General features: G+C 58.2%; 54 protein-coding genes, 3 tRNA genes and 2 rRNA genes (1 of these 59 cut by a window edge). 16 read left to right on the top strand and 43 right to left on the bottom strand.

Annotated features, from left to right (window positions below; translation table 11 throughout):
- The 3 genes from GT753_RS24220 to GT753_RS24210 all read right to left on the bottom strand — a co-directional run.
- Window positions 1-1096, bottom strand: partial view of a glucose/sorbosone family PQQ-dependent dehydrogenase gene (locus GT753_RS24220; RefSeq protein ID WP_004930281.1) — the 5' portion only. 329 nt of this gene lie to the left of the window's left edge; only the first 1096 of its 1425 coding nucleotides appear in the window; its start codon is at window positions 1094-1096; its stop codon lies off the left edge, out of view.
- A 165-nt stretch (window positions 1097-1261) separates the two neighbouring features.
- On the bottom strand, window positions 1262-1885 hold the full coding sequence (ycaC, locus tag GT753_RS24215) for an isochorismate family cysteine hydrolase YcaC (protein ID WP_015376766.1): 624 nt from the start codon (window positions 1883-1885) through the stop codon (window positions 1262-1264).
- Window positions 1886-2359: 474 nt separating this feature from the next.
- A complete protein-coding gene (locus GT753_RS24210; RefSeq protein ID WP_160126043.1) occupies window positions 2360-2818 on the bottom strand; it encodes a helix-turn-helix domain-containing protein in 459 nt (152 codons plus the stop codon).
- Between the two features lie 445 nt (window positions 2819-3263).
- Here GT753_RS24210 and GT753_RS24205 point away from each other — a divergent pair, with 445 nt between their 5' ends.
- On the top strand, window positions 3264-4232 hold the full coding sequence (locus GT753_RS24205; RefSeq protein ID WP_160126042.1) for an AraC family transcriptional regulator: 969 nt from the start codon (window positions 3264-3266) through the stop codon (window positions 4230-4232).
- Window positions 4233-4292: 60 nt separating this feature from the next.
- Here the strand turns inward: GT753_RS24205 and GT753_RS24200 are convergent, their stop codons facing one another.
- Window positions 4293-5390: a hypothetical protein gene (locus GT753_RS24200; RefSeq protein WP_160126041.1), complete on the bottom strand. Its 1098-nt coding sequence runs from the start codon at window positions 5388-5390 to the stop codon at window positions 4293-4295.
- Window positions 5391-5477: 87 nt separating this feature from the next.
- Entirely contained in the window at window positions 5478-6200 is a 723-nt protein-coding gene (locus GT753_RS24195; RefSeq protein ID WP_021505281.1) for an isochorismatase family protein, read from the bottom strand.
- Between the two features lie 115 nt (window positions 6201-6315).
- Between GT753_RS24195 and GT753_RS24190 the strand changes: the two genes are divergently transcribed.
- Window positions 6316-7236 (top strand): LysR substrate-binding domain-containing protein, encoded by a 921-nt coding sequence (locus tag GT753_RS24190; protein ID WP_021505280.1) that lies wholly within the window; start codon window positions 6316-6318, stop codon window positions 7234-7236.
- A 439-nt stretch (window positions 7237-7675) separates the two neighbouring features.
- Window positions 7676-8209 carry a hypothetical protein gene (locus GT753_RS24185; protein WP_015376762.1) on the top strand — a complete coding sequence of 178 codons (534 nt, stop codon included), beginning with the start codon at window positions 7676-7678 and terminating at the stop codon, window positions 8207-8209.
- Between the two features lie 50 nt (window positions 8210-8259).
- Here the strand turns inward: GT753_RS24185 and GT753_RS24180 are convergent, their stop codons facing one another.
- From GT753_RS24180 to gpt, 8 genes are all read right to left on the bottom strand, one after another.
- Window positions 8260-8478: a TM2 domain-containing protein gene (locus GT753_RS24180; RefSeq protein ID WP_015376761.1), complete on the bottom strand. Its 219-nt coding sequence runs from the start codon at window positions 8476-8478 to the stop codon at window positions 8260-8262.
- 428 nt (window positions 8479-8906) lie between these two features.
- Window positions 8907-9686, bottom strand: coding sequence for an alpha/beta hydrolase (locus tag GT753_RS24175; RefSeq protein WP_015376760.1), 780 nt, complete (start codon window positions 9684-9686; stop codon window positions 8907-8909).
- Window positions 9687-9949: 263 nt separating this feature from the next.
- A tRNA-Thr gene (locus GT753_RS24170) sits at window positions 9950-10025 on the bottom strand.
- Between the two features lie 188 nt (window positions 10026-10213).
- A complete protein-coding gene (proA, locus tag GT753_RS24165) occupies window positions 10214-11467 on the bottom strand; it encodes a glutamate-5-semialdehyde dehydrogenase (protein ID WP_075686147.1) in 1254 nt (417 codons plus the stop codon).
- 9 nt (window positions 11468-11476) lie between these two features.
- A complete protein-coding gene (gene proB / locus GT753_RS24160; RefSeq protein WP_015376738.1) occupies window positions 11477-12580 on the bottom strand; it encodes a glutamate 5-kinase in 1104 nt (367 codons plus the stop codon).
- 116 nt (window positions 12581-12696) lie between these two features.
- Complete coding sequence (gene crl / locus GT753_RS24155; RefSeq protein WP_004930258.1) at window positions 12697-13098, bottom strand: sigma factor-binding protein Crl; 402 nt, start codon at window positions 13096-13098, stop codon at window positions 12697-12699.
- A 60-nt stretch (window positions 13099-13158) separates the two neighbouring features.
- Window positions 13159-14406, bottom strand: coding sequence for an esterase FrsA (frsA, locus tag GT753_RS24150; RefSeq protein ID WP_021504999.1), 1248 nt, complete (start codon window positions 14404-14406; stop codon window positions 13159-13161).
- A gap of 303 nt (window positions 14407-14709) precedes the next feature.
- On the bottom strand, window positions 14710-15168 hold the full coding sequence (gpt, locus tag GT753_RS24145; protein WP_004930253.1) for a xanthine phosphoribosyltransferase: 459 nt from the start codon (window positions 15166-15168) through the stop codon (window positions 14710-14712).
- Between the two features lie 339 nt (window positions 15169-15507).
- Between gpt and pepD the strand changes: the two genes are divergently transcribed.
- The gene (gene pepD, locus GT753_RS24140; RefSeq protein WP_021505000.1) at window positions 15508-16968 is read left to right on the top strand and encodes a beta-Ala-His dipeptidase; all 1461 of its coding nucleotides are present in this window, start codon (window positions 15508-15510) and stop codon (window positions 16966-16968) included.
- A gap of 42 nt (window positions 16969-17010) precedes the next feature.
- Here pepD and dinB read toward each other — a convergent pair whose 3' ends face one another.
- The gene (gene dinB, locus GT753_RS24135; RefSeq protein ID WP_021505001.1) at window positions 17011-18072 is read right to left on the bottom strand and encodes a DNA polymerase IV; all 1062 of its coding nucleotides are present in this window, start codon (window positions 18070-18072) and stop codon (window positions 17011-17013) included.
- Between the two features lie 183 nt (window positions 18073-18255).
- Between dinB and GT753_RS24130 the strand changes: the two genes are divergently transcribed.
- The gene (locus GT753_RS24130) at window positions 18256-19152 is read left to right on the top strand and encodes a glycerophosphodiester phosphodiesterase family protein (protein ID WP_075686143.1); all 897 of its coding nucleotides are present in this window, start codon (window positions 18256-18258) and stop codon (window positions 19150-19152) included.
- Between the two features lie 65 nt (window positions 19153-19217).
- Here the strand turns inward: GT753_RS24130 and GT753_RS24125 are convergent, their stop codons facing one another.
- From GT753_RS24125 to GT753_RS24080, 10 genes are all read right to left on the bottom strand, one after another.
- Window positions 19218-19637, bottom strand: a complete 420-nt coding sequence (locus GT753_RS24125; RefSeq protein ID WP_075686141.1) for a putative T6SS immunity periplasmic lipoprotein — start codon at window positions 19635-19637, stop codon at window positions 19218-19220.
- Between the two features lie 4 nt (window positions 19638-19641).
- Window positions 19642-20175 carry a type IV secretion protein Rhs gene (locus GT753_RS24120; protein ID WP_075686139.1) on the bottom strand — a complete coding sequence of 178 codons (534 nt, stop codon included), beginning with the start codon at window positions 20173-20175 and terminating at the stop codon, window positions 19642-19644.
- 216 nt (window positions 20176-20391) lie between these two features.
- Window positions 20392-20619: a (Na+)-NQR maturation NqrM gene (gene nqrM, locus GT753_RS24115; protein ID WP_075686137.1), complete on the bottom strand. Its 228-nt coding sequence runs from the start codon at window positions 20617-20619 to the stop codon at window positions 20392-20394.
- Between the two features lie 7 nt (window positions 20620-20626).
- Window positions 20627-21676 carry an FAD:protein FMN transferase gene (locus tag GT753_RS24110; RefSeq protein ID WP_174242178.1) on the bottom strand — a complete coding sequence of 350 codons (1050 nt, stop codon included), beginning with the start codon at window positions 21674-21676 and terminating at the stop codon, window positions 20627-20629.
- Window positions 21660-22883: an NADH:ubiquinone reductase (Na(+)-transporting) subunit F gene (gene nqrF / locus GT753_RS24105; RefSeq protein WP_033634097.1), complete on the bottom strand. Its 1224-nt coding sequence runs from the start codon at window positions 22881-22883 to the stop codon at window positions 21660-21662. The genes GT753_RS24110 and nqrF overlap by 17 nt, the downstream gene beginning before the upstream one ends.
- A gap of 15 nt (window positions 22884-22898) precedes the next feature.
- Entirely contained in the window at window positions 22899-23495 is a 597-nt protein-coding gene (gene nqrE / locus GT753_RS24100) for an NADH:ubiquinone reductase (Na(+)-transporting) subunit E (protein ID WP_015376732.1), read from the bottom strand.
- Between the two features lie 6 nt (window positions 23496-23501).
- On the bottom strand, window positions 23502-24131 hold the full coding sequence (locus GT753_RS24095) for an NADH:ubiquinone reductase (Na(+)-transporting) subunit D (protein WP_004930232.1): 630 nt from the start codon (window positions 24129-24131) through the stop codon (window positions 23502-23504).
- A complete protein-coding gene (locus GT753_RS24090) occupies window positions 24124-24918 on the bottom strand; it encodes a Na(+)-translocating NADH-quinone reductase subunit C (protein ID WP_015376731.1) in 795 nt (264 codons plus the stop codon). Before GT753_RS24090 ends, GT753_RS24095 begins: the two co-directional genes overlap by 8 nt.
- Window positions 24908-26149 (bottom strand): NADH:ubiquinone reductase (Na(+)-transporting) subunit B, encoded by a 1242-nt coding sequence (locus GT753_RS24085; RefSeq protein ID WP_160126040.1) that lies wholly within the window; start codon window positions 26147-26149, stop codon window positions 24908-24910. Before GT753_RS24085 ends, GT753_RS24090 begins: the two co-directional genes overlap by 11 nt.
- A gap of 3 nt (window positions 26150-26152) precedes the next feature.
- Window positions 26153-27502 (bottom strand): Na(+)-translocating NADH-quinone reductase subunit A, encoded by a 1350-nt coding sequence (locus GT753_RS24080; protein ID WP_160126039.1) that lies wholly within the window; start codon window positions 27500-27502, stop codon window positions 26153-26155.
- Between the two features lie 554 nt (window positions 27503-28056).
- Between GT753_RS24080 and dpaA the strand changes: the two genes are divergently transcribed.
- The gene (dpaA, locus tag GT753_RS24075; protein WP_004930225.1) at window positions 28057-28827 is read left to right on the top strand and encodes a peptidoglycan meso-diaminopimelic acid protein amidase; all 771 of its coding nucleotides are present in this window, start codon (window positions 28057-28059) and stop codon (window positions 28825-28827) included.
- On the opposite strand, the gene GT753_RS24070 is transcribed toward dpaA, so the two are convergent.
- Together GT753_RS24070 and lpcA are read right to left on the bottom strand one after the other, a co-directional pair.
- On the bottom strand, window positions 28762-29565 hold the full coding sequence (locus GT753_RS24070) for a class II glutamine amidotransferase (protein ID WP_004930222.1): 804 nt from the start codon (window positions 29563-29565) through the stop codon (window positions 28762-28764). The genes dpaA and GT753_RS24070 overlap by 66 nt on opposite strands.
- Before the next feature lie 101 nt (window positions 29566-29666).
- On the bottom strand, window positions 29667-30248 hold the full coding sequence (gene lpcA / locus GT753_RS24065) for a D-sedoheptulose 7-phosphate isomerase (RefSeq protein WP_004930220.1): 582 nt from the start codon (window positions 30246-30248) through the stop codon (window positions 29667-29669).
- A gap of 246 nt (window positions 30249-30494) precedes the next feature.
- On the opposite strand from lpcA, the gene fadE reads away from it, so the two are divergent.
- Window positions 30495-32951: an acyl-CoA dehydrogenase FadE gene (gene fadE, locus GT753_RS24060; RefSeq protein ID WP_004930218.1), complete on the top strand. Its 2457-nt coding sequence runs from the start codon at window positions 30495-30497 to the stop codon at window positions 32949-32951.
- A gap of 284 nt (window positions 32952-33235) precedes the next feature.
- On the top strand, window positions 33236-33388 hold the full coding sequence (locus GT753_RS24055; RefSeq protein WP_004930217.1) for a Hok/Gef family protein: 153 nt from the start codon (window positions 33236-33238) through the stop codon (window positions 33386-33388).
- Between the two features lie 73 nt (window positions 33389-33461).
- Here the strand turns inward: GT753_RS24055 and mtnK are convergent, their stop codons facing one another.
- Window positions 33462-34661, bottom strand: a complete 1200-nt coding sequence (gene mtnK / locus GT753_RS24050) for an S-methyl-5-thioribose kinase (protein WP_160126038.1) — start codon at window positions 34659-34661, stop codon at window positions 33462-33464.
- A gap of 146 nt (window positions 34662-34807) precedes the next feature.
- Here mtnK and mtnA point away from each other — a divergent pair, with 146 nt between their 5' ends.
- Window positions 34808-35836, top strand: a complete 1029-nt coding sequence (mtnA, locus tag GT753_RS24045; RefSeq protein WP_160126037.1) for an S-methyl-5-thioribose-1-phosphate isomerase — start codon at window positions 34808-34810, stop codon at window positions 35834-35836.
- A 17-nt stretch (window positions 35837-35853) separates the two neighbouring features.
- On the opposite strand, the gene GT753_RS24040 is transcribed toward mtnA, so the two are convergent.
- Genes GT753_RS24040 through GT753_RS24030 form a run of 3 tightly spaced genes read right to left on the bottom strand, consistent with a single transcriptional unit; the run spans window position 35854 to window position 37693 of the window.
- Window positions 35854-36396 (bottom strand): acireductone dioxygenase, encoded by a 543-nt coding sequence (locus GT753_RS24040; protein WP_049241352.1) that lies wholly within the window; start codon window positions 36394-36396, stop codon window positions 35854-35856.
- Window positions 36393-37082 carry an acireductone synthase gene (gene mtnC / locus GT753_RS24035; RefSeq protein WP_160126036.1) on the bottom strand — a complete coding sequence of 230 codons (690 nt, stop codon included), beginning with the start codon at window positions 37080-37082 and terminating at the stop codon, window positions 36393-36395. The genes GT753_RS24040 and mtnC overlap by 4 nt, the downstream gene beginning before the upstream one ends.
- Window positions 37079-37693, bottom strand: coding sequence for a methylthioribulose 1-phosphate dehydratase (locus GT753_RS24030; RefSeq protein ID WP_075685772.1), 615 nt, complete (start codon window positions 37691-37693; stop codon window positions 37079-37081). Before GT753_RS24030 ends, mtnC begins: the two co-directional genes overlap by 4 nt.
- Window positions 37694-37835: 142 nt before the next feature.
- On the opposite strand from GT753_RS24030, the gene GT753_RS24025 reads away from it, so the two are divergent.
- Window positions 37836-38996 carry a pyridoxal phosphate-dependent aminotransferase gene (locus tag GT753_RS24025; protein ID WP_049241350.1) on the top strand — a complete coding sequence of 387 codons (1161 nt, stop codon included), beginning with the start codon at window positions 37836-37838 and terminating at the stop codon, window positions 38994-38996.
- Complete coding sequence (locus GT753_RS24020) at window positions 38984-39757, top strand: amidohydrolase (protein WP_118892426.1); 774 nt, start codon at window positions 38984-38986, stop codon at window positions 39755-39757. Before GT753_RS24025 ends, GT753_RS24020 begins: the two co-directional genes overlap by 13 nt.
- On the opposite strand, the gene hpxK is transcribed toward GT753_RS24020, so the two are convergent.
- From hpxK to GT753_RS24000, 4 genes are all read right to left on the bottom strand, one after another.
- Window positions 39758-41002 (bottom strand): allantoate amidohydrolase, encoded by a 1245-nt coding sequence (gene hpxK / locus GT753_RS24015; protein ID WP_160126035.1) that lies wholly within the window; start codon window positions 41000-41002, stop codon window positions 39758-39760.
- Window positions 40999-42243: an alanine--glyoxylate aminotransferase family protein gene (locus tag GT753_RS24010; protein ID WP_075685781.1), complete on the bottom strand. Its 1245-nt coding sequence runs from the start codon at window positions 42241-42243 to the stop codon at window positions 40999-41001. Before GT753_RS24010 ends, hpxK begins: the two co-directional genes overlap by 4 nt.
- A gap of 208 nt (window positions 42244-42451) precedes the next feature.
- Entirely contained in the window at window positions 42452-43291 is an 840-nt protein-coding gene (locus GT753_RS24005) for a MurR/RpiR family transcriptional regulator (RefSeq protein ID WP_088381257.1), read from the bottom strand.
- A gap of 136 nt (window positions 43292-43427) precedes the next feature.
- Window positions 43428-44306 (bottom strand): siderophore-interacting protein, encoded by an 879-nt coding sequence (locus GT753_RS24000; RefSeq protein ID WP_160126034.1) that lies wholly within the window; start codon window positions 44304-44306, stop codon window positions 43428-43430.
- 234 nt (window positions 44307-44540) lie between these two features.
- Between GT753_RS24000 and GT753_RS23995 the strand changes: the two genes are divergently transcribed.
- A complete protein-coding gene (locus tag GT753_RS23995; RefSeq protein WP_160126033.1) occupies window positions 44541-46781 on the top strand; it encodes a TonB-dependent siderophore receptor in 2241 nt (746 codons plus the stop codon).
- Between the two features lie 105 nt (window positions 46782-46886).
- On the opposite strand, the gene GT753_RS23990 is transcribed toward GT753_RS23995, so the two are convergent.
- Both GT753_RS23990 and dnaQ read right to left on the bottom strand, forming a co-directional pair.
- A tRNA-Asp gene (locus GT753_RS23990) sits at window positions 46887-46963 on the bottom strand.
- A gap of 144 nt (window positions 46964-47107) precedes the next feature.
- Window positions 47108-47851, bottom strand: a complete 744-nt coding sequence (gene dnaQ, locus GT753_RS23985; RefSeq protein ID WP_004930195.1) for a DNA polymerase III subunit epsilon — start codon at window positions 47849-47851, stop codon at window positions 47108-47110.
- A 72-nt stretch (window positions 47852-47923) separates the two neighbouring features.
- Between dnaQ and rnhA the strand changes: the two genes are divergently transcribed.
- Entirely contained in the window at window positions 47924-48391 is a 468-nt protein-coding gene (gene rnhA / locus GT753_RS23980) for a ribonuclease HI (protein WP_004930193.1), read from the top strand.
- Here the strand turns inward: rnhA and GT753_RS23975 are convergent.
- On the bottom strand, window positions 48388-49107 hold the full coding sequence (locus GT753_RS23975) for a class I SAM-dependent methyltransferase (protein WP_004930191.1): 720 nt from the start codon (window positions 49105-49107) through the stop codon (window positions 48388-48390). The genes rnhA and GT753_RS23975 overlap by 4 nt on opposite strands.
- Window positions 49108-49151: 44 nt before the next feature.
- Between GT753_RS23975 and gloB the strand changes: the two genes are divergently transcribed.
- A complete protein-coding gene (gloB, locus tag GT753_RS23970; RefSeq protein WP_015376716.1) occupies window positions 49152-49907 on the top strand; it encodes a hydroxyacylglutathione hydrolase in 756 nt (251 codons plus the stop codon).
- Window positions 49908-49978: 71 nt separating this feature from the next.
- Window positions 49979-51361 (top strand): murein transglycosylase D, encoded by a 1383-nt coding sequence (gene mltD, locus GT753_RS23965; protein WP_004930188.1) that lies wholly within the window; start codon window positions 49979-49981, stop codon window positions 51359-51361.
- Between the two features lie 52 nt (window positions 51362-51413).
- Here mltD and GT753_RS23960 read toward each other — a convergent pair whose 3' ends face one another.
- Together GT753_RS23960 and GT753_RS23955 are read right to left on the bottom strand one after the other, a co-directional pair.
- The gene (locus GT753_RS23960) at window positions 51414-52208 is read right to left on the bottom strand and encodes an endonuclease/exonuclease/phosphatase family protein (RefSeq protein WP_025160092.1); all 795 of its coding nucleotides are present in this window, start codon (window positions 52206-52208) and stop codon (window positions 51414-51416) included.
- A 241-nt stretch (window positions 52209-52449) separates the two neighbouring features.
- A complete protein-coding gene (locus GT753_RS23955; RefSeq protein WP_049241338.1) occupies window positions 52450-53625 on the bottom strand; it encodes an MFS transporter in 1176 nt (391 codons plus the stop codon).
- Window positions 53626-53730: 105 nt separating this feature from the next.
- Between GT753_RS23955 and yafC the strand changes: the two genes are divergently transcribed.
- Window positions 53731-54618 carry a DNA-binding transcriptional regulator YafC gene (gene yafC / locus GT753_RS23950; protein ID WP_004930183.1) on the top strand — a complete coding sequence of 296 codons (888 nt, stop codon included), beginning with the start codon at window positions 53731-53733 and terminating at the stop codon, window positions 54616-54618.
- Between the two features lie 46 nt (window positions 54619-54664).
- Here the strand turns inward: yafC and dkgB are convergent, their stop codons facing one another.
- From dkgB to GT753_RS23930, 4 genes are all read right to left on the bottom strand, one after another.
- The gene (gene dkgB, locus GT753_RS23945; protein WP_015376713.1) at window positions 54665-55468 is read right to left on the bottom strand and encodes a 2,5-didehydrogluconate reductase DkgB; all 804 of its coding nucleotides are present in this window, start codon (window positions 55466-55468) and stop codon (window positions 54665-54667) included.
- Window positions 55469-55682: 214 nt separating this feature from the next.
- Window positions 55683-55759, bottom strand: a tRNA-Asp gene (locus GT753_RS23940).
- Between the two features lie 94 nt (window positions 55760-55853).
- Window positions 55854-55969 (bottom strand): 5S ribosomal RNA (rrf, locus tag GT753_RS23935).
- Window positions 55970-56071: 102 nt separating this feature from the next.
- Window positions 56072-56179, bottom strand: a 23S ribosomal RNA gene (locus GT753_RS23930); the annotation flags it as partial.

The raw sequence follows: 56179 nt of genomic DNA, 5'->3' as shown, positions 1-56179 counted from the left end.
ACATATAGGATGAATCGCCCTGACAACTGGCGTTGTTATAAGTAAACCCTTCTCTTACGGTAAAGAAGGTTTTCAACGGCGCTTTGAAATCAGGTGCGCTCCATTCGGTCTCTTTCTGGATCGGTACGCCCGCCGGGATATGGTTCGGATCCCATTGCAGAGACGGGCAATTTTTAGCCTCGGAGTAGTTCGCGTAAACATATGCTTGATCGTCGCGATAGCCTGCGACATGAGGCCAGCCATAGTTGCCGCCGGCTTCGAGGATATTCAACTCATCGTCGGATGAAGGCCCTTGTTCTGTGGCGTACAGCGTATTGCCGACGAAAACGAGACCTTGCGGATTACGGTGACCGTAGGTGAAAAGATGGCTTTTTATCCCGTGAATCACCGGATTATCACTTGGAACAGTGCCGTCGACATTTAAGCGAATGACTTTACCGGCGTAAGAGGAATAATCTTTTTTAGCCAGCTCGGCTTCGGTCGGGATTCGCTGAGCGTCAATTTTCTTGCAGAAATTGGCACCCTGGTTGTGGCCCTGCTCGCCGATCGTGTAATACAACTTGCCATCAGGCCCAAAACGCAGGCGCCCGCCGTTATGATCGTTGCCTGCCGGGAAACCCGCCAGAATTTCTTTCTCATTCCCCAGTTTTTTGGTTTTCTCGTCGTACTCGAAACGGACGATTTTTGCGTGCTCGTCATTGCCATTCATATAGGTATAGGAGGCGTAGACATAGTTATCCCCTCCCGGCTTCATGAAGTTCGGGGACAGCGCCAGCCCCAATACCCCTTCATGCTGCGGCCCGACATGCACGCCGTCAATCTTGATCGCCACCTGCTTTTCACCCGTTTGCGGGTTGATACGAACGATTGACGCAGCCTTGCGCTCCGTTACCCAGAGGTCGCCATCCGGCCCCCAAATCATGTCCCAGGGCGCATCAAGCCCATTAATCAAAACATGGGCCTTGAAAGGTTCTGCCGTTTGAACAACCGCTTGTTCCCCTTTCGGCGAGTGAGAAGCATCCGCCGCATAGGCCATACCGCAGGTCATCAGAGATATGGCAATCGCGTTGAACATCACACTGAATTTGTTATTCATAATTTCCCATCCTATGCCCAGAAACTTTTATGGATGAATATAAAGAAAAAAGGCCTGTCGATTTAAGCTCAATCACAGAGCTCTGCGATAAGGGAAAAAACACTAGCATGATGCAACGCAACACATGCATCATGCCAAATATATGCAAAAAAGAGCGTTAGAAGATTACTTCTCGCTCATTTTATTAAAGCTGGTAATCAGATTTCTGTAATCTGGGATATGTGCTGAGAACAGCGCGCCCAATCCTTCAATATCATTACGCCAATCACGGTGCAATTCACAGGCAACGCCAAACCAGGTCATTAACTGCGCGCCAGCCTGAGACATTCTGTCCCATGCGGAGTCACGCGTAAGTTCATTGAAGGTGCCTGATGCATCAGTCACGACGAATACATCAAAGCCTTCTTCCAGCGCCGACAGCGCAGGGAATGCGACGCAAACCTCCGTAACGACCCCGGCGATAATCAATTGCTTTTTACCGGTAGCTTTGACGGCTTTAACAAAATCTTCATTATCCCAAGCGTTGATATTCCCAGGGCGAGGAATAAATGGAGCATCAGGATGGATCTCTTTTAGCTCCGGCACTAACGGGCCGTTCGGGCCAACTTCAAAACTGGTTGTTAACACCGTAGGCAGCTTGAAATACTTTGCTAAATTAGCCACAGCCAGGACATTATTTTTAAATTTATCGGGATCGATATCACGAACGAGAGAAAGCAACCCCGTTTGATGGTCGACCAATAGCACAGCGGCATCATTTTTATCAAGGCGAACATATTTCTTTGACATATCTCACTCCTTTAAATGGACTGAACGGACCGGGTATAGTACTACAGCGCTAAGACCAGCTGAAAGATGACAAAGCATAGAATAAATTTTAGTCTCTTTCAGCAGAGAAGCAAATTGAAGACACAAAATCGGAATATTAACAAAAAGCTGATTAAATAAGCCACTCCATCAATCATTTACCTCCCCCCTGAAAAAAAAATTGGCTTGTCTTGTGAAAAAAATCTTAAAAGAAATCAACGTTTTCTTATATAACCAGGGGGGTTCTCAGCTCTTAAAACCCGGTAAAAATTGAAAAAAATATTTAAAAATCAAATTTTTACCTTTCCATGATCGCCATGTACATTCCACTGTTTTCAGTCTAATGGAGAGCGTCCTTTTTAATAGGGTTAAACGTGCCATTTTTTTTGCTCAAAGTGACAAGGCATCAAAAGCAAAAGGGGCAATCACCAGACGCCAATTAAAATTAGAATTTAACTATATTAATAATTTATGCATTCCCTCCATGACAGAGACCCGCATGGCGGGATTCATGGAGGTCGTTGAACAGTAGCTGTTATTAATCAATGCCGGAAAAGAAACCGTGCCGTTTCTGCTTAGCCGACGAATAACACCGGGTGAAAGCGTGAATGTTTTATCAATTACTCGGCTAAATGCCTGTTGACTATTGAAGCCTAACATAAAAGCAATATCAATTATTGGTATATCTGTTTCCGTCAAAGCATAGTACGCAAAGAGCGCCCTTCTCTCCCTGACATAACCGCCCAGATTGATACCGGCTCGCATTTTAAACACTCGCTGCAGATGCCATTTAGAATAACCTGACTTTCTGGATATGGCATCAATACTCAAATCCCCACCTAAGTTATTATCAATCCAAATAATAATTTCTCGAACGACGCGCTCGCTGATCTTTCCGTTAAATTCGTCAGACATCTTCTCCCTCCTCATTTAATTAACTTCATTGCACAAATAACCAATGGCAGAAAAAGAATGTGCTGTCAAATTACCCCGCAACCTGTCACTCACAGCCAATTGAGTGGCATCCAAAGCAAATTCCGGTTGAAATAATTATCATCACGGCGGTTTACTTAAGCCCCTTAAAACAATCCCCTTTGTATTACATAAGAGAATTTAATGACATCAGAAACATCATCTGATAAATCCCCGTTCAAGCGATGCAATCAACTATAATTTATGATATTTACATCTTAAGACGGAACCTATCTCTTATCATTATAGGATGATGACTTACGGCACAGAGGAAAAGGGCTGCAACTTTAATAAAAGACAATAGGAACATTCCCAGTCAGACAGTCATTTTTTAGGCAATGTGAGAAAAATAAACGTTAACGGACAACGTAAAATGGAGAGCGGTGCAATGCGAAAGGACAAGTCCTCCTTATTTAACTGGTCAACTGCCGGCATGCTTGCAGAAGAGCGGCTGAGTGAATTTGATCGCCTGCTGAAACAAAGCCTGATCAGCGTTACAACCACCATCGACGATCACTCCCGCTTCTGGTGCCATCTGTCAACGCTCAAGGCCGGGCAATTCTCCATTACTGACATTAATGGTTCAGCCAAACGCTCACAGCGCGACAGAAAGAATATTCTACGTAGCGCCAGCGACGAATACCACCTCGTGTATGCCGGCGCCACATGGCGATTTATCAATCGATACGTCCAAGAGATCACCGTGCCTGCGGGCAGCGCAATCTTGCTCGATACGCGCAAGGAATATATTTCACTTTTGCCGGAGGGTTTCCTTAACCGCACGCTGGCGTTGCCTGCTGAGTGGCTCAACACCTGGGTCGCCAATCCCGAAAAAATGATCGAACAAAACCTGAGCGAGCTTTCAGGCTGGGGGAAAGTATTAGCCGCCTATCTGGAACAGATTTCTCCGCCTTATCTGAGCACAATCGACTTTCAACCGCCAATGATATTGGATCAAATCGGCATGCTGCTCTCGCTGCTCTATCACGATTTGGTTAGCGAAGATGCCTTGTCCCGCAAATTTAGCCGCGATAGAAATTATCAGAAAATCGTGGAAAGTCTGCATCAAAGACACATGAATTTAGTTCTGACCGCAACGGATATCGCGCGAGAGGTCGGCATTTCAACCAGAACATTACACCGCGTGATGGCCAATCAAGGCACCAGTTTCGGCCAGGCGTTAATCAACTACCGCGCCAACTCCGCATTACGTATGCTCAATACCGAAGAATTTGACGAACTCTCCATCGCAGATATCGCCAAACGGGCAGGCTTTGTCGATGTTTCACACTTCAATCGCGTGTGTAAAACCTATTTTGGCGAGTCTCCCGGCAAGATCAGGAAGAAACGCCCTTAAGCGAATCAAAATGTGAGCATTAACGCGCGCCTTGCAGGCCGGCGAGCTCACCATGTTGCATTACGCCGTAGCGTTGGGCAGGCGCACGGTCACGCGGTTATTGGCCGTGGGCAGCTGCAGCGGCGCTTCCTGCCAGCTCACCGCGATAACCAAGACCGGCGGGGCCGGCACGCGCGGCTCACGCCCGTCGGGCCCCACGCTGTAGGCATCCCATTCAATCACGAACACGCCGCCGTCTTGCGGCTCGACTCGTTCAACGAAAAAGGTGGTGTCTGAACCACGCCCACCTGCAGGTTTGTGCGCATAAGAGAGCAGGCAGAACCACTCGCCGGCGAAATAGAGGTGGTACAGGCCATCCACGATATGCTCGCCGCGGAACTGGCAACCGCCGACGCAGAAGGCATCACCCGCCGGGGATTCCGCCACGCGTTCGAGATCGCACACGAAGCGATCGGTCGGCCGGTTATCCAGCCACAACGCATAAGGCGGTGCGTGCAGCAGCGCGGCGGGATCGTCTGCATAGCGCAGATCGGGCGGCAACATCAAACGCGCCGCCAGCACGCGGCCGCTGGGCAAGGTGATCTCCAGACGATCCGCCGGTTCCTCTATCCACTGCGGCACCCACAGACCGCGCACCTGCCGCAACGGCGTGGCCTCCACCTGCCGACACTTCGCCCGCAGCCGCGCCAGCGCCTCGGCGGAACCGGCGGCTAAGGCTCCCTGCTCACGATCGGTCAGCGCGGGCAGCGCGTACATCACCCGGGCGGCAGGCTCGTACACCGTCAGCCCCTCTCCCTCGCGGCTGCGGGTCGGGATCAGGCGCAACCTGCCGCCGTCCACGTCCTGCGGTTCGGCACAGGCGCCATGCACCATCGCCCCGTCGCGCAGCAGCAGCGTCCAAAAGCTGGGGCCGCCCATGCCCAGTTCCCCCACGCCGCCAATCTGCCGGTCACAGTCACCGGCGTGCGCCATTTCAATCGGCTGCGAACGCCAGTCGGTCTTGCGCCACTCTGCCACCTCTTCGGGGTCCTGCGCACCTTTAGCGGCATACTTCGCCCATTGCAGCACGGCAAACAGCGCGATGCACAGCACGCCGACAATCGGCTGATCCTGCCAAATCAACACCCAACCGACGATCAAAAGGGCCCAGGCGGCCATGGCGATATCCTTTTCCAAGAGAAAACCGCCTGATTCTAGCGCAGGCGGTTGGAAGGATTGAAAAAAATATCGCTATCACTCCAGGCTCTATTTGCCTTTGGTCTGGAACAGCTGATTCACCAGCGTCGTGGCCGGCATATCCAGCGCGCCGTACAGCTCGCCGGCTTTGGCATCGCCGTTATCTCCCAGCCACTCTACTCCCACCGTACCGTAATCCGTTGGGATCACTCCGGCCTGCACCAGCCGCGCCATGCCCGCCTCATGCTTGGACTGATTGAACGTGCCGGAAGCGTCGATCACCACATAGGTGTCGTATCCTGCCGCTTTGGCCGTGATCGCCGGGAAGCCGGCGCACACTTCCAGCGATACGCCGGCGATCACGATCTTTTTGCGGCCGGTGGCCTCAACCGCTTTGCGCACGTTCGCGTCGTCCCAGGCGTTGACGCTGTGGCGATCGATAATGTTCACCCCCGGCAACGCAGCCTTAAGCTCCGGAATGATCGGCCCGAAAGGACCGTTGGCGCCGGTCGAGGTCACGATCACCGGAATGCCCATCACCTGGGCCGCCTTGGCGAGCGCCACGACGTTATGTTTCAGCGTTGCGCTCTCCATGTCGCGCACGCCGGTGATCAGACCGATCTGATGGTCAACCAACAGCAGCACCGAGTTGTGGCGATCCAACAGCTGCAAGGGGCCGGACGCCGGCTGTGCCTGAGTATGCGGCTGTGGCGCTGCCGGCGCCGCGAAGGCCGGTTGCGCCGCCCCGGCCATGGCGATGGCCAGAGCCAAAGTGCGGTAAAGGTTTTTCATGATGTTTATCCTCGTTTCAACAATGGTGTGCCTGCAGGATAAAACCGCATCGATCAGGGTTAAATAGGCGATAATAGAAGCTATCATTGCAAAAATGATCATGATGGAGTGTGTGATGAAGGTGTTTCCACTCGATCTCAACGCCATGTATTTTTTCACTCAGGTGGTTGAGCACAAAGGTTTTACCGCTGCCGGCACAGCGCTGGGCATCCCGACCTCTCGCCTGAGCCGCCAGGTGGCGCAGTTGGAACGTCAACTCAACCTGCGGTTGCTGCAAAGAACCTCGCGGCGTATTCAGCTCACCGAGGTGGGCCGCGAGGTCTATCTGCACTGCGTCGCCATGATGCAGCAAGCGCATCAGGCGCAGCAGACGGCGCTGCGCACGCTGGCGGAACCGAACGGCACCGTGCGCTTCAGCGCGTCGCCGCTGTTGGCGGACGAAGTGATCGCTCCGCTCCTGCCGGCATTTATGGCGCGCTTTCCCAAAGTGAACGTAGAAACGCACGTCACCGCCCGGCGGATAGATCTGTTGGAGGAAGGATTGGACTTCACTGTCCGCGGGCTTGGCATCGCCAACGAGGCCGCAGGGCTTATCCAGCGGCGACTCGGCACCGCCAAATGGCTGTTGGCCGCCAGCCCGGCATGGCTGGCGCGACACGGCGCGCCGTCAACACCACAACAGCTGAGCGATATGCCCTGTTTGCTTTACCCGCCACAACAGGGGGCACCGAGCTGGCGGCTCTACGGGCCGCAAAACGCCGTGGTCACCGTGCCCTTCTCACCCCGCTTAAGCAGCGATAATTTGCAGGTGATCCTGCGCGCCGCCCTTGATGGGCAAGGGATCTGCGGCATTCCCTATTACGCCTGCCGCCAGGCGCTTGCGCGTGGCGATTTGCAAGAGGTGCTGCGCGGGTGGCATCCGCAAAACGGCGAGCTGGTGCTGCTTTATCCCTCGCGCCGCGGAGTGCCACCAGCGGTAAAAGCGCTGATCGACTTTTTTTACCAGGAAATACCGCCGTTATTGAACGATCGATAAACGCGGCTCTCGCCGCGTTATTCTTTAATAACTTCAATAATAAGCCTGGCAATATATAATCACTTATCGCATCGTTTATGTGACCATACCACTCACATAAATAACGCCTCATGTAAAATCTCACGTTAAAAACACAACACACTGTATCGCATGGGATATTTCTCTCAACCTAAAAGCAAAAGGCACAAACAAAGAAAAAAAACTGCAATAATTTGTGCATATTCCAAACATTGACTATGTTTAGACAGACTATTTATATGCAGTTGGACAAAGACACTGACAGCAATTAAAAAGTCCGTTTTTTAGCGGGCGGGGAAATATTTTATCAACAATATTCCGAGGAAGCTTTATCTCCATGGAACGGGTCACTTTGCGTTTTATCAAGCCAATAGGCTACACACCGCAATTAATATCATTATTAGCATTCCGGAGACCGACAATGAAAATCGTTACGGGCATTATCTTTACCTCTGTGGCCGCCTTCAGCGGCGCGGCTTACGCGGCCGATGCGCAACCTACCACCGGCAACGCGGAAGTGACGCTGGAACATGTGCACGCCGTGATGGAAAACGGCAGCCCGGCACCGCAGCACGACGCCGCCTGCAAAAAAGAACTCTCCATGCCGGAATCGAAATATATGGGCATGAAGGTTAAAACCGATTACACCATCAACAGCAGCACCATGATGATGTCGGCCAAATCGATGTTCCCATCGCCGGATTCCATGAAACCGATGGAGCTGACGGTCGATCTCTCCGCGCTGGGCCTGGCGGATGTGTATGCCTTCGGCGCCTTTAAACCGGCGGCGCTGCCGCAGGCGTATATTTATTTCACCATCGACAAGAATTTTAAAGATCCGGTCAGCACCTTTATGGTCATTAACCAAGGCAAGCAATATAACTGCGTCATCTCCAGCTCGAATAAAATGATGAGCAAAGAGATGCGCGGCAAGATGATGATGAAGAAACAGTAACGGAATGAAAAACGGCGCTTCCCTTAACAGGAGGCGCCGTCAGAAAAGCATTAAATCAGACCAGGATTGTATTTCTGGTTGAATTTCTCTTCCGATTGGAACAGATAAATAATACCTTCGATAAAGCCGACAATCGCCGGGATCCCCGTCCAGCAGAACAGCAGGTAGAACAGCCCCCACCACTTCATGCCCAGGTAAAACTTGTGAATGCCCAATCCGCCCAGGAAGATGGCCAGCAGGGCCGCCGCGAGCTTGTCTTTTCTGCTCATAGTGCACTTCTCCTAACTTCTCACCGAACCACCGGCATATCCAAAAACGGATGCCGCTCCACAGAGCGCCGCATCGCACTGCTTGAGGAGGAAAACATTCACCCATCAAGGCTCAACAGGGGTAATTATAACAGTGATTAATTAAACGGTTGTTTAACCGGGGAAAGGATAAGCAGAGGGAAGCATGGGAAGTGAGGTTGCAGATACTCGGTTTCGGCTCAAAAAACACGCACGCTCGCAGGATCTCGTAAGCATAATAGATGAACGAACATTATCCCGCAGCAGTCATTGTAAGAGATAAGGTTAAAACAAATTTTCATTGCCTGATATTGGCATACCGTTCTAATTTTTAGTTTCCCTGGTGAATGCCTGCAGACGGCTAAAAGCAGCTCACTTGCAAGTGTTCAAAAAATGATTATATCACGACGCTAAAGCCCATCGCGTTGAGTATTATGCGCCGCGATCGCATTCGCCATAAGTGCATAATCCTTGATGACACCCGGATGACGACGCCCTGAGCAGAAGATAAAATCACAGCGTTGCTCATCTTCGATCAGTTTTTTTGCCAGATGCCTGACTCGCAACTTGGGTGTTGTATTAATTCTGGTCACCCGCTCTCTTTCAGTTTCATTACTTTGCGGATGAACCTTTTCTTCATACTCGCCGATCATCAAGGTTATTTTATTAACGCTTTCAGCGATTGTTAACTTGCCATCAGGAAGCAACGCCCCATTCCCCCACCAGATCGATGGACTGGCCGCCAGATAATTTTGAAACGCGTCAGGATGGTTCAACAGCGTATAAAGTACAAAATGCCCGCCATGTGAATGACCTGCCAGCGTTTGTTTGTCTGTATTGATTGAGTAGTGTGACTCAATCCAGGGCTTAACGCATGTGGTGATAAACTGATAAAATGCCGGCGCTCCGCCACCGTCAATAAACTCCTTATCATCAGAGGGAACCGTATAGTCGCGGGTTCTTGCTTTTAGTATATCCACCCCATCCTGATAGCCGATGCCGACATAAAGAATATTATCGTTACTTCTGCGCCGATGCTGGTCGGTCAGCTTGGAGAATTGAGTATTGGCATCGAGAAAGTAAAGCGCTTTTAAATCGCCATGCGCTTGCTTGTCATGAGCAATAAAAACTCTATAACGTTGACCATTAAAGTTAAAGTCCTTCGTTCTTGAAATCAAACATCCACACATAACAACCTCACTTTATAAATAAGCCAGTGGTTTAACATTGGCGACAATGTCTTTTTCCAGATAAAAAAAGACGGTGAGGTTCAACCGTAGCAACGTATTATTCTGCTTACGACGCTTGCTGGTTGTGTGAATGATTAAACAAACGCGTTTGTATTATACCTTGCAGCGCATTGCCACGTAGCGATAAGCAGAAATATCAACCGCAAACGTTGCAGACGCCAGTGCTGCGTATTTTTACAAGGAAGGCATTGCGAGACTTGAAATGGTGCCGATAATAGGAGTCGAACCTACGACCTTCGCATTACGAATGCGCTGCTCTACCAACTGAGCTATATCGGCATCGAGCCGGGCCTGCGGGGCAAGCCGGAAGTGCGTTGAACAAGGTAGACCTGCGCGCGAAATGAGTCAAGAGCCGCCGGGGCGTTTGGTCGTTTTACAAGCAACCAGACTGTCGTGCAGTCCCGTTTACAAAAACAATCAGGGCGCAGCATGCTGCGCCCTGACCTCTTTATGACCGCAATCCGGCCTTAGCTGCGCACCAGATCGTCGCCGTAGCCGATCCATTTGTAGGTAGTCAGCGCGTCCAGGCCCATCGGGCCGCGGGCGTGCAGTTTCTGGGTGCTCACCGCCACTTCCGCGCCCAGGCCGAACTGGCCGCCGTCGGTGAAGCGGGTGCTGGCGTTGACGTACACCGCCGAGGAGTCCACCGCGCGCACGAAGTGCTCGGCGCTGCTCAGCGAGCGGGTGAGGATCGCGTCGGAGTGGTTGGTGCCGTGGGTGCGGATGTGGTCGATAGCCTGATCGATATCGTCCACCAGCAACACGTTCAGATCCAGCGACAGCCATTCGTCGTCGTAATCCTCCGCATTCACCGGCACCACCGTCGCCGGGCCGCCCTGCAGCAACGGCAGCGCATTTTCCGCCGCGTGCAGCGTCACGCCCACCGCCGCCATTTTGGCGCTCAGCGCCGGCAGGAACTCGGCGGCGATGCTGCGGTTCACCAGCAGCGTCTCCAGCGAGTTACAGGCGCTCGGGCGCTGGATCTTGGCGTTTTCAATCACCGTCAGCGCCTTGTCGAAATCGACGTCGGCATCCACGTAGGTGTGGCACACGCCGATGCCGCCGGTGATCACCGGGATGGTCGATTGCTCGCGGCACAGCTTGTGCAGGCCGGCGCCGCCGCGCGGGATCAGCATGTCGACATAGCGATCCAGGCGCAGCAGTTCGTTCACCAGCGCGCGATCCGGGCTGTCGATCGCCTGCACCGCCGCCGCCGGCAGGCCGCACTGTTCCAGCGCCTGCTGGATCACTTTCACCGTCGCCTGGTTGGTGTTGTGCGTCTCTTTCCCGCCGCGCAGGATCACCGCGTTGCCGGTTTTCAGGCACAGGCTGGCGACGTCGATGGTGACGTTCGGCCGCGCCTCGTAAATCACGCCGATCACGCCGAGCGGCACCCGGCGGCGCTCCAGCTTCAGCCCGCTGTCCAGCAGGTTGCCGTCCAGCACATGGCCGACCGGATCGTTCAGGCGGCACACCTGGCGCACGTCGTTGGCGATCGCCGCCAGCCGCGCCGGGGTCAGCAGCAGGCGATCGAGCAGCGCTTCGCTCATGCCGGTGGCGCGCGCCTGCACCATGTCTTGTTCGTTCGCCAGCAGGATCGCTTCACTGTTGGCTTCCAACCTGTCGGCCATCACCGACAGCACCTGATTCTTCTTCGCCGTGCTCAGCACCGCCAGCTGCCAGGAGGCCTGCTTGGCGGCCTTCCCCATCTGCTCCAGCATGCTCACTCCTTAACTGACAATCATATCGTCGCGGTGCACTGCCACCGGACCGTATTCGTAACCGAGGATCTCGCTGATTTCCTGCGAGTGGTGCCCGGCGATCATGCGCATCGCATCGCTGTTATAGCGGCTGACACCGTGCGCCAGATCGCGCCCCGCCAGGTTGCGGATGCGGATCACTTCGCCGCGCGAGAAGTCGCCCTTCACTTCGCGGATGCCTTTCGGCAGCAGCGAGCTGCCGCGCGCCATCATCGCTTCCACCGCACCGTCATCGACGGTGATCTCACCGGCCGGCGGCGCGCCAAAGATCCAGCGCTTGCGGTTTTCCAGCGGGGTTTCCAGCGCGTGGAAACGGGTGCCCACCGGTTTGCCCTCGATCACGTCCGCCACCACGCCCGGCTTGCTGCCGGCGGCGATCACCACGTCGATGCCGGCGCGGCAGGCCACGTCGGCCGCCTGCAGTTTGGTGCCCATGCCGCCGGTGCCCAGACCGGAGACGCTGTCGCCGGCGATGGCGCGCAGCGCGTCGTCGATGCCGTGCACTTCACGGATCAGTTCGGCCTGCGGGTTGTTGCGCGGATCGGCGGTGTAGAGGCCCTGCTGATCGGTCAGCAGCAGCAGTTTATCGGCCCCGGCCAGAATGGCCGCCAGCGCCGACAGGTTATCGTTGTCGCCCACTTTGATTTCGGCGGTGGCGACGGCGTCGTTCTCATTGATTACCGGCACGATGCGGTTGTCCAGCAGCGCCGTCATGGTGTCGCGCGCGTTGAGGAAGCGCTCGCGGTCTTCCAGATCGGCGCGCGTCAGCAGCATCTGCCCGACGTGGATGCCGTAAATGGAGAACAGCTGTTCCCACAGCTGGATCAGCCGGCTCTGCCCTACCGCCGCCAGCAGCTGCTTGGAGGCGATGGTGGCGGGCAGCTCGGGATAGCCCAGGTGCTCGCGCCCGGCGGCGATGGCGCCGGAGGTGACGATGACGATGCGGTGGCCCGCGGCGTGTTGCTGCGCGCACTGGCGCACCAATTCGACGATGTGGGCGCGGTTCAGACGCAGCGATCCGCCGGTCAACACGCTGGTGCCCAATTTCACAACCAATGTCTGGCTGCCGTTCATAGTATTTCTGCCGTGTGTAATGATGAGAAGAAGAGTGCAAAGGTCTTTGTAACAGGAGAGACGCGTTATGCCAACAGGCACAACGCGAAATCAGCACAATACGTGGTCAAACGGGGTCAGGCGGAGAGTTTGATCAGTTTTTCTTTGAAATCGTCGGCGGGTTCCAGCCCCAGCTCCATGGTCGCCAGCAGCTCGCCCAGGCGGCGATGGAAGTCGCGCAGGGTGTCTTCCAGCTTGGCGTTCACTTCATCATCCTTAATGTTTTGCGCCGTCCAGTCGCCTTCCTTGTCGAACAGGCCGAATTGGTACGAATAGGTGAAGCGCGCCTCTTCCGCCTGCAGCTCCATCCACCAGCCCCAGAACTCGCGCTTCTCCGGAGCGGGCTTTACATTGACGCAGACAGCCAAACAATCAAAGAAAAAACGGTCGTTTTCACATTGCCCTTCACGCAGGTACGGCCCCAAGCTGGCAAAACGTTTCATTAGTCGGCTTTTAGGGTGACCACTCGGTAACGTCATTCTCTCACCTCCTCAATGTAGACCACTCTTTTTAACAAACTGTTAAAATTTAGCAACTAATTAACGCATTTTGTCCCTCAGCCAACCGGACATCTGCAGCAACGCCCGGTGGAAGCTGTCGTAAACCGGGGTGCGCGGGATGGCGACCAGCTTGCCGCTCACCGAGGAGGTGACGATCAGCTGCGACTCCTCTTTCGGGCTGAGCGTATCGCGCTCCCAATAGCCGGAGATCATCGGCGTCGGGCAGCGGCGCCCCAGCAGCCCCTGCATTTTCAGCGAGTAGCTGTTCAGCTCCACCTTCAGCACGTTGTCCGAGGCGTTAGCCATGCCCATGCGGCTGGCCAGCACGTCCATATACATGTCCGGCACGTTCAGCTGGGTGCTGCTGTCGCACAGCAGGCGATGCACCACCGGCCCCAGGCAGGCTACGCCGCGCAGCCGCTGCGGCTCCAGGTAGGCCAATCGCACCGCCACGTTGGCGCCGAAGCGGAAGCCGAAGGCGCTCACCCGCTGATGATCCACCCACGGCACCGAGGCCAGCTGGATCAGCACCTGCTGGTGCAGGTAGCTGGAGTCCTGCGTCAGCTTCCATTTGCAGGAAGAACCGATCGACGGCATGTCGAGCGTCAGCATGGCGATGCCGTGCGGCGCCAGGTAGTCGCGGAACAGGCGATGATAGTCGGTCTGCAGCGTATCGAGGCTGCCGCACATCAGCACCGTCGGGAACGGCGCTTCGCCCTTCTCCGGCATGTGCAGGAACCCGGTGACGCTGCCGCCGCCTTCGATGCGAAACTCCAGCTCTTTCAGCTGATACGGCAGCAGCAGCGCCGCCTCTTCGTACGCGCGGTTGGCGAGCATCTCCGCCTGTTCGGCCAGTTCGTCGCCCTTCAGGTGCGGGTAGCCGGCGATGCTGTACAGGCTCGCGGCCTTCAGCCAGTATTCGCCGCCGAGCAGCGGATCTTGCTGCTCCGTCGCCCGCTGTTGCCACTGCATGCCCTGATGGATCCACTCGTAGATCCAGTTGCCGTTGCGGTAGCCCACCACGGTATCCAGCCGCTGCGGATTGCTGCGCTCGGCGTCGGAGGCGGCGATGCGCGCCAACACTTCGTGGATTTCGATCGGGCTGACGCCGCGCCAGGCCCACAGCAGCGGGTTCAGCATGCGGTACCAGCTGCCGGTGGTGTCGCCTTCCAATGCGGAATGCATGGCGGCGCTGACTTTGTTGCGCGCGCGCAGCACCAGCGTCGAGGTTTCAGGGTGTTTGAATTTGGGCTTGAAAAGAATTTCAGAAAGGTTGGCCTGTGCCATGGTAACAACAGCCTCCGTAAATCTGGCGATAGGCCGCAACAGGCCTACTTAACTGGAGGTAGTGTACCTAACTCTGGCGGGATAAACCAAGATAACGCAAACGCCCGGCATAACCGGGCGTCGGGCGGCTGACAAAGGAGGAAAAAGCGTGGTTTTTCCTCCTTTGTGGTCAACGGCCGAAAATCAATAAATTGATTTTCCTTATTTTTTATATCTTGCCTTCGGTAAGCCTGACAACGCCATCACGTTTATCCTTAAACAAACGCCCGGCATAACCGGGCGTTGACTTGGAACTGGCTGGGCTTAGCGACCGCCGATAGGGGGAACGAAGCTGACGCCCATGTCCCACGGCTGTTCGATCCAGGTGTCCTGCGGGATGTCGATCACATAGTCGTCCACCAGCGGACGGCCCGCCGGCTTGGCGAAGATGGTGACGAAATGCGCTTTCGGGTACATGTCGCGGATCGCTTTTGCGGTGCCGCCGGTATCCACCAGATCGTCCACCACGATGAAGCCTTCACCGTCGCCTTCGGCGCGCTTGAGCACTTTCATTTCGCGCTGGTTGTCATGGTCGTAGCTGGAAATGCAGACGGTATCCACATAGCGAATGCCCAGTTCGCGCGCCAGCAGGCCCGCCGGCACCAGGCCGCCGCGGCTGACGGCAATGATGCCGGTCCATTTGTCGGCAGGCAGCAGGCGGTGCGCCAGCTTGCGTGCATGTATTTGCAGCATATCCCAGGTAACAACGTATTTTTCGCTCATAGAATCGTGTCCCAGCCGGCTGGTGAAGCGGCTTACTTTATAGTTCAGGGGAAAAAAGGTTGCGCGAGATTATAGAGACTGGCCGCGTTGAATTCCAGCTGTACCGAGGAAAACCTCGCGATTTCCGCCGCGCGGCTTTTCGGTGATTGATGCTGAAAAAGCGAACGTTCCCGCCGCGAAGCCGTGTGATCAAGCGCTTAAACCGCACAATACGGGGCGCGCGCCGCCGGAAATAAAGTGATATTCTCTAACGATCGTGCCACGACGCACAGATACCCGCTCACCTCAACCGCGCGGCACGCCCGTCCTGTCGGAGCCTGCCGTCACAGGAGACTTATAGTGTCTGAATTGTCTCAGCTTTCGCCACAGCCGCTGTGGGATATTTTCGCCAAGATCTGTTCTATCCCGCACCCTTCTTATCATGAAGAAGCGCTGGCGCAGCACATCCTCACCTGGGCCAAAGAGAAGAACCTGCACGCCGAGCGCGATCAGGTCGGCAATATCCTGCTGCGCAAACCGGCCACCAAAGGCATGGAAAACCGCAAGCCGGTGGCGCTGCAGGCGCACCTGGACATGGTGCCGCAAAAGAATAACGACACCGTGCACGACTTCGCCAAGGATCCGATCCAGCCTTATATCGCCGGCGAGTGGGTGAAAGCGCGCGGCACCACGCTGGGCGCCGACAACGGCATCGGCATGGCCTCCGCCCTGGCGGTGCTGGCCGATGACAGCGTTGAGCACGGCCCGCTGGAAGTGCTGCTGACCATGACCGAAGAAGCCGGCATGGACGGCGCCTTCGGGCTACAGCCAAACTGGCTGCAGGCAGACATCCTGATCAATACCGACTCCGAAGAAGAAGGCGAAATCTACATGGGTTGCGCCGGCGGTATCGACTTCATCACCACCCTGCCGCTGCAGCGCGAAGCGGTGCCGGCCGGCTACCAAACCCTGAAGCTGACCCTCAAGGGCCTGAAAGGCGGCCACTCCGGCGCCGAGATCCACGTCGGGCTGGGCAACGCCAACAAACTGCTGGCGCGCTTCCTGTTCGCCCATGCGGCGGCACTGAACCTGCGCGTGCTGGATCTGAATGGGGGCACCCTGCGCAACGCCATCCCGCGTGAAGCCTCCGCGGTGGTTGCGGTGCCGGCGGAAAAAGCCGACGCGCTGAAAGCGCTGAGCCAGGAGTTCCTGGCGGTGCTGCAGAACGAACTCTCCGCTAAAGAGAAGAACATCACCGTGCTGCTGGAGCCGGTCACCAGCGCTTCGCAGGCGCTGAGCGCCGACAGCCAGCAACGCTTCCTGGCGCTGCTGAACGGCACGCCGAACGGCGTGATCCGCATGAGCGACGCGGTCAAAGGCGTAGTGGAAACCTCGCTGAACGTCGGCGTAGTCACCACCAGCGAAAACGAAGCGGAAATCATCTGCCTGATCCGCTCCCTGATCGACAGCGGCAAAGATTACGTGGTCGAGATGCTGACCGCGCTGGGCCAGCTGGCCGGCGCCAACGTGGCGCCGAAGGGTGGCTACCCGGGCTGGCAGCCGGACGCCGACTCGCCGGTGATGCACCTGGTGCGCGAGCTGTATCAGGAGCTGTTCAACAAGACGCCAAACATCATGGTGATCCACGCCGGCCTGGAATGCGGTCTGTTCAAAAAGCCGTATCCAAACATGGACATGGTATCGATCGGGCCAACCATCACCGGCCCGCACTCGCCGGATGAGCAGGTGCATATCGAAAGCGTCGGTCTGTACTGGAAGCTGCTGACCTCGCTGCTGAAAGCGATCCCTGAGCGCGCGTAATCTGCGCGCTTAACGCAAAAAGCCGGCTAATCGCCGGCTTTTTTATTCCCAAGGCAGCGCCAGCTGCCGCTCCAGCTGCGGATCGAGCAGCGTCACATGTAGCCCCACCAGCCGCACGCCGCGCCCTTCACGCCGTTCGCGCCACGCCTGCCGCGCCACCGCCAGCAAATCCTGCTGATTCAGCACCGGGAACACGTGCTCCTGGGTGGTTTGCTGAAAATCCTGAAACTTCAGCTTCACGCCCTGCCGGGCGATATGCAGATCCGGCTTCACCTTACGCAGCCGCATCTCCAGCTCGGGGTAGAGTTTGTCGATAATCAGCGTTTCGCAATCTTCCCAGTCGTGAATGTCCTCCGCCAGCGTGCGCTCCACGCCCACCGATTTACGCAGCCGCTCCGCCGAGATTTCGCGCCGATCGATGCCCTGACACCGCTCCCACAGCACCCGGCCGAACTTGCCGAAGCGCTTGAGCAGCTGCGCCAAATCGTATTGCTGCACGTCGGCGCAGGTGATAAGCCCCACTTCCTCCAGCCGTTTGGCGGTCACCTTGCCGACGCCGGGGATTTTGCTGAGCGGCAGCTGCTGCAAAAACGCCGGCACCTGCGCCGGGGTGATCACGTATTGCCCATTCGGCTTGTTCATCTCGGAAGCGATTTTGGCGAGAAACTTGATCGGCGCCACGCCGGCCGACGCGGTGAGATTCAGCTCATCGGCGATCGCCTGACGGATCTCCTGAGCGATCAGCGTCGCCGAGCCGTTGCATTGCGGGCTGTCGGTCACGTCGAGATAGGCTTCATCGAGCGACAGCGGCTCGATCAACGGGGTATAGCGGGCGAAGATTTCACGGATGTGCAGCGAAGCCTCTTTGTAGGCCGCCATGCGCCCCGGCAGCAGGGTGAGATGCGGACACAGCTTGAGCGCCATCGCCGTAGACATGGCGCTATGCACGCCGTAGCGCCGCGCCGGGTAGTTGGCGGTGCTGATCACCCCGCGCCGATCGGCGCTGCCGCCAATCGCCAGCGGGATATCGCGCAGGCTGGGATCGTCGCGCATTTCCACCGCCGCGAAGAAGCAGTCCATATCGACATGAATGATTTTACGCATCGCACCCTCCAGTAACACTGTATAAGTATACAGTCAGATACCGAAAGCTCAAGGCCGCAGGCTTCGATGAAAGCGCCGTTTCCGCCAGATATTTCCGCGTTGTTAAAAAAGCTTAATTTTTCAATAGTATGATTTCCGCCATCCCGTGCGGCTCACCACAACGATAACGACAAGGTACTCTACATGATCAGATTTTCTCATTGGCTGCTGGCTTCCGCGCTGTCGCTGAGCGCGTTGGCGGCCAGCGCCGCCACCGGTCACGCGCCGGCGATCGTCGCCCATCGCGGCGGCACCGCCGATGCGCCGGAAAACACCCGCATCGCCATCGAAACCGCGCTGAAAAACGGTGCCGACGCCATTTGGATCACCCTGCAAGCATCCAAAGACGGCGTCATCGTGCTGTATCGCCCCTCGGATCTGAAGGCGCTGACCAACCGGCAGGGCCCGGTCTCTGCCTATACCGCCGCGCAATTGGCCGAGACCGATGCCGGCTGGGCGTTCGCCAAAGGCGATGCGCATCCGTTCCGCGGCCAGGGCATCGGCATTCCGCGGCTGGACGAGGTGCTAAAGGCGTTTCCGCACGTCACCTTCTATCTGGACATCAAATCCCCGGACGCCGATCCGGCGCAGTTTGGCCAGGCGCTGCTGGCGACGCTGGAAAGCACCGACAGCCTGAACCGCACCCGCGTTTACTCTACCGATGCCAAATACCTGCAGGCGCTGCCGCCGGCCGTCCCGCGCTTTGAAAGCCGCGACGAGACCCGCACGCTGCTGGCCAACGTCACCATGGCGCACCAGTGCGATGTCAAACCGGACAACCGACAGCCGCGCTGGTATGGGCTGGAGCTGAAGCGCGAGGTGGAAGTGGTAGAGAAGTACACCCTCGGCGAAGGGCGCTCGAAGGCGTTTCTGACCTGGGATAAAGAATCGATGGACTGTTTCCGCTCGCAGGGCCCGGCGCACATCATTCTGTTCGGCGTCAACACGCCGCAGGAATATCAGCAGGCGCTGGCGCTGGGCGCCGACGGCGTGATGGTCAACTCGCCGGCCGAGGCGAAAAGCTTCCGCAAGGCGAAATAAATAACCGGCTACGGCATAAGGCGGTTCGACATCCCACCTCATGCCCTTATGGCTTTCAACATCCGTTAGTGAGCAGGAACTACCTGGATGATGCCATTTTCATTGCGAACACTAAACCCAGCGCCGAATAGCCGGGCGGCAGGCTCAAGACCTTTATTTCGTTTATCCGGCGACAACAGCGTCACCGATACCCCGTAAGACTTCCCGTCTTCGAATTTATAATTATCGTCGGGAATGCACGTAGCTGCGGTGACCGCAGGCATCTCGTTATCCGTGAAGTGCTTGCCGAAGATAGCGTTGGCGTTGCCGATTTCTTCGATAATAACGCCGGCCAACCGCTCGTCCCCTTCAGGTTGAACCCGCACACAAACGTGGTTATCAACGACAGTGGCGTTGGCCAAGTAGTTTTTTGGCCTCGGATCGTTCATGTGCATGCAGCCGGCGAGCAGCAAAGCCAGAGTTCCAACCAAAATAATGCGGTTCATCCTGTTACCTCTGCTTAAGAAACTGAGAAAGCGTATATTCGTATTTTCTGGCGATCGTTTTATCCGTTACGCCCTGAAAATTCACGCCATTGTTAATCGCGCCCAGCCAGATAGTGTAACCATACTTCTTCAGGAACCAATAATCAGCGATGATAGAAGCTTGCTGTTCCATAGAGTAGTTATGCAACAGCTGTTTACCATCGAGTCGATATTTATATTCAGCAGCCCAACTCAATAAACCTCGGGTTCTCACCCACATACCTTTTTGGTGCTGCCAGACATGGCTCATTTCGTGGATAAATACATGCTGGAAACCTGCAGCGGCCGAGGAAAAATCAGCCTTATACAAAGCTTGTCTAAACCAGACTTCTCCGTTGGGCGCCATCGCCGTTCTGCTGGCTTGCAATCCAAACGGCAGATAGCTATCGCAGTGGACAAACACCTTCTCATAGAAAACTGACCTGCCAAACACGGAACGGGCCAAATTAATTTCACCCACCGTTAACACCCGTTTTATCCCTTCTTGTTGTTGTCCCATCCTGGAACTCCCTAAATCCAAAAGAAACCTAATAAGACGATATTTCAACCAACCGAGTCAACGAGCTAACCAACTGAGAAGAAACAGAAAAATCCGGATGTTTTTAAAATGAGAGCTGTATCAACCTTAAGACCTAAAGCTTGATAAGAACAAAATAGAGGATGTACATTTTTCCTATCAAATAAAAAACCCGGCCAAGGCCGGGTTTTCGCTTCGCTACAGAATGCGGTGCTTGTCCAACAGCTCGCGCCGCTGTGCCGCTTTGGCTTCGCGCTTTTTGCGCGCATCGCACGGCTCCGGGCAGTCGCAGACTTTCTCCATGCCCAGCGCGGTGATGCCGCCGCAGCTGCCCTGCAGGCTTTTGCGTTTGAACACGTAACCCAGCGACATGCCGCCGACGATCAGCAGAAACAACACGAAGGTAGCGGCGAATACCGTCAACATAGCAACCTCACGAACGCTTTTTCAGATAGGGTTTGAACGCGTCCGAATAACGCTCCTCAAACCCGTCGGCGGTTTTCACGATCATGAACACCGGGATGCCGAGCAGGTTGGCCAGCGCCATGCCGCGCTCCGGCCCCATCACGTTCAGGCCGGTGGACAGGCCGTCGGCGGTCATGCAGGTCGGGCTCAGCACGGTGATCGACACCAACCGATGATGGATCGGGCGCCCGGTGACCGGATCGATGGTGTGCGAATAGCGCACCCCGTCTTGCTCGAAGTAGTTGCGATAGTCACCCGAGGTGGCGATCGACATCTCCCCGGGTTGGATCACCAGCTGCGCCTGCTGCTGCGTACCGGCGGTCGGGCGCTCGATGGCAATGCGCCACGGCTTTTGTTCGCCGTTATGCCCGCGCGTGCGCACCTCGCCGCCGATATCCACCATGTAGTTTTGCACGTGCTGCGATTGCAGGTATTCCGCCACCACGTCCACGCCATACCCTTTGGCGATCGACGACAGGTCGACATACAGCTCGGGGATGCTTTTCACCAGCGCGCTGCCCTGCACCGACAGCTTGTCGGCACCGGTCCAGGCGCGGCGGTGCTCCAGCTCCGCCTCGCTCGGCACTTTGTCCGGCCGCCCTTCCGGGCCGAAGCCCCACAGATTGACCAGCGGCCCGACGGTCACGTCCAGCGCGCCATCGGTGACTCGGTTGATGCGCAGCGCTTCGCGCACCACCTCGGCGGTCGCCGGTGAAACCGGGAACGGCCGCTCAATGTCGCGGCTGGCGTTGAAGCGGCTCAGCTCGGAATCCGGCCGGTAGGTGGACATTTGGTCGTTCACCTGCTCCAGCCGTTTGTCGATCTCCGCCTGCATCTCGCGCGCCGACGGCGTATCGTCGCCGGTCACGTAACGGATCGAATACGAGGTGCCCATGGTTTTACCCGTCAGATCCACCTGTTCCGGCCCGCAGCCGGTCAGCAGCAGGGTGGCGCTCAGCGCCACGCCCGTCAGCCAGTTCTTCGTCGCCAATGCGCGCAATTTAGCCACCAAAGTCATCCAGCATGATATTTTCGTCTTCGACACCCAGATCTTTGAGCATCTTGATCACCGCGGCGTTCATCATCGGCGGCCCGCACATGTAAAACTCGCAGTCTTCCGGCGCCGGGTGGTTTTTCAGGTAGTTCTCCAGCAGAACATTATGGATAAAGCCGGTGTAGCCGGTCCAGTTATCTTCCGGCTGCGGATCCGACAGCGCCACGTGCCAGGTGAAGTTTTCGTTCTCCGCCTGCAGCTGGTTGAAGTCGTCTTCATAGAACATCTCGCGCAGCGAACGCGCGCCGTACCAGAAAGTGATCTTGCGCTTCGAGTTCAGACGCTTGAGCTGATCGAAGATGTGCGAGCGCATCGGCGCCATGCCCGCGCCGCCGCCGATAAAGATCATTTCGGCGTCGGTGTCCTTGGCGAAGAACTCGCCGAACGGCCCGGAGATGGTCACCTTGTCGCCCGGCTTCAGCGACCAGATATAGGAAGACATGATGCCCGGCGGCACGTCCGGATTGTTCGGCGGCGGCGTGGCGATACGCACGTTGAGCATGATGATGCCCTTTTCTTCCGGATAGTTGGCCATCGAGTAGGCGCGCACCGTGGTGTCATTCACCGTCGAGCGGTAGCGGAACAGGTTGAACTTGTCCCAGTCGCCGCGATACTCCTGCGGCACGTCGAAGTCGGCGTAGCTGATGTCGTGCGCCGGCGCTTCGATCTGGATGAAACCGCCCGCGCGGAACGGCACGTCTTCGCCATCGGGGATCTTCAGCTTCAGCTCTTTGATAAAGGTGGCTTTGTTATCGTTGGAGATAACTTCGCATTCCCATTTCTTCACGCCGAAGATCTCTTCCGGCAGCTCGATCTTCAGGTTCTGCTTCACGTTCACCTGGCACGCCAGGCGGCAACCCTCTTTCGCTTCGCGCTTGTTGATGTGCGAGAGCTCGGTCGGCAGGATATCGCCGCCGCCCTCTTTGATCACCACCCGGCACTGGCCGCAGGAGCCGCCGCCGCCGCAGGCCGAGGAGACGAAGATCCCTTGGCTGGAGAGCACGTTGAGCAGCTTGTCGCCCGCCGGCGCATGGAAGCTCTTATCCAGATCGCCGTTGATTTCCACCGCGATGTCGCCGGTGTTCACCAGCTTCGATTTGGCGAACAGGATCAGCAACACCAGCACCATCACGATGGCGGTGAACATCGCTACGCCTAAAATAATTTCCATAAATTCTTCCCGCCTTTACAACTGAACACCGGAGAAGGACATGAAGCCCAGCGCCATCAGTCCGGTGGTGATAAAGGTAATGCCCAGGCCGCGCAGCCCTGCCGGCACGTTGGCATACTTGAGTTTTTCGCGGATCCCCGCCATGGCGACGATCGCCAGCATCCAGCCGGTGCCGGAACCGATGCCGTACACCACCGATTCGGCGAAGTTGTAGTCGCGCTGCACCATGAAGGACACGCCGCCGAAGATGGCGCAGTTCACGGTGATGAGCGGCAGGAAGATGCCGAGCGCGTTATACAGCGACGGGAAGAAACGATCGAGGATCATCTCCAGAATCTGCACCAGCGCCGCGATCACGCCGATGAAGGTGATGAAGTTGAGGAAGCTCAGATCGACGCCTTCCACCAGCGCGCCGTCGCGCAGGATCAGGTTGTAGACCAGGTTGTTCACCGGCACCGAAATGCCGAGCACGATGGTCACCGCGATGCCCAGGCCAAAGGCGGTCGAGACCTTCTTCGACACCGCCAGGAAGGTACACATCCCGAGGAAGAACGCCAGCGCCATGTTCTCGACGAACACCGCGCGCACAAACAGGCTGATATAGTGTTCCATCGGCCTTTACTCCTTTTCGATCTGCGCCGGCTTCAGGGTGCGCAGCACCCAGATCAGCAGGCCGATGATGAAGAACGCGCTCGGCGCCAGCAGGAACAGGCCGTTCGGCTGATACCAGCCGCCGTTCTGCACCGTTTCCAGCACCGGTACGCCAAACAGCTTGCCGGAGCCGATCAGCTCGCGCAGGAAACCGACCAGCACCAGGATCACCCCGTAGCCCAGCCCGTTGCCGATGCCGTCCATAAAGCTCTCGATCGGCGGCGACTTCATGGCGTAGGCCTCGGCGCGCCCCATCACGATGCAGTTGGTGATGATAAGGCCAACGAACACCGACAGCTGCTTGGAGATCTCGAACGCATAGGCGCGCAACAACTGATCGACCACGATCACCAGCGAGGCGATGATCGCCATCTGCACGATGATGCGCACGCTGTTGGGAATATGGTGACGGATCAGCGAGATGAAGAAGCTGGAGAACGCGGTCACCAGCGTCACCGCAATGGTCATCACCACCGCCGTCTCCAGCTTGGTGGTCACCGCCAGCGCCGAACAGACGCCCAGCACCTGCAGGGCGATCGGGTTATTGTCGAACAGCGGCCCCAGCAGGACCCGCTTTATCTCTTTGGAATCAGCCATTTTTCAGCGCTCCTTCACGAACTTTTTTCAGGAACGGGCCGAAGCCGTGCTCGCCCAACCAGAAATCAAACGTATGCTGCACGCCGTTGGAGGTCAGCGTGGCGCCGGACAGGCCGTCCACCCCGTGCACATCCCCCTGACGCGCGCCGCCTTTCACCACGCGGATCGCCGGCTGGCCGTTATCGTCGAACAGCTGCTTGCCGACCCACTGCTGACGCCAGGACGGGTTCTCGACCTCACCGCCCAGCCCCGGGGTTTCCCCCTGGTCGTAGTAGGTGATGCCCTTGACCGTGTTGCCGTCGTTATCCAGCGCCACGAAGGCGTACATCATCGACCACAGACCGGTGCCGTACACCGGCAGCACAATCTTGTTCACCTGGCCGCTTTCATCGCGCACCAGGTAGATTTCCGCCTGGTTGCTGCGGCGCTTGATGCCGGCCGGATCGTCGCCCGCCGCCAGCGCCACGCTTTTAGCGTCGTCGCGCAGCGCAGCGCCCAGATCGAACGCCGCCGCTTTGCCGGCGACAAACTCGCCGCTGTTCAGATCCACCAGGCGCGGTTCGATGCGCTCGCTGTACAGGCGCTTGACCTGCTCGCTCTCCATTTTCGGCTGCAACAGGCCGGCTACGTCGAGAATATTGCGCTGCTTATCGAGCAGCTTTTGCTCCTGCTGTTTGGACTTCAGGCCGACGGCGGAGCCAGCCACCACCACTGAACACACCAGACACAGCAGCAGCACTACCAGCAGCGTTTTACCGATGCCGTCATTTTTCGCTTCATTCGCCACGGGCTTGTCTCCGCTTGATGTTGGCCTGCACCACCAGGTAATCGAACAGCGGCGCGAACAGGTTGGCGAACAGGATCGCCAGCATCATGCCTTCCGGATAGGCGGGGTTGACCACCCTAATCAGCACGCACATCACGCCGATCAGAATGCCGTACCACCATTTCCCCTTATTGGTGAAGGAGGCGGAAACCGGGTCGGTCGCCATAAAGATCATGCCGAAGGCGAAGCCGCCCAGCACCAGATGCCAGTACCACGGCATGGCGAACATCGGGTTGGTGTCCGAACCGATGGCGTTGAACAGCATGGCGGAAGCCACCATGCCGAGCATTACGCCGGCGACGATGCGCCAGGAGGCCACGCGGCCAAACAGGATAATCGCCCCGCCGATCAGGATCATCAGCGTGGACACCTCACCGATCGAGCCGGGAATATTGCCGAGGAAAGCGTCCATCCAGCTGATGGACTGGCCGGTGGCTACGTTGCTCAGGCCGTGCGCCCCGCCCGCGCTCCACTGCGCCAGCGGCGTCGCGCCGGAGAAACCGTCCGCGGAAGTCCACACCAGATCGCCGGAGATCTGCGCCGGATAGGCGAAGAACAGGAAGGCGCGGCCGGCCAACGCCGGGTTGAGGAAATTGCGCCCGGTGCCGCCGAAGATCTCTTTGGCCACCACCACGCCGAAGGTGATGCCCAGCGCGGCCTGCCACAGCGGCAGGGTCGGCGGCACGATCAGCGCGAACAGGATAGAGGTGACGAAGAAACCTTCGTTGACCTCATGCTTGCGGATAATGGCGAACAGCACTTCCCAGAAACCGCCGACGACGAACACCACGGCGTAGATCGGCAGGAAGTAACAGGCGCCCAGCACCATTTTGCTGACCCAGCCGGCGTCGGCCGCCAGCGAGGCGCCGAGCCACTGCGCCAGGCGATAATGCCAGTCGCCCGCCAGCACCTGTTGCAACGCGTCGCCGCTGTACAGATGGTGCAGCGCCGGGATCGCCTGCTGGCCGACGTTGTACATGCCCCAGAACATCGCCGGGAACACCGCCAGCCACACCAGGATCATCATGCGTTTCAAATCGATGGCGTCGCGCACGTGCGAAGCGCCGCGCGTCACCGTGCCGGGGGTGTAAAACACCGTGGTGGTCGCTTCATACAGCGGGTACCACTTTTCCAGTTTGCCGCCCGGCGTGAAGTGATGCTCTATCTTCTCGAAATAATTCTTCAGGCCCATCGGTTATCCTTCCTGCTCAATCTTGGTCAGCACCTCGCGCAGCACCGGCGCGTACTCATACTTGCCGGGGCAAACGAAGGTGCACAGCGCCAGATCTTCCTCGTCCAGCTCCAGACAACCCAGCGCCTGCGCGCTGTCGCTGTCGCCCGCCAGCAGATCGCGCAGCAGCAGCGTCGGCAAAATATCCAGCGGCATCACCCGCTCGTAGTTGCCGATCGGTACCATGGCGCGCTCGCCGCCGTTGGTGGTGGTCGAGAAGGCGAACAGTTTGTTCTTCAGGAAGTGGCCCAGCGTGGTGCGGGTAATGGAAAACTTGTTCGGCGAGGGCACGATCCAACCGAACAGCTCTTTGTCGCGCCCTTCTTCCAGCACCGATACCTGCGAGTGGAAACGGCCGAGCCAGGCGTTCGGCCCGGCGGCGTGCATGCCGTTCAGCACCGAACCGGAGATCACCCGGTTCTCGCCGCCTTTCAGGCGGCCGGCGGTCAGCTCATCGAGGCTGGCCCCCAGGCGGGTGCGCAGCAGCGCCGGCTGCGCCACCTGCGGCCCGGCCAGCGCCACCACACGGCGGGTATCGAGCTTGCCGGTGGTGAACAGCGTGCCGATGGCGATCACGTCCTGGTAACCGATGTGCCAAACGGTTTTCTTCAGGCTGACCGGTTCGAGGAAGTGAATGTGGGTGCCTGCCAACCCGGCGGGATGTGGGCCGGCGAATTCGCTGTAGGCGATCTGCGGGCCGCTCTGCTGGCCAACCGAAGCGCCGGCGGCATGGCACACGTGCACCTTGCCTGCCGTCAGGCGCGCCAGCACCACCAACCCGGCGTTGAACGCCGCCTGCTGCTCGGCGATGATCACCTGCGGATCGGCGGCCAACGGCTGGGTGTCCATAGCGGTGACGAAAATGGCGCGCGGTTCGCTGCCGGGAGCCGGCGTCTTGCTGAACGGACGGGTGCGCAGCGCGGTCCACAGTCCGCTGGCGATCAGTTCGCTTTCGACCTGTTCGCGCGGCAGCTGGCTCAGTTCACCCAGCGGGTAGTGCGCGAACTCGAGCTGATCGTCGCCGCCGTTTTCCAGCGCAATCACCACCGATTGCAATACGCGCCGCTCGCCGCGGTTAATCGCGGCGATGCGGCCGCTGGCGGGTGCCGTGAAGAAAACCCCGGGGTTTTTCTTGTCTTCGAACAACGCCTGGCCTTTCTTAACGGTATCGCCTTCCTGCACCAGCATGGAGGGGCGCATTCCGACATACTCTTCCCCAAGCAGGGCGACATGCTGAATGTTCGGGCCATCTTGGATCGCCTGAACCGGAACCCCGGCTATCGGCAGATCCAGCCCTTTTCTGATCTTAATCATAGGATTTATACGATGTAGTTTGGTTTACACGTCTGCCCGGCCCCAGAGGCGGGTGCGGACGATGCCAGGATTGCCGGGCAGTGCGCATGGCGGCACGCCCAACATGAACTTTCTCGCAGTGAATATATGGGGTAACGCGCATTCCCTTGATTCCCCCCTCTCCGTTATTTGCGTGACAATCGATGTGTTAACGGCCTGTAGCCAAATAACCACCGAAACGGCCGGGTTATATGCCATAACCCCTGCCGCTTCAATCGCCACCGCGCGTTAAATTGAAGAGAGAATATTAACATTGTTCGCAACATTGTTCTGCGTTACGTCGTGACTTGGGTCAAGCAAACGCAATTAAATTTCGCCTGTTTTTCACTACTTATCGTTAAAATCTGCCGGTCATTTCACTTTTATCGAGCTTTGTCGTTTTTTTATACATATCACGTATTGCTAAAAATAAACGCGCTGGTAATCTGGCGGTGTTTTGCAGCAGTAAAAACAATAATCAGTGGCATGCTGGCCAGGTTGATTGCGCCGGCAGATAAATATAAGCAGGAATTATAATGAGCAAAATCGCGCTGTTGTTTGCGATGCTTGTTTCTATGCCGATGATCACGGCCTGCAGCGCCAGCGAGCAGGTACCCGAAGCGCCGGTAGTTAAACAGCAATTATTGGGTTCGCCGGTCTATATTCAGATCTTCAAAGAGGAACGCAAGCTGGAATTGTATGCCAGAATGGGCAATGAATTCCGCCTGGTCAACACGTTCCCGATCTGTAATTTCTCCGGCGGGCTGGGTCCTAAACGTCGTGAAGGCGACTTTAAAAGTCCTGAAGGCTTTTATAGCGTTGACGCGCGCCATCTGAAACCCGACAGCAAGTATTATCGGGCGATCAATATCGGTTTTCCTAACGATTACGATAAGTCGCAGGGCTATTCCGGCGCTTATCTGATGATCCACGGCGAATGTAAATCGATCGGCTGTTACGCGATGACCAACACCTATATGGATGAGATCTATCGCTACGTCGAAGCCGCCTTCGCCTATGGCCAAAGCCGCGTCGACATCAGCATCTACCCGTTCCGCATGACCGAACAGAACCTGAAACGCCATGCGTCATCCAGCTATATCGCCTTCTGGCGCCAGCTGAAGCCGGGCTACGATTACTTCGCGAAGAACCGCCAACCGCCGACAATGGGCGTGGTCAATGGCCAGTACGTCTTGGGTCAACCGCTGATGAGCAGCGGCGGCATGATGACGCAGTACGCGTCAGCCAGCCCGACGCCCAACACCAACCCCTTCGCTCAGAACAAGCCGCTCACCGAAGTGAAATAACGCGAACTCGCCTGGCTCAATCTTGTGCCAGGTTTCGTTGGCGGTCAGCGGTTGGGTGGCGATCACCGTGACCACATCGTTCGGTGTGGTCTGTTGCTGAAAATCAATCTCCACGTCCTGATCAAGCAGCGTCGCCTTGCCGAACGGCGCGCGGCGCGTGATCCAATACAGGTTGGTGGAGCAATACGCCATCACGAAGCGCCCGTCCGACAACAGCATATTGAACACCCCTTTCTTGCGCAGCTGGCTCGCCAACAGGCCAATGTAGCGGAATACCGCCGGCCACTGGCTCGGGGTGCGCGGGTATTTCAACGCCAGCTGATGCAGCAGCCAGCAAAACGCGTATTCGCTGTCGGTCTGGCCGACCGGGCGGAACGTGCCGGTATCCAGCTGGCGATAGCCTTTCAATTGGCCGTTGTGCGCGTAGGTCCAGTTGCGGCCCCACAGTTCGCGGGTGAACGGATGGGTGTTTTCCAGCGCCACTTCGCCGCGGTTGGCCTGGCGAATATGGGACACCACCGCGCAAGACTTGATCGGATAGTCCTGCACCAGGCGGGCGATCGGCGAGTTGAAGCTCGGCTGCGGATCCTTGAATGTACGGCAGCCGTTCCCTTCATAGAAGGTAATGCCCCAGCCATCCTTATGCGGCCCGGTGCGGCCGCCGCGCTGTACCAGGCCGGTAAAGCTGAAGCAGATATCGGTCGGTACGTTTGCGCTCATCCCGAGCAGTTCACACATCGCCAGCACTCCTTAACCACACTGACACAGGCTGTGCGGGCGCGGCATATATGCGGCGCCCGCAGTCTTATTCATGGGGAGCTGCAGCCCCCCGAAGGCTATTACGCCTTAACCATCTCTTTTTCGATCAGCTGAATCAAGATGTGAATCGCTTTAATGTGGATCTCCTGGATGCGATCGGCGTAGCCGAAGTGCGGCACGCGAATTTCCACATCGGCGGAACCCGCCATCTTGCCGCCGTCCTTGCCGGTCAGGGTGATCACTTTCATCCCCTTGGCGCGCGCCGCGTCGATGGCCTTGATGATGTTGCCGGAGTTGCCGGAGGTGGAAATGCCCAGCAGCACGTCGCCTTCGCGGCCCACCGCTTCCACATAGCGCGAGAACACATACTCATAGCCGAAGTCGTTGCTGACGCAGGACAGGTGGCTCACGTCCGAGATGGCAATCGCCGGGTAGCCCGGGCGGTTTTCGCGGTAGCGGCCGGTCAGCTCTTCGGCGAAGTGCATCGCGTCGCAATGGGAACCGCCGTTGCCGCAGGAAATCACTTTACCGCCGGCTTTGAAGGAATCCGCCAGCAGCACCGCAGCGCGTTGGATGGCGTCGATGTTGGCGTCGTCATTGATAAATTTCGCCAGGGTATCAGCCGCTTCGTTCAGTTCACTGCGAATAAGGTCGTGGTACATGAGGAACCTCTTGTTATCGTCAAATCTTCCGTTCCGCAGTGTACCGGATCGCGGAAACAGCGAGAAGCATTCTCAGCCAAACAGCGCGCCGGTTAAGGAAGCGGAGAGGTTTTTGATGATTGGTGCTGTCAGTTTGTGACCTGAGTTGTAATTAAACTGTAAACGCATTGATAAAAATTCTGCCTTGTACTAAAACCTATTACATACACACAACAGGTCAGACCTCTTACTACTTCGGAGCTTCTTATGATGGTTCTTAGTATTGTCGTTTTACTGGCGCTCCTCGGCGTGGTGTTCTACCACCGAGTGAACCTTACCCTCAGCAGCCTGATCCTGGTGGCGTACACCGCCGCCATGGGCGCGATCGGCCTGTGGAGCTTCTGGCTGTTGCTGCCGCTGGCGATCGTGCTGCTGCCGCTGAACCTTTCCTCTGTGCGTCGCTCTCTGCTCTCCGCGCCGGCGCTGCGCGCCTTCCGCAAGGTGATGCCGCCGATGTCCACCACCGAGAAGGAAGCGATCGACGCGGGCACTACCTGGTGGGAAGGCGATCTGTTCCGCGGTGCGCCGGACTGGAACAAACTGCACAGCTACCCGAAACCACGCCTGACGGAAGAAGAGCAGGCGTTTATCGACGGCCCGGTGGAAGAAGCCTGCCGCATGGCCAACGACTTCCAGATCACCCATGAACTGGCCGATCTGCCGCCTGAACTCTGGGCATACCTGAAAGAACACCGTTTCTTCGCGATGATCATCAAGAAAGAATACGGCGGCCTGGAATTCTCCCCTTACGCTCAGGCGATGGTGCTGCAAAAACTGGCCGGCGTTTCCGGCATCCTGGCGATCACCGTCGGCGTGCCAAACTCCCTCGGCCCGGGCGAACTGCTGCAGCATTACGGTACCGAAGAACAGAAAAACCACTATCTGCCGGGCCTGGCGCGCGGCGACGAGATCCCTTGCTTCGCGCTGACCAGCCCGGAAGCGGGTTCCGATGCCGGCGCGATCCCGGACGTGGGCACCGTGTGCATGGGCGAATGGCAAGGCAAGCAGGTGCTGGGCATGCGCCTGACCTGGAACAAGCGCTACATCACGCTGGCGCCGGTCGCCACCGTGCTGGGTTTGGCATTCAAACTGCATGACCCTAACCGCCTGCTGAGCGACAACGAATCCCCGGGCATCACCTGTGCGCTGATCCCGACCAGCACGCCGGGCGTGGAAATCGGCAACCGCCACTTCCCGCTGAACGTGCCGTTCCAGAACGGCCCGACCCGCGGCACCGACGTGTTCGTGCCGATCGATTACATCATCGGCGGGCCGAAAATGGCCGGCCAGGGCTGGCGCATGCTGGTTGAATGCCTGTCGGTCGGTCGCGGCATCACCCTGCCGTCCAACTCCACCGGCAGCTTGAAATCCATCGCCCTGGCGACCGGCGCCTACGCGCACATTCGCCGTCAGTTCAAGATCTCCATCGGCAAGATGGAAGGGATCGAAGAGCCGTTGGCGCGCATCGCCGGCAACACCTATGTGATGGACGCCGCCGCTTCGCTGATCACCTATGCACTGGTGCAGGGCGAGAAACCGGCCGTGCTGTCGGCCATCGTCAAATACCACTGTACGCACCGCGGCCAGCAGTCGATCGTTGACGCCATGGACATCGCCGGCGGTAAAGGCATCATGCTGGGCGAATCCAACTTCCTGGCTCGCGCTTATCAGGGCGCACCGATCGCCATCACGGTGGAAGGCGCGAACATCCTGACCCGCACCATGATGATCTTCGGCCAGGGCGCGATCCGCTGCCATCCTTATGTGCTGGATGAAATGGCGGCGGCGCAGAACAACGATCTGAACGCCTTCGATAAATCGCTGTTCGGCCACCTGGGCCACGTCGGCAGCAACAAGGTACGCAGCTTCTGGCTGGGCCTGACCAACGGCCGCACCAGCGCCACGCCGACCAAGGACGCGACCCGTCGTTACTATCAGCAGTTGAACCGCCTGAGCGCCAACCTGGCGTTGCTGTCGGACGTTTCCATGGGCGTGCTGGGCGGCAGCCTGAAGCGCCGCGAGCGCATCTCCGCTCGCCTGGGGGATATCCTCAGCCAGATGTACCTGGCTTCCGCCGTGCTGAAACGCTTTGACGACGAAGGCCGTCAGAAAGAAGATCTGCCGCTGGTGCATTGGGGCGTGCAAGACAGCCTGCATAAAGCCGAACAGGCGCTGGATGATCTGCTGCGCAACTTCCCGAACCGCTTTATCGCCGGCGCGCTGCGCTTCGTGGTCTTCCCGTTCGGCCGCGTGCATACCGCACCGTCCGATCGCCTGGATCATCAGCTGGCCAAGATCCTGCAGGTGCCTTCCGCCACCCGCAGCCGTCTGGGGCGCGGCCAGTACCTGACGCCGAGCGAGCATAACCCAATCGGCCTGCTGGAAGCGGCGCTGGCCGACGTGATGGCCGCTGAGCCGATTCACGAACGCCTGTGCAAGGCAGCCGGCAAAAACCTGCCGTTCACCCGTCTGGATCGTTTGGCGGAGCGCGCGCTGGAAGAAGGCAAGATCAGCGCCGACGAGGCGAAGATCCTGGTGAAAGCCGAAGAGAGCCGCCTGCGCTCCATCAACGTAGACGACTTCGCGCCGGACGCGCTGGCGGCCGCCAAGCCGGAAAAGCCGGCGGCGCAGTCTAAGCGCCAGCAGCAGACCGAAGCGGCTTAAGGTTCACTTCACGCATCCAAGGGGCGATCATCATCGCCCCTTTTTCTTTTGCTTTCATGACAAACTGCGCACCGCGCCGCAGGTTGGCGCAACGGCGGATTTAACGGGAAGGAAGTTCGGGTAGACTGCGCCGCGGGTGCTCTGGATCTTTCTGTCCGGCGCCTTGGCAAAGGAGAGAAAGAGAAAGGCCCCGAGTCGATATTATCAACCCGAGGCCACTCTGATGCCAAGCAACATCAGGTTAGCCTCTTACCCGCCGCAAGGCAAGGATAGGGAGGTCAAAAATGCAGCAAAAACGGGTCGTGCTTAAACTGGTGATCGTCTGTATGACGCTGATCGCGTTCATCTGGCTAACCCGCGGTTCGCTGTGCGAACTGCGCATCAGGTTGGGAGACTCGGAGGTTGCGGCCACTTTGGCTTACGAATCCGAACGGTAAGGCAACCCAACGGCGGGGTTCGCCCCGCCCGTTGGCTGATGATGTCAGGCTGGATCCACGAGCACCCGCCTTTTCAGCCTTGCTGACGAATGCGCGCCAACAGCGCGTCGATATGCTCGATCTGCGGTGCATTGACGATCAGCGTGCGCCCCAAACCCAGCGCATGACGCTGGCAGTCGAGGCGCATGTCAGCGTCGGCGATGCTGTCCAGATCGGCGACGTGCGCCAGGCCGATGGTGCGCCGAATCAGTTCGGTGCCGCAGTACCCTATCGCGTCGCTCCAGACCTGCTGCAGGAACTGCTCGGCGTAACCCGGCGTCGCCAGCGCCGCATCGCGGCTTTGCTGATGGCACAGCGCCAGGAAACGATCGGCAAAGATCAGCCACAGCTCGCGCACATCCTGCAGCCGCTGCTCGCGCCCGGCGGCGGCGTCGCGCGGCCCGAACAGCCCCGGCTGGCCGCAATAGTTGAGCAGCAGATTGCCTAACGCAGTGCCGACATCGAAACCGATCGGGCCGTAGAAACCGAATTCAGCGTCGATCGCTTTCAATCGCCCTTCCGCCACGAAGATCGAACCGCTGTGGATATCCCCATGCAACAGCGCCTCCGCCTTGCTGAGGAAGCGATGTTTCAGGCCGGCGACCGCCAACTTCAGCGGCGCATCCTCGCGCAGCGCCTGCGCCTGCGGCAACAGCGCCGCCTCGAACTGATTGCGCTCATGGTCGATATAGGGATCGGTAAAGAACAGATCTTCGGTGATCTGGCACAGTTCGGGGTTGGTGAAACGGCTGACTTCCGCCTTTTTCTGCTGCGCCGGCTGATAAAAATCGGAGGTGTGGAACAGCGTCTGCGCCAGGTATTCCGCCAGCTGACCGGCCGCCAGCGGATGATAGTTCCCCTGCACCAGTTCGCTGCGCCAGATGCGATGATCGGAGAGATCTTCCTGCACCATCACCGCCAACTCAGGATCGTGATGCAAGACTTTTACCGTATGCCGCGGGCAGAAACCGCCGTGGATCAACAGCGTTTCCGCTTCGATGCGCGCCCGATCCAACGTCAGCGGCCAGGATTCGCCCACGCAGCGCACGTAGGGCAGCGCCTGTTTGACGATCACCCGGCTCACGCCTTCGCGATCGCGGATCTTGAACACCAGGTTCAGGTTGCCGTCGCCGATCTCGTCGGCGCTGACCAGCGCCTGCGGATCGGCCACCTGCCCGTATTGGCGGGCGTATTCAACGGCATCGGCAGCCGTAAACGTACGATAAAGCGACATTCCCCAACCCCTCTGTTCTCTCTCGCTGCCCCCAGCGATTCTGTTTATTTAGACGTAAAAGCATTTGGACGTCTATACATCTGGAAGTCATGTTGGCAGAATAGCGTTTCAGATGCAATAACCTCGCAACAAGGAATTAACCGCCGATGCAAGCGCTTAACACCACCAGTTTGACCCTGCAGGACAACCGCCTTTGGATCCTCGATCAGCAAGCCCTGCCGCAGGAAAAGCGGTGGCGCGCTTGCGACAGCGTGGAGGAGTTGGTCGGGCACATTCACAGCCTGCGGGTGCGCGGCGCACCGCTGATCGGGCTGTCCGCCAGCCTGCTGTTGGCGCTGCTGGCGGAACGCGGTCTGCCGCGCGCCGAGCTGGAGCAGGCGCTGCACACGCTGCGCGCCGCCCGCCCGACGGCGGTCAACCTGATGAACAATCTGGATCGCATGAAGCTGGCGCTGGCGGAGCCTGACTGGGCGCCGGCGATGGTGAACGAAGCGCTGCGGTTGGTGGAGGAAGATCGCCGGCTGTGCGATCGCATCGCCGATCGCGGCGCTGGGCTGGTCAAGCCCGGCAGCCGTCTGCTGACCCACTGCAATACCGGCGGGTTGGCCACCGCCGGCGTCGGCACCGCCATCGGCGTGCTGCTGCGCGCCCACCAGCAGGGCAAGGTGCAACAGGTATGGGTCGATGAAACCCGGCCGCTGCTGCAGGGCGGCCGTCTGACCGCCTGGGAACTGGGCGAGCTGGGCATTCCCTATCGCCTGATCTGCGATTCGATGGCCGCCAGCCTGATGGCGCAGGGCCAGGTCGATGCGGTGTGGGTCGGCGCGGATCGCATCGCCGCCAACGGCGACGTCGCCAACAAGATTGGCACTTACAGCCTGGCGGTGCTGGCGCACTACCATAGCATTCCATTCTACGTGGCTGCCCCGCATACCACCCACGATCCGCACTGTCCGGACGGTGCCGCCATCCCGATCGAGCAACGCGCAGCGGCCGAAGTCACCGGCGTTTCAGGCAGCTTCGGCGCCTGCCAGTGGGCGCCGACCGATGCGCCGGTCTACAATCCGGCGTTCGACGTCACACCGGCAAAACTCATCAGCGGGTGGGTGTTCGACAGCGGCGTGATCACGCCGCAACAGGTTGAAGCGGGGATTTTCCGGCGGACGCTGGGTTAACGCCCGCCGGTTAACGATCAGTCCAGACGCGGATAGGCATCGGCGATCTTGTCGCCGGTGAAATGCGCCACCCAGCCTTCCGGGTTGTCGAACACCCGGATCGCGGTAAAGTGCGGCGCCGAGCCCATATCGAACCAGTGGCGGGTGTTGGCCGGCACCGAGATCAGATCGTTCTTTTCGCACAGGATCTGGAAGATCTTGCCGTCCAGATGCAGGCAAAACAGCCCCGCCCCTTCAACGAAAAAACGCACTTCATCCTCGCCGTGCGTGTGTTCGGACAGGAATTTTTCACGCAGCGCCTGACGCTGTTCGTGGTCCGGTCGCATGCTGATCACGTCCCAGCTCTGGTAGCCCTTTTCCGCCACCAGCCGGTCGATCTCATGCTGGTAGGCGGCGATCACCGCCTCCGGCTGCGGATTGTCGCCCAGCTCGCGATCCGCCTGCCAACGCTCAAAGCGCACGCCGATCTGCGCCAGCTGGCGCTGGATTTCCTGCGCGTCGCGGCTCTGCCACAGCGGCTGCTGCGACGCTGTATCACTGAAAATGGTCAATCCACTCATGAGACAAACTCCCCTAAATCGATGTGATCAAAACGGCTGACCTGTGGATGCCGGCTTTGTGCGTCCGCCTCATCGCGGATCAGCTGGCAGGTATGCCAGCCGGCGGCCTGCGCCGCGTCCAGCTCCTGGTGGATATCGGACAGGAACAGCAGTTCGTCGGGCGCGATGCCGATAGCCTGCGCAATGTTGCGGTACGACGCGGTTTCACGCTTGGCGCCGACGTGCGTGTCGAAATAGCCGCTAAACAGCGGCTGCAGATCGCCGGCGTCGCTGTGGCCGAACAGCAGCTTCTGCGCCTCCACCGAACCGGAGGAATAGACGTAAAGCTGCAGCCCCTGACGCTGCCAGGCGGCCAGCTGCCCCGCGACCTCCGGGTACAGATGCCCGCGGAAATCCCCTTCGCGATAGCCGCTACGCCAGATGATGCCCTGCAGCGCCTTGAGCGCGGTGGATTTGCAGTCTTCATCCATAAAGCGGTACAGCGCGGCGATCAGCGCGTCGAGATCCGCCTGTGGCTGGTCAATTTCAGCGCGCAGCGCCGCCAGCGGCGCGGCGACTTCGCTCTCCGTGGCGTGACGGCGAACAAAATCCGCCAGCCGTTCACGGGCATAGGGAAACAGCACCTGATGCACGAAGCGAATATCGCTGGTGGTGCCTTCAATATCGGTCACGATAGCGCGGATCATTTCGCCTCCAGCAAGCGACGTTGCAGTTCACACTGGAACAGGAATTCCAGCCCTTCGAGATGGCGGCGGGCTTCCGCCACCTGGCTTCCCCAGCAATAGAGACCGTGGCCGCGCACCAGAAAACCGTACTGCAGCGGCGTGACTTCGGCATAGGCCGCCACGCGCGACGCCAGCCGGGGAATGTCCTGATCGTTATCGAAAATGGGGATCGCCACGCTGTCCAGGTGGCTGCGCTGGCCGGCGAGCGACTTTTGCATTTCGTACCCCTGCAGCACCAACGCATCGCCGCGTTCCACCCGCGACAACACGGTGGCGTTGACGGAATGGGTATGCAGCACCGCGCCAAGGTGCGGGTACAAGCGATAGAGCAGCGTATGCAGCCCGGTTTCCGCCGACGGCGTACGGCCGCTCGGCACATGATTGTCAGCAATATCCACCCGCAGAAAATCGGCGGCGCTCAGGCTGCCCTTGTCTTTGCCGGACTCGGTAACCAGGCATTGACGTTCGTCGAGGCGCAGCGACATGTTGCCGCCGGTCGCCGGACACCAGCCTTTGTCGCCAATCCAGTGGCAGGCCGCCAGTAACGCGGCAATTTGCGGATTCTCCGTCATTATTATCGTTTCCTGTTCGCTAAAGCAGTCAGCAGGCAGGCTAAGCACTTTTTCGCATTTAGCCATCTAAGCGTCTTGATTGCCAAATACTAGCATCGTGTTATATTGACGGCAATATAAGCGCCTGGAGTATTCACCTGCTATGAGCACTTCCGCATTGATTCCCGAAAGTAAACTGCCTGCCCTGGGCACCACCATCTTCACCCAGATGAGCGCGCTGGCGCAGCAGCATCAGGCGATCAACCTGTCGCAGGGCTTCCCCGATTTCGACGGGCCGGACTACCTGAAAGCACGCCTGGCCTGGCATGTCGCCCAGGGCGCCAACCAGTATGCACCGATGACCGGCGTGGCGGCGCTGCGCGAAGCCATCGCCGACAAAACCGCCGAGCTGTATGGCTGGCAGCCGGACGCCACCGCCGAAGTGACCGTCACCGCCGGCGCTACCGAAGCGCTGTTCGCCGCCATCACGGCGCTGGTTCGCCCCGGCGATGAGGTGGTCTGTTTCGATCCGAGCTACGACAGCTACGCGCCGGCGGTGACGCTGGCCGGCGGCGTACTCAAACGCCTCGCCCTGCAGCCGCCCGCGTTTGCCGTGGATTGGCAACGGTTCGCCGCCGCGCTGTCGCCGCGCACCCGCCTGGTGATCGTCAATACGCCGCACAATCCGTCCGCCACCGCCTGGCAGGCGGAAGACATGCAGCAGCTGTGGCACGCCATCGCCGAACGCGAGATCTACGTGCTCAGTGACGAAGTCTACGAACACATCTGCTTCGCCAAAGGCGGGCACGCCAGCGTATTGGCCCACCCGCAATTGCGCCAACGGGCGATCGCGGTGTCCTCCTTCGGTAAAACCTTCCACATGACCGGCTGGAAAGTGGGTTACTGCGTGGCGCCCACCACGCTGAGCGCCGAGGTGCGCAAGGTGCATCAATACCTGACCTTTTCGGTTAATACTCCGGCGCAGCTGGCGCTGGCGGATAGCCTGCGCGCCGAGCCGGAGCACTGGCGACAGCTGCCGGCATTCTACCGCGCCAAGCGCGACCGCTTCGTGCAAGCGCTGGCGAGCAGCCGACTGGAAATTTTACCCTGCGCCGGTACATACTTCTTGCTGGCGGACTACAGCGCCATCTCCGATCTGGACGATGTGGCGTTCTGCCATTGGTTAACCGAGCACGTGGGCGTGGCGGCCATTCCGCTGTCGGTCTTCTGTGCCGATCCTTTCCCTCATAAATTGATCCGGCTGTGCTTCGCTAAGCAGGACGCCACGCTGGATGCAGCTGCGGAGCGGTTATGTCGACTTTAAAAATTACCCTGTTGCAGCAACCGCTGGTCTGGCGCGACGGCCTTGCTAACCTGGCCGCCTTCGACGCGTTGCTGGCGCCGATCGTCGGGCGCGATCTCATCGTCTTGCCGGAAATGTTCACCACCGGTTTTGCCATGGATGCCGGCGAGAGCGCCCTGCCCGAACAGCAGGTGATCGACTGGCTGCACGGCTGGGCGGTGAAAAGCCACGCGTTGATCGGCGGCAGCGTGGCGCTGAAAACCGCCGAAGGCGCGGTCAATCGCTTCCTGCTGGTGGAGCCGGGCGGCCAGGTGCATGCCTATGACAAACGCCATCTGTTCCGCATGGCCGGCGAACACCTGCACTACCAGGCCGGCAACCGGCGTGAAATCTTCGAGTGGCGCGGCTGGCGCATCCTGCCGCAGATCTGCTACGACCTGCGTTTCCCGGTCTGGGCGCGCTATCAGCAGGATTACGATCTGGCGCTGTACGTCGCCAACTGGCCGGCGCCGCGCAGCCGCCATTGGCAAACGCTGCTGGCGGCGCGGGCGATTGAAAATCAGGTGTATGTGGCGGGCTGCAACCGGGTGGGCGACGATCCGAACGGCCTGAACTACAGCGGAGACAGCCTGATCATCAGCCCGCAGGGCGAGATCCTGGCGGATGCCGAGCCCGGCGCAGCCGCGCGGCTGGACGCCGAGCTGTCGCTGGAAAGCCTGCAGAGTTACCGCAACGCCTTCCCGGCCTGGCGCGATGCCGACAGCTTTCTGCGTCTTGACTGATCAAACACTCTCCCAGCCGGCGATCATCAGGCAATAGGCCTGGATCGCCAGCGCTACGTCCGCCTGCCGCACCGCTTCAGCCGGATGATGGCTGACGCCGCCGGCGCAACGCACGAACAGCATGCCGACCGGCCAGTGCGCCGCCACGGCGATGGCGTCGTGTCCGGCGCCGCTCGGCAGCGCCAGACTCTGCCCCTGTACCTGCTTGACGGCCGCCTGCCAGCGGCGCTGCAGATCGCTATCGCAGGCGGTGGCGTCAATGCGGTAAAACTCCTCGCTGGCGAAGCGCGCTCCACGGCGTGCGCAGATCGCTTGCGCCTGCGCCAGCAACGCCGTCAATAGCGTCGCCAGCGGTGCATCCTGCGGGCCGCGCACGTCGAGCGTCAAGCGCACCTCGCCGGGGATCACGTTGACCGCGCCCGGCAGGCTCTCGATGCAGCCCACGGTGGCCACCAGGTGCGGATCGGCGGCGCAGGTCAGGGTTTCTACCGCCATCATCCATTCCGCCGCGGCCGCCAACGCATCTTTGCGCTGCCCCATCGGCACCGTGCCGGCGTGGCCCGCCTCCCCGCTAAAGACACAGTTAAGCCGACGCGCGCCGTTGATCGCCGTCACCACCCCCAGCGCCAGGTCGGCCGCCTCCAGGCACGGGCCCTGTTCGATATGCAGCTCAAAATAGGCGCGGATGTCGTGTGGCGCACGGCGCGCCTGTGGAATCGCCGCCGGATCCAGCCCGAAGTCACGCATCGCCTGCGCGATGCTAACGCCGTCGGCATCGGTACGCACCAGCCACTCTGCAGGCCACTGGCCGGTCAGGCCGCGGCTGCCCAGCAGCGTCACGCCGAAGCGCGCCCCCTCTTCATCCGCAAAACCGATCACCTCCAGCGCCAACGGCAATCGGCGCCCCTGGCGGTGATAGCGCGCCACCACTTCCAGCGCCGTAAGCACGCCGAGCATGCCGTCATAGCGCCCGGCGTTACGCACCGTGTCCAGATGCGAACCGAGCAGCAGCGCGGGGGCGCCGGGCGTTAAACCTTCATAGCGGCCGCAGATATTGCCGACGCTGTCCTGCCAAACCGCCATGCCGCTCTCGCGCATCCATTCGCCAACCAGCCGGTTGGCGCGCCGATGTTCCGCAGAAAGATAAAGGCGCGTGAGCCGATCGGGCTCCGCGCTGATCGCCGCCAGCTCGTCACAGCGCGCCATCACTCGTACGGCGGCCTGCAGCGCCTCCAGCGGCGTCATCCATGATGTCCCGCATCATAAACGTTCCAGGCGGCCTGCAATGCCTCGCCCTGCCTGCTGGCGAAACCGAGGCGGTTCAACACCGCCTCCAGCGCCGCCAGCGTTTGCAGCACGCAATCCTTGCGCGCGTTGTAGCCCATGGTGCCGATGCGCCAGATTTTTCCCTGCAGCGGGCCGAACGAGGTGCCGATCTCGATGGCGAAGTCGTTCAGCATCATCTGCCGCACCTGTTCGCCTTGCACCTGCGGCGGGATCATCACGCCGAGCACGTTATTCATGCGGTGTTCAAGATCGCCGAATACCGCCAGCCCCATGCCCCGGATGCCCGCCAGCAGCGCCGCGCCGTGCAGCCGGTGGCGGGCGATGGCGTGCTCCAGCCCTTCTTCGAGGATCACCCGCGCACATTCCCGCGCCGCGAACAGCATGCTGGTGGCTTCGGTATGGTGATTGAGGCGCTCCGGTCCCCAATAATCCATGATCATGCCGATGTCGAAATAGTTGGAGTAGATCATCTCGTCGTCGCCGTCGGCGTGCTCGGCGGTTCGGATCCCCTGCTCCACGCATTTACGGCGGCGCACGATCTCTTCAAACTGCGGGCTGAGGGTGACCGGTGAACTGCCGGAAGGGCCGCCCAGGCACTTCTGCAGCCCGGCAGAGACCGCATCCAGCCCCCAGGCGTCGGTCTCCAGCGGGTTGCCGCCGAAGGAAGCGGTCGCATCGGTGTAAAACAGCACGCCGTGGCGGCGGCAGATATCACCCAGCTCATGCAGCGGCTGCAGCATGGTGGTGGACGTGTCGCCCTGCACCGTCAGCAGCAGGCGCGGACGCACCCGCTTAATCGCGTCTTCGATGCGATCGGCGCTGAACACCTCACCCCACGGTACCTCGATCGTATGCACCTCGGCACGGCAACGGCGGGCGATCTCGCACAGCAGATGTCCGAAGCGGCCAAATACCGGCACCAGCACCTTATCGCCCGGGCGAATGGCGGAAACCAGCAGCGCTTCGATGCCGGCGCGCGAGGTGCCGTCCACCAGCATCGTCCAGCGGTTTTCGGTGCGGAACAGCGCGCGATACAGCGCCATGACCTGATTCATGTAACCGGTCATCGCCGGATCGTACTGGCCGATCAGCTGGCTCGACATGGCGCGCAGCACGCGCGGATCGGCGTTGATCGGCCCCGGCCCCATCAGCAGGCGCGCCGGCGGGTTAATCTGATCGAATTGCGAGATATCCAACATGTTCATTCCCTGTCAGCTTAGTAAGTTATTGAGTTATGCCTTCAGCGTCGACATGACGTTTGTTTGCTGCCCAACAGCCTACTCCCGATAGGGATTCAGTTGAAACAAAAGATTCTTATGATCAATTAATGAAATCAAAGTAACACAATGAGGTGACCGATCCGCCTTAAACGGCGGAGGGGGAAGGAAGGAATATGATCTGCCGTGCTTAACGCAGCTCCAGTTCGTCCAGCGTCTGGAACAGTTCAGCGACGTGATGAATGCGCTGTCGCCCCTGCGCCAGCCTCTCATGCAGCAACGCATTGCTGAGCAAACTGGCCAGGCTCATGGCGGCGGCATAGCTGTCGAAGGCCGACACGCTGTCGAGCGGCACGGTCAAGTGCCAGCTGGCCAACGAAAACAGCGCCTGCGCCTGCGGTTCGCAGATCAGCAGCGTCGGCACCCCGCGGCTTTGCAACAGCGTCAACACCGCCTTTATCTGGCGCGGCCGGCGGCGGAACGCCACCACCACCGCCATGTCCTGCGGTGTCAGCCCCGCCAGATCTTCCGCCAGCGTCTGCCCCGGCTGCGGCGCCAGCAGCACCTGTTCACGCACCTGCATCAGTTGCTGACGCAGGTGCATCGCCACCGGATAGCTGTTGCGCAGCCCCAACAGCATCACGCCGCGCGCCCGCGCCAGCGCGGCGATGGTCGCACTGAACTGTTCGGCATCGATCTGCTTTACCCAACGGGTGAGATTAGCCATTTCCTGCTTATAGTGCCGCGCCAGCAGCGTATCGCCCTGCACCGCATCGCGGCTATCGGTCAGCGGCATGCCACTCTGGCGCAGGGTGCGCAGCTCATCGCGCATGGCGCGGTAGTTGGGGTAGCCCAGCCGTTTGAACAAGCGGCTGACCGTGGCTTTGGAAACGCCGCTCAGGCGCGCCAGCTCGGCGCTGTTGTAGCCGATCAAATCGTCATAGTGATCGAAGATGAAGTCGGCCACCCGCTGCTCCTGCGGCGTCAGCTGTGGGTAGTCGCGGCGCAGACGTTCGTCGAACCGTTGCATTATTGTTCTCGCTGTAACCTTTGTTTCAGCGGAACATAGCACGGCCGAACTACCCGCTGGCAAGCGATTATTCGTTGATGGGAAATAACCGCGGCCAGCCCCTCTTCGGCAGCGTCGCCGGAAAAGGGCGGCGCATTCAGCACCAGTAGGCCATAAAGTTAACGGTAGCGCGGTCCAGATCGCGTTCGCCGATCAGATAACGCCGCAGGGTTTTCACCGCCGAAGACTCGGCCGCCACCCAGGCATAGAAAGCGCTGCCGCCCGCCGCCCGCTCCCACAACACCTCATCGCTCAGGCTGCTTTCCGCCAAAGACTGCGCTTGCGCGCACGCCGAAGCGGGAATATCCACCCGCTGGCGCACCGCTTCCGCCAGCAACGTGCCATGCGCCAACTGGCGGCCCACATCGCGCGGCAGCCAGTAAACCTCGGCGAACGGGAAGCGGGTCAAATCCAGGCAATCCCCCGCCTGCGGCACTTCGAAGAATGCCTGCACGCGCGGCGGATTGGTCTGCTGCGCCAATTGCTCCAGAATGCCCATCGCCGCCGGCACGGCCGTTTCATCGGCGATCAACAGCGCCTGCTGCAACTGCGCCGGCGGCGCCCATTCGTAGCCGCCGCTGTCGCCGTCGAAGTCAGCGTTGGGGGCGACGGTCTGAATGGCATCACCCGGCTCGGCGTGAGTCGCCCAGGCGGAGGCCGGGCCGTTCACGCCATGCAGCACGAACTCGACGTCCATCTGATTCAGCTCACGGCGCAGCGCACGCAGCGTATAAGTGCGCATCACCGGGCGCCGCTCTTTGGGGATCGCCATGTAATCGCCATACCAGTCCGGGCTATTGGCCAACTGCGGGATCTGGCCGTCCGCCGCCGGGAACAGCAGTTTGATGCGCTGATCCGGCGCTTCCAACTTCATCCGATGAATATCCGCACCTTCAAACACGCAGCGCACCAGCGAAGGTGAAATCAGCGTTTTGCTTTTCAAGGTGATATCAAAAATTCTGTAGCTGGCGGACATGTTCTCGTTTCTCCGGCAACGGCTGTCGCTTGCACCTATGGCCGATCGGCTGCCGTGTTGACGGCGTGGGTTGCTCGATCGCGCAGCGGGTAAAATGTTAATAAAACTAATTAATTACGTTAATGTATCGCAAAAAATCATATCATGATTTTATTGATAACAAGAAACGTTATTGATAAAAGAATCATTCTCAAAAATAACGCAATAACAATATCACCTGGGAAATAAATAACGATGAAACGCAAACACCTTTGGGTTTTGAATCCTTGTCTGCTGGCGATGCTTGCGCCGACGGCTTGGGCAGAAGGTCAGAAAGCCGGCGCCGAAGAGCAGATGGTGGTCTCCGCCAGCCGTTCACACCGCAGCACGGCGGAAATGGCGCAAACCACCTGGGTGATCGAAAGCCAGGAGATCGAACAGCAGGTTCAGGGCGGCAAAGAGATCAAGGACATGTTGGCGCAGCTGATCCCCGGCATGGACGTCAGCGGCCAGGGCCGCACCAACTATGGTATGAATATGCGCGGCCGCTCAATGATGGTGATGATTGACGGCGTGCGCCTGAATTCATCGCGCAGCGACAGCCGCCAGTTGGATTCGATCGATCCATTCAATATCGATCATATCGAGGTGATTTCCGGCGCGACCTCGCTGTACGGCGGCGGCAGCACCGGCGGCCTGATCAATATCGTCACCAAAAAAGGACAACAGGAACAGCAGGTCGAGTTGCAGGTCGGCGGTAAAACCGGCTTTGGCGGCCATAACGATCACGACGAGAACGTGGCGGCGGCGGTCAGCGGCGGCAACGACAACGCCTCTGGGCGCCTGTCCGTTTCTTACCAGCGCTATGGCGGCTGGTATGACGGCAAAGGCAATGAGGTATTGATCGACAATACCCAAACCGGCCTGCAGTATTCCGATCGCCTCGACGTGATGGGCACCGGCACCCTCAACATCGACGATCATCAACAGCTGCAGCTGACCACCCAATACTACAAAAGCCAATCCGACGGCGATCACGGCCTGTTCCTGGGAGAGAACTTTGCGGCGGTGACCGGCAACGCCAAGGCATATAACAGCGGTAACTTAAATTCCGACCGCATCCCCGGCACCGAGCGCCACCTGATCAACCTGCAATATTCCAACACAAATTTCCTCGGCCAGGATCTGGTGGCGCAGGTCTACTACCGCGACGAAACGTTGACCTTCTACCCGTTCCCGACGCTGGCGGGCAAAGCACCGAACTATTACGTCAGCAGCATTGGCGCTTCGCAGCAAAAAACCGATTTCTACGGTGGCAAGCTGACGTTAAACAGCAAACCTGTCGACGCACTGACGCTGACTTACGGCATTGACGCCGAGCATGAAAGCTTCAACGCCAACCAGCAGTTCTTCAACCTGGCGAAGGCTCAGCAGTCGGGCGGCATGACGCTGGAGAACGCTTACAGCACCGGCCGCTACCCGAGCTATACCACCAGCAACCTGGCGTCGTTCCTGCAGGCCAGCTACGACATCAACCCGATCTTCACCCTGAGCGGCGGCGTGCGTTATCAGTACACCGAAAACAAGATTGATGACTTCGTCGGTTATAACCAGCAGCAGGCAATCGCCACCGGCGCCGCGACGTCCGCCGACGCTATACCGGGCGGGAAAACCGACTACAACAACGCGCTGTTCAATGCCGGCCTGTTGGCACACCTGACCGAGCGCCAGCAAACCTGGTTCAACTTCTCTCAGGGCTTTGAGATCCCGGATCCGGGCAAATATTACGGTAACGGCACCTACGCGTTGAACGGCGGACATTACCAGTTGCTGAAGAGCGTTAACGTCGGCGATTCCAAGCTGGAAGGCATCAAGGTCAATGCCTACGAGCTGGGCTGGCGCTATACCGGCGATAATCTGCGCACGCAAATCGCCGCCTACTACTCGCTGTCCGACAAGAGCATCGCCATCAACAAAACCGACATGACCATTAACGTCAATGCGGATAAGCGGCGCATCTATGGGCTGGAAGGGGCGGTGGACTACTTCTTTGAAGACAGCGACTGGAGCGCCGGCACCAACTTCAACGTTATCCGATCCGAAACCAAGGTCAACGGCGAATGGAAGAAGCTGGTAGTCGATACCGCCAGCCCATCGAAAGTCACCGCTTATGTCGGCTGGGCGCCGGGCGACTGGAATCTGCGTTTACAGTCGCAGCAAACCTTCGACGTGTCGGACGATGGCGATTACACCAAGGCCAATTCCACCCAGGGCCGCAAAATCGATGGCTACAACACCCTCGATTTCCTCGGCAGCTATACCCTACCGGTAGGGAAAATCAGCTTCAGCGTGGAAAACTTGCTGGACAAGGAATACACCACCGTTTGGGGCCAACGCGCGCCGATCCTGTACAGCCCGACCTACGGATCGCCTGAGCTGTACAGCTATAAAGGCCGCGGACGCACCTTCGGCTTGAACTATTCGGTGTTATTCTGAGGATAAGGGGCCGGTCTGCCGGCCCCGTTCATTGGGCCACGCCGTTTTTCAGAGAACGGAAACGACGAAGCCCTGAGTTATCGCTAACTCAGGGCTTCTGAATAGTGGCGGAACGGACGGGGCTCGAACCCGCGACCCCCTGCGTGACAGGCAGGTATTCTAACCAACTGAACTACCGCTCCGCGCCATTCCCTCTTGCGGGGGAACGAGGCGCATATTACGGACGCCTCTCGGTTCCGTCAACGCCTTTTTCTCCGCAAATGAACCGTTTGCACAGTTTTTCAACGAAGATTCATCCAGTGAGGTTTTTTCACGCAAAAACGCCGTTATTCCGCCGGCGCCCCGCGCCACAGGCAGCTACCGCCCTTCTTCGCCACCAGATCCAGACGCGCCTCATGCGCCTTCACTTCTTCGTCGCTGGCGTAGACCACTTTCATCGCCGTCGCCGGGCGGACAATGCGTTGTATTTCTTGCGCGGCGTCATTTTGCTGGGTATCCCCCTCCATCTGGAACGCTATCGAGGTCTGACCGCCGGTCATCGCCAGATAAACTTCCGCCAGGATCTCGGCATCGAGCAATGCGCCGTGCAGCGTACGCTTGCTGTTGTCTATCTCATAACGGCTGCACAAGGCATCGAGGTTGTTGCGCTTGCCCGGGAACAGGCGACGCGCCATCAACAGGCTGTCGGTGATGGTGCAGAAGGTCTCGGTCTTCGGGATGCCCTGCTGCAACATGCGGAATTCGTGATCCATAAAGCCGATATCGAACGCCGCGTTATGGATCACCAGCTCGCCGCCGCGGATAAAGTCGAGGAATTCCTCGGCAACCTGATCGAAGGTCGGCTTGTCGGCCAGGAAGTCGTCGCTGATGCCGTGTACGCCGTAGGCTTCCGGATCCACCAGCCGATCCGGCTTGATGTATACGTGGAAGTTGCGCCCGGTCAGGCGGCGGTTAATCACCTCCACCGCACCGATTTCGATGATGCGGTGCCCTTCGTAGTGCACCCCAAGCTTGTTCATACCGGTGGTTTCGGTATCGAGGACAATCTGTCTGGTGGTTGTAGAGATCATATTGCAGTGCTCACAGCGCTCGTTTATGTCAGACTTGGCTTTTATAAAACTGATAGGAAGAGTCTACCAGAGATGCTCAAACAGGTAGAAATTTTCACCGACGGCTCCTGCCTTGGCAACCCCGGCCCCGGTGGCTACGGCGCGATACTACGCTATAAGCAGACGGAAAAAACCTTCAGCGAAGGATTCCGTCTGACCACCAATAACCGCATGGAAATGATGGCGGCGATCGTGGCGCTGGAAGCGCTGACCGTGCCCTGCGCCGTGACGCTCAGCACCGACAGCCAGTACGTGCGCCAGGGCATCACCAGCTGGATCCATAACTGGAAGAAACGCGGTTGGAAAACCGCCGACAAAAAACCGGTCAAAAATGTCGATCTGTGGCAGCGGCTGGATCAGGCCATTCAGCGCCACGAGGTGAAGTGGGAATGGGTCAAGGGCCACGCCGGCCATCCGGAGAACGAACGTTGTGACGTGCTGGCGCGCGAAGCGGCCGGTAAACCGACGCAGGAAGACGTCGGTTACCAACCGGAAGCCTAAGGCAGCTTGCGATAGCTCTTGGTCGCGCCCACCGCGCGGCTGAGAGACGGCTTTCTCGCCCCCAGTTTCATCGGCGTGGGCGTCAGCGGCAAGGTGCGCTTACGCGCCACAATCACGCTCATGCAGCCCAGCGCCGGCAAATGGGTGCATAAAAATTTGCCGCCCTTGCGGTGCCACGGCAGTACGTGAAAACGCGCCTGGTGCAACACCTCGTAATTCAGCAGGCTGAGCCAATCCAGCAGCCGCATCTGGGTAAACATGCGGCTGACATAGGGCTGGCGACGACGCAACCCGGGCGCCAGCTTGCCCAACCCCAGCAGGCTGAACGGATTGAAACTGCTGATGACCAACCAGCCGTCGTCGATCAACACCCTGTCCACCTCACGCAGCATGCGGTGCGGATCGTCCGCATAGGACAGCGTATGTGCCAACAGGCAGGCATCTACCGACTTGGCGGCAAACGGCAGTTGATAAGCGTCGGCGACCACCTGCAGCCCTTCCCCCTCCAACCCTACGTTAACCTGATGGGAGATTGCGCATTTATCCGTGGCCAGCTCGGCGCTGAGCATGCCCATCTTCAGCAGATGGAAACCGAACAGCTTGGGCCACCAGGGTTGCAACTGCCGCTCGAGCGCTTCACGATAGTACTCCCCCCACGGCAGCTCAGCCCAGGACTGCGGGCCGGTGAGCTTTTGTAGAGTATGGGCTGGTTTCATGATTTATTATCTTCTTTCAAGCCGTTGCCAACGAGAGGTACACCATGAATCTTATCAGCATTCCCGCCTTCCAGGACAATTACATTTGGTTATTGGATGACCGACAGGGGCGCTGCATTATCGTCGATCCGGGTGAAGCGCAGCCGGTACTTGAAGCGTTGCAGCGCCTGCAGCTGGCGCCGGCGGCGATCCTGCTGACTCACCATCATCACGATCACGTCGGCGGCGTGGCGCAGATTGTCGCGCAGTACCCCGGCCTGGCCGTCTATGGGCCGCAGGAAACCGCGGACAAAGGCGCCAACCACATCGTCCATGACGGCGACACCTTTGATATCGATGGCCGTCAATACAGGACTATCGCCGTTCCCGGCCATACGCTGGGCCATGTGGCATTCTATAGTGCCCCTTATCTGTTCTGCGGCGACACCATTTTCTCCGCCGGCTGCGGCAGGCTGTTTGAAGGCACCGCCAAACAAATGTACGACTCATTTCAACAACTCGCGCAACTTCCCGATAACACCTTAATTTGCTGCGCGCATGAATATACTCTTTCAAATCTTAAGTTTGCGCGGGCTATTTTGCCGGAAGATCGAGAGATTGAAACATATCAACAACATGTTGAAGCGTTAAGGGCAAAAGGCCAAGCCAGCGTGCCGACTACATTGCAATTAGAGCGCAAAATTAACCTGTTTTTACGTTGCCATGACACTGATTTACAAAAGAAATTAGGCTTTAATTCACCACCGAAAAGCCTTCATTCAGTTTTTTCCGAATTACGCCTGCGGAAAGATAACTTCTAAGCTTTTAGTTGTGTTATTTGGCGAAGCAAAGTATTATTGCTCGTCTTTTAAGCAACTACATTGACACACACATGAAGGCTAAAGCGATATTTCTCGCCTCAGTCTTGCTAGTGGGTTGCCAGTCGTCCAGGCAGGACGCACCGGCGCCAGAACAGCATGCACAGAGTTTGTCTTCGGCTGGTCAAGATGGTGAAGCAGGAGAGTACACAGCAAATGGCCGAGCGAGCTCGGCGCGGTGGTTGGATAACAACAGTCCCGCCGCGCAACAGGACCTGTGGAACTTCATTAGCGACGAGCTGAAGATGGAGGTTCCGGAAAATTCCCGGATCCGTGATCAGAAAAGAAAGTACTTAAAAAGTAAGAGCTATCTCCACGATGTAACATTACGGGCAGAGCCGTACATGTACTGGATAGTCGGGCAGATTAAGAAACGTAATATGCCGATGGAACTGGTACTGCTACCCATAGTGGAGAGCGCTTTTGACCCACACGCCACGTCAAGTGCCAACGCCGCAGGGCTATGGCAAATCGTGCCGCAAACGGGTCGCAATTATGGTTTGAAAAACAATCAGTGGTATGACGGCCGACGCGATGTCGTCGCCTCGACAACCGCTGCGCTTAACATGATGCAGCGCTTGAACCGCATGTTTAACGGCGACTGGTTACTGACCGTAGCCGCCTATAACAGTGGTGAAGGCCGCGTGATGCAAGCGGTGAAGGCAAACAAACGCCAGGGTAAGCCAACCAATTTCTGGGCATTGTCGCTTCCGCGTGAAACGTCAATCTATGTCCCGAAAATGCTGGCGCTGAGCGACATCATCAAGAACAGCAAGAAGTACGGCGTGAAACTCCCGAAAACGGATGAAACCCGTGCGCTGGCGCGTATCGATGTCGGACAGCAGATCCAGCTGACTCAGGCGGCTGAGATGGCAGGGCTTTCAGTCACCAAGATGAAAGCGTATAACCCAGGCTACAAAAAAGGCGTTACGGCACCCAACGGGCCCCATTACATCATGGTTCCCAAAGGACATGCCGAGCAACTGAAAGACTCGCTGGCCGATGGCCAGATCGCCGTGACTCAGCCAACGACGCAGTTGGCGAAGAACAGCGGTTTGACCGGTGGCAGTTCGTATAAAGTGCGCTCCGGCGACACCTTATCGGGCATTGCCAAGCGGCTGAACGTTAAGACCAGCGATTTGCAGAGTTGGAACAACTTACGCGCCAAGAGCGCCATAAAAGTTGGGCAAACCCTGCAAGTGGCCAGCAATACTGGCAGTAACAGCAGTATCACCTACCAGGTTCGTAAAGGTGATTCGCTCGCCAGTATCGCACGTCGTCACGGCGTCGATATTAACGACGTGATGCGTTGGAATTCAACGCTCGCCAAAGGCAACCTGCAGCCAGGTCTGAAGCTGACCCTGTTTGTCGGCAACAAGCTAACGCCGGATACTTAAGTGTTCGGCACAAAAAAAGCACCCTTCGGGGTGCTTTTTTATTAGCTGCGATTCACCATACCGGCGAGTCTTTCTCCGGATGAAACTCCACCAACAGCGGGTTGTGATCCGACGCGCTGGTCACCAGCACCGACGCCTCCACCACCCCCAGATTGCGGTAAAATACGAAATCCAGTGGACGCCCGAAGGCCTTGCGGCGATGGTCGTCGGTGAAGCTCACCTCGCGCAGCGCCATCTCTCCGGCAAAGTCATACAGCGCATTGATGCGCTTGCGGCTCCAGGCGTTGAAATCCCCCGCCATAATCACCGGCCCCCGGTGACTGGCGATCTGTTCGCCTATCGGCCCCAACTGCTTGCTGTAGACGTCGACGCCCAGGCTAAAGTTCACCGCATGGATGTTTACCACCATCAACAGCTCGCCGTTGTACAGCGGATAAACGGTGATCAGGGCCGACTTGGACAGCCGCAGCAGCGGCTCTCGCTCGCGCAGCGGGCAACAGTAAACAGGATGAGCGGCCGCCAGCGTCATCACGCCGGAAGGGTGCTGCGGTAGCACAAAGGCCGGCACCTGATCGGCCGCCAGATAGTTGGCGGTAGCGTAGCTCACCAACTCTGGCGTGGTTTGCGCCTCTTGCAACAATACCAGCTGCGCGTCTTTGCCATGGTTTTTCAGCACCGAAAGCCAGTCGGCTCGCTGCTGTTTGAAAATATTCCACACCATAACGCGCAAGGCGCCGGTCGTCGGCAGCGCCGCCCCTGGCGGCAACGGCTGGTTAACGGCGCCAGGAAAGATTCGCTCAACTGGCTGACCTGCAACATACCTCATTGCATAAGTTCGTTTCGGCACGCGATTCGCCTATTACCCATTAACATGAAAACTGGCGATGAACACTCGCCAACGATGAATTGATTATACGCCTACCCTGCATAGAGGGCATGGCTTTTGCGGGCATCACCTTTTCAGTTATAGGGGCCGCCTGCAGCGATTTCAATCTTCTGACGGTATAGCTGTGTAAAGGTGAGGGGTAATAGGTGAAAAATGCGAAAAGGCCCGCAAAATGCGGGCCAGGCAGCAAGGGTTTTACGAATTAAGCCGTTTGCAGCTGAGACTTTTTATCCAGGCGGCCACTGAGGCTAACCAGCAACAATGCAACCACCACGATCAGCGCGCCAATCCAGGGGGTCTGCGCCAGCCCCAGTGAAGCAACAGTCTGGCCGCCTATCACCGAGCCGAGCGCAATGCCGATGTTGAACGCCGCGATGTTGAGACCGGACGCCACATCCACCGCATTTGGCGTGTATTGCGCGGCTTTCTGCACCACATACACCTGCAGCCCCGGCACGTTGCCGAAAGCGAACACACCCATCACAATCACCGTCAGCAAAGCGGCAATACTGTGACTGGCGGTAAACTGGAACAGCAGCAGCAAAACGGCCAGCGCGGCAAAGATAAAGCTCAACGCACGCACGGCCCCATGACGATCGGCCAGCTTGCCTCCCCAGATGTTACCCACCGCCACCGCGACGCCATAAGCCAACAGTATCCAGCTCACGGTCGGTGCAGAGAAGCCGGCCAATTCCTGCATCATCGGCGCAAGGAAGGTAAAGGTCGTGAAGACCCCGCCGTATCCCAATGCGGTAATCGCGTAAATCAGCAGCAGACGAGGATGAGTCAGCACTTTCAGCTGTTCCCGCACGCCGGCGCTGCCCTGGTTCTTGATATTGCTCGGCACCAAAATAATGCTGGCCAGTGTGGCGACAGCGCCAATCAGAGAAACGGCCAGGAAGGTCTCACGCCAGCCAAACTGCTGGCCGATGAACGTCCCCAGCGGTACGCCGGTCACCAGCGCCACCGTCAGGCCACCAAACATGATGGCGATGGCGGAGGCCGCCTTCTCTTTCGCCACCAGGCTAGTGGCGATAGTGGAACCGATAGAGAAGAACACGCCGTGCGCCAGGCCGGTCAACAACCGAGCCACTACCAGCGATTCATAACTGGGTGACTGCCAGGCCAGCAGGTTGCCGAGAGTGAACAGCACCATCAGGCCAACCAGCAACAGTTTGCGCGGTATGCGGCTGGTCAGGGCCGTCAGCACCGGCGCGCCGATGGCCACGCCGAGGGCATAGATAGTCACCAGCAACCCAGCGGACGGTACGGTCACTCCCAACTGCTCCGCGATAGTCGGAATCAACCCGACAATCACGAACTCGGTCGTGCCGATAGCAAAAGCGCTGATGGTTAAGGCAAGTAATGCGAGTGGCATTTTTTACTCCGAAATAGCATTCAAGTTGATGACGGCTATTATCGGCCTATGCTTAAATGATAAAAATGCTCAAAATTTCAAATTAACTTTGCCATTGGAGCAAAAATGAAAGCAAACTCAGACGAGCTGATCACCTTTGTCACCGTCGTGGAAAGCGGTAGTTTCAGCCGGGCGGCTGAACGCCTGGAACAAGCGAATTCCGTGGTTAGCCGAACGGTGAAAAAACTGGAAAGCAAACTGGGCGTAACGCTGCTCAACCGCACCACGCGCCAAATCAGCCTGACTCAGGAAGGAGAGAATTACTTTCGCCAGGTGCAGAAGGTACTGAACGATATGGCCGCGGCAGAAAATGCGCTGATGGAAAGCCGTCAACGCCCGCAAGGCCTGCTGCGCGTCGACGCGGCAACGCCGGTGGTGCTACACATGCTGACGCCTTTAGTGGCGGAGTTCCGCGAACGTTATCCTGAAATGTCGTTATCGCTAGTGTCTTCGGAAAACTTTATCAATTTGATCGAGCGAAAAGTGGATATTGCGATCCGCGTAGGAGAGCTGACCGATTCCACGCTGAAAGCGCGCAAACTGATGACCAGCTACCGGCATGTGCTCGCCTCCCCCGCCTATCTGGCTCAGCACGGCACGCCGCTAACGGTAGAAGATCTTGCACATCACTGCTGCATCGGCTTCAACGACCTGCCCAGTTTGAACCGCTGGCCACTGGCTTGTTCAGATGGCAGCCAGTTGGAAATCACTCCCGGCTTGACCACTAATAGTGGAGAAACCCAGCGCCATCTCTGTCTGCATGGCAACGGTATCGCCTGCCTGTCGGACTTTATGAGTGACGAAGATATCAAACGTGGAGATTTGGTTCCGATTCTGGTGGAAGCGACACTGCCGGTCGCCATGCCGATCAACGCGGTTTATTACAGCGACAGCGCCGTCAGCAACCGTCTGCGCAGCTTTATTGATTTTGTGAGTGAATACCTGAAACGATAAAAAGGCGCCCTGATGGACGCCTTATGCTGACCACTGCGAGGAAAGATTAATCCCAGTTTGGCGCCAGGCCTTCCGGGCTAACCAGACGGCCGTTGCACTCCAGTGCGGCGATCTGCGCCATATCTTCGTCGGTCAGCGTCAGTTGCTGTGCCAACAGGTTGCTCGCCAGGTTTTCACGTTTGGTCGAGGAAGGAATAACTGCATAACCCAGCTTCAATGCCCAAGCCAGGACAACCTGTGCTGGAGTTGCATTGTGACGAGCGGCGATGCTTTTAATCGTTTCATCCTGCAGCGCTTTGCCATAGGCCAACGTCATGTAAGAGGTGATGGCGATGCCGTGCTGCTGCGCGAATTCTACCACCTTGCGGTTCTGCAAGAACGGTGACAGCTCGATTTGGTTGGTGGCGATTTCATCGGCGCCAATCGCGTCAATCGCTTGCTGCATCAAGTCGATGGTGAAGTTAGATACGCCAATTTGGCGAGTCAGCCCCAGCTTTTTCGCTTCCAGCAACTCAGCCATAAATTCGGCAACTGGCACTTCGTCGTTGGGTGACGGCCAGTGGATCAGTGTCAGATCAACGTAGGAGGTTTGCAGTTTTTTCAAGCTTTCTTGCAGGCTTGGGATCAGTGTGCCTTTCGCCAGATTCGCGATCCAAATCTTGGTGGTGATGAACAGGTCTTCACGTTTCACGCCGCTGGCAGCGATAGCCTGGCCAACAGCCGCTTCGTTTTCATAGATCTGCGCGGTGTCGATAGTGCGATAGCCCAGCTCAAGTGCAGTGCTGACAGAATCGATAACAACCTGATCCTGAAGGCGGAAAGTACCTAAACCAAATGCAGGGATGCTCATAATGTTTTCTCTCATTAACAGGTAGATGTGGTATGAGGAAGATTATGGCAACTTTTTTATTGATCAAAAACGCCTGGTTCGGCATAAGACTTTTGATCTAAAGGCAATAATATGGAGAAAGGCGAGGCGGTAAAGAGGAACAATTCCAGACTGAAAAGCGCAAAATACAGATATGAAAAAGCCCTGAGTCGAAACTCAGGGCTTATCAATTAAGTGGCGGAACGGACGGGGCTCGAACCCGCGACCCCCTGCGTGACAGGCAGGTATTCTAACCAACTGAACTACCGCTCCACCGATTCTTTTACGTTGTATCTTTCGATACCGGCAATATCGCGCTCTGCGACTTGCGCATTACCAGTCGTCACACTGATAACGTTTATTTGATGCCTGGCAGTGTCCTACTCTCGCATGGGGAGACCCCACACTACCATCGGCGCTACGGCGTTTCACTTCTGAGTTCGGCATGGGGTCAGGTGGGACCACCGCGCTATTGCCGCCAGGCAAATTCGTTTTAATCAACCCGCTTCATCACGAAGCCAGTCAATCCAATCTGTCAACAAGCTGAATATTGTCTTGGTCTCACCAAAACACCTTCGGTGTTGTAAGGTTAAGCCTCACGGATCATTAGTACTGGTTAGCTCAATGCATCGCTGCACTTACACACCCAGCCTATCAACGTCTTAGTCTTAAACGTTCCTTCAGGGGCCTTAA

It is taken from the genome of Serratia sp. Z4, assembly GCF_009900725.1.
GTDB lineage: Bacteria > Pseudomonadota > Gammaproteobacteria > Enterobacterales > Enterobacteriaceae > Serratia > Serratia nematodiphila.
The sequence above is the reverse complement of the archived record's forward strand: the minus strand, read 5'-3'. Positions and strand labels throughout refer to the sequence as shown.

Excerpts from the sequence above, each read along its gene's own strand:
- GT753_RS24070 (WP_004930222.1), bottom strand. The coding sequence starts at position 29,565 with ATGTGTGAACTGCTCGGGATGAGCGCAAACGTACCGACCGATATCTGC.
- GT753_RS24055 (WP_004930217.1), top strand. The coding sequence starts at position 33,236 with ATGCAGCAAAAACGGGTCGTGCTTAAACTGGTGATCGTCTGTATGACG.
- gloB (WP_015376716.1), top strand. The coding sequence starts at position 49,152 with ATGAATCTTATCAGCATTCCCGCCTTCCAGGACAATTACATTTGGTTA.
- proB (WP_015376738.1), bottom strand. The coding sequence starts at position 12,580 with ATGAACGGCAGCCAGACATTGGTTGTGAAATTGGGCACCAGCGTGTTG.
- GT753_RS24040 (WP_049241352.1), bottom strand. The coding sequence starts at position 36,396 with ATGAGTGGATTGACCATTTTCAGTGATACAGCGTCGCAGCAGCCGCTG.
- GT753_RS23975 (WP_004930191.1), bottom strand. The coding sequence starts at position 49,107 with ATGAAACCAGCCCATACTCTACAAAAGCTCACCGGCCCGCAGTCCTGG.
- GT753_RS24190 (WP_021505280.1), top strand. The coding sequence starts at position 6,316 with ATGAAGGTGTTTCCACTCGATCTCAACGCCATGTATTTTTTCACTCAG.
- nqrM (WP_075686137.1), bottom strand. The coding sequence starts at position 20,619 with ATGTTGACGGTATTCGCCGCTACCTTCGTGTTGTTTCTGCTGATCGTC.
- rnhA (WP_004930193.1), top strand. The coding sequence starts at position 47,924 with ATGCTCAAACAGGTAGAAATTTTCACCGACGGCTCCTGCCTTGGCAAC.
- GT753_RS24030 (WP_075685772.1), bottom strand. The coding sequence starts at position 37,693 with ATGACGGAGAATCCGCAAATTGCCGCGTTACTGGCGGCCTGCCACTGG.
- GT753_RS24125 (WP_075686141.1), bottom strand. The coding sequence starts at position 19,637 with ATGAACCGCATTATTTTGGTTGGAACTCTGGCTTTGCTGCTCGCCGGC.
- GT753_RS24020 (WP_118892426.1), top strand. The coding sequence starts at position 38,984 with ATGTCGACTTTAAAAATTACCCTGTTGCAGCAACCGCTGGTCTGGCGC.
- frsA (WP_021504999.1), bottom strand. The coding sequence starts at position 14,406 with ATGGCACAGGCCAACCTTTCTGAAATTCTTTTCAAGCCCAAATTCAAA.
- GT753_RS24195 (WP_021505281.1), bottom strand. The coding sequence starts at position 6,200 with ATGAAAAACCTTTACCGCACTTTGGCTCTGGCCATCGCCATGGCCGGG.
- mtnK (WP_160126038.1), bottom strand. The coding sequence starts at position 34,661 with ATGTCGCTTTATCGTACGTTTACGGCTGCCGATGCCGTTGAATACGCC.
- GT753_RS24080 (WP_160126039.1), bottom strand. The coding sequence starts at position 27,502 with ATGATTAAGATCAGAAAAGGGCTGGATCTGCCGATAGCCGGGGTTCCG.
- mtnA (WP_160126037.1), top strand. The coding sequence starts at position 34,808 with ATGCAAGCGCTTAACACCACCAGTTTGACCCTGCAGGACAACCGCCTT.
- GT753_RS24180 (WP_015376761.1), bottom strand. The coding sequence starts at position 8,478 with ATGAGCAGAAAAGACAAGCTCGCGGCGGCCCTGCTGGCCATCTTCCTG.
- GT753_RS24095 (WP_004930232.1), bottom strand. The coding sequence starts at position 24,131 with ATGGCTGATTCCAAAGAGATAAAGCGGGTCCTGCTGGGGCCGCTGTTC.
- dinB (WP_021505001.1), bottom strand. The coding sequence starts at position 18,072 with ATGCGTAAAATCATTCATGTCGATATGGACTGCTTCTTCGCGGCGGTG.
- crl (WP_004930258.1), bottom strand. The coding sequence starts at position 13,098 with ATGACGTTACCGAGTGGTCACCCTAAAAGCCGACTAATGAAACGTTTT.
- GT753_RS24210 (WP_160126043.1), bottom strand. The coding sequence starts at position 2,818 with ATGTCTGACGAATTTAACGGAAAGATCAGCGAGCGCGTCGTTCGAGAA.
- GT753_RS24185 (WP_015376762.1), top strand. The coding sequence starts at position 7,676 with ATGAAAATCGTTACGGGCATTATCTTTACCTCTGTGGCCGCCTTCAGC.
- GT753_RS24205 (WP_160126042.1), top strand. The coding sequence starts at position 3,264 with ATGCGAAAGGACAAGTCCTCCTTATTTAACTGGTCAACTGCCGGCATG.
- GT753_RS24005 (WP_088381257.1), bottom strand. The coding sequence starts at position 43,291 with ATGCAACGGTTCGACGAACGTCTGCGCCGCGACTACCCACAGCTGACG.
- proA (WP_075686147.1), bottom strand. The coding sequence starts at position 11,467 with ATGCTGGAGCAGATGGGGAAGGCCGCCAAGCAGGCCTCCTGGCAGCTG.
- GT753_RS24200 (WP_160126041.1), bottom strand. The coding sequence starts at position 5,390 with ATGGCCGCCTGGGCCCTTTTGATCGTCGGTTGGGTGTTGATTTGGCAG.
- nqrF (WP_033634097.1), bottom strand. The coding sequence starts at position 22,883 with ATGGAAATTATTTTAGGCGTAGCGATGTTCACCGCCATCGTGATGGTG.
- GT753_RS24000 (WP_160126034.1), bottom strand. The coding sequence starts at position 44,306 with ATGTCCGCCAGCTACAGAATTTTTGATATCACCTTGAAAAGCAAAACG.
- dnaQ (WP_004930195.1), bottom strand. The coding sequence starts at position 47,851 with ATGATCTCTACAACCACCAGACAGATTGTCCTCGATACCGAAACCACC.
- dkgB (WP_015376713.1), bottom strand. The coding sequence starts at position 55,468 with ATGAGCATCCCTGCATTTGGTTTAGGTACTTTCCGCCTTCAGGATCAG.
- ycaC (WP_015376766.1), bottom strand. The coding sequence starts at position 1,885 with ATGTCAAAGAAATATGTTCGCCTTGATAAAAATGATGCCGCTGTGCTA.
- yafC (WP_004930183.1), top strand. The coding sequence starts at position 53,731 with ATGAAAGCAAACTCAGACGAGCTGATCACCTTTGTCACCGTCGTGGAA.
- GT753_RS24025 (WP_049241350.1), top strand. The coding sequence starts at position 37,836 with ATGAGCACTTCCGCATTGATTCCCGAAAGTAAACTGCCTGCCCTGGGC.
- GT753_RS23955 (WP_049241338.1), bottom strand. The coding sequence starts at position 53,625 with ATGCCACTCGCATTACTTGCCTTAACCATCAGCGCTTTTGCTATCGGC.
- GT753_RS23995 (WP_160126033.1), top strand. The coding sequence starts at position 44,541 with ATGAAACGCAAACACCTTTGGGTTTTGAATCCTTGTCTGCTGGCGATG.
- GT753_RS24010 (WP_075685781.1), bottom strand. The coding sequence starts at position 42,243 with ATGTTGGATATCTCGCAATTCGATCAGATTAACCCGCCGGCGCGCCTG.
- gpt (WP_004930253.1), bottom strand. The coding sequence starts at position 15,168 with ATGAGCGAAAAATACGTTGTTACCTGGGATATGCTGCAAATACATGCA.
- fadE (WP_004930218.1), top strand. The coding sequence starts at position 30,495 with ATGATGGTTCTTAGTATTGTCGTTTTACTGGCGCTCCTCGGCGTGGTG.
- GT753_RS24110 (WP_174242178.1), bottom strand. The coding sequence starts at position 21,676 with ATGACTTTGGTGGCTAAATTGCGCGCATTGGCGACGAAGAACTGGCTG.
- lpcA (WP_004930220.1), bottom strand. The coding sequence starts at position 30,248 with ATGTACCACGACCTTATTCGCAGTGAACTGAACGAAGCGGCTGATACC.
- GT753_RS24175 (WP_015376760.1), bottom strand. The coding sequence starts at position 9,686 with ATGTGTGGATGTTTGATTTCAAGAACGAAGGACTTTAACTTTAATGGT.
- GT753_RS24120 (WP_075686139.1), bottom strand. The coding sequence starts at position 20,175 with ATGGGACAACAACAAGAAGGGATAAAACGGGTGTTAACGGTGGGTGAA.
- mtnC (WP_160126036.1), bottom strand. The coding sequence starts at position 37,082 with ATGATCCGCGCTATCGTGACCGATATTGAAGGCACCACCAGCGATATT.
- GT753_RS24130 (WP_075686143.1), top strand. The coding sequence starts at position 18,256 with ATGATCAGATTTTCTCATTGGCTGCTGGCTTCCGCGCTGTCGCTGAGC.
- nqrE (WP_015376732.1), bottom strand. The coding sequence starts at position 23,495 with ATGGAACACTATATCAGCCTGTTTGTGCGCGCGGTGTTCGTCGAGAAC.
- dpaA (WP_004930225.1), top strand. The coding sequence starts at position 28,057 with ATGAGCAAAATCGCGCTGTTGTTTGCGATGCTTGTTTCTATGCCGATG.
- hpxK (WP_160126035.1), bottom strand. The coding sequence starts at position 41,002 with ATGACGCCGCTGGAGGCGCTGCAGGCCGCCGTACGAGTGATGGCGCGC.
- mltD (WP_004930188.1), top strand. The coding sequence starts at position 49,979 with ATGAAGGCTAAAGCGATATTTCTCGCCTCAGTCTTGCTAGTGGGTTGC.
- GT753_RS24085 (WP_160126040.1), bottom strand. The coding sequence starts at position 26,149 with ATGGGCCTGAAGAATTATTTCGAGAAGATAGAGCATCACTTCACGCCG.